The organism is Gimesia fumaroli, from assembly GCF_007754425.1.
In the GTDB taxonomy this organism is placed as follows: domain Bacteria; phylum Planctomycetota; class Planctomycetia; order Planctomycetales; family Planctomycetaceae; genus Gimesia; species Gimesia fumaroli.
In genome coordinates this window covers 5,973,119-6,030,789 of record NZ_CP037452.1, presented here as the reverse complement: position 1 = coordinate 6,030,789, position 57,671 = coordinate 5,973,119, and the positions used below count along the sequence as shown (strand labels likewise).

Below are 57,671 nucleotides of genomic sequence, written 5' to 3'. Positions count from 1 at the left end.
TTCTAATGAGGCTTCTGCCAGAACCAGGGTGCCGTCTGTTTTCATGATAATCAGTTTGTTATCTGCTTCAAGCAGAGTAGCATAGCCAAAATTATCTTGTGCCCAGTTTACTTTCTGCGTTTGAGGATCAAAGCAAATCAGTCTTGAGGTTCCAATATCCTGGCGACCGTCAATGCCGATTAATTTGCCCCCGTATTCAATAGGCGTTGTATATTGGCTGGACATAATTTGCTGATTCCGCCAGACTTCGCTGGCATTTGCGCGATCAATCTTGCCCCAGAATCCACCGACTCCATAACTGGCCGTTGCAAACACATAGTTCCCAATCATTACCGGGTCGGCACCATTGACTGTTGGCCCCCGTTTCCCAAACGGAAACTGAAACATGATGTTTCCGTTTTGAGGGTCAACGCCAACCAGATACAGACGGGTGATAAAGATCGCGTAAAAACGCCCGTGTAAGAACGCGGAAGTTGGTGACGAATAACTGGCGTCATCCTTCATTGCCTGCCAGAGTGTAAATCCTTTATCGAGTGAGAACGCGACGATACCGGCATTTTTTCGTTTTCCACCCACATTCACGAGCAGCTTGTCTTCTACAATAATGGGAGTGCTGCCGACGCCGAAATAACCCTGTCCGACCTGAAACTCTTTGTGAGTGTCGCGAGACCAGATCTTCTTGCCGGTTTCCAGATCCAGGCACTGTAGATTTCCTGCGATTCCAAATGTGTAAACACGATTTTTATGAATGAGCGGGACAGCAATCGGGCCATCATTCGGGTTGAAGGTTCCCTTATAATTGACGGGGGTGGTTTGTTTCCAGAGCGGCTCACCTGTCTGCGTATCGAGGGCTTCTACTGTTTCGAGATCGCCAACACGATGAAATAAAATCGCCTTGTTCTTGTATACCGAGAGGCCGGCATAACCACTTCCGACACCTCGTTGCCACTTGACAGGAGGGCCTGTTTCAGGCCAAGCTGAATCAAGTGTTTCTTCTGCTGCATGACCAGTGCGATAAGGGCCCAGGATTTGCGGCCAGTTGCCTGCCTGGCACAGGGATGTCGTGCAGAAAATCGTCAATAAGCAGTAAATGAAAAAACGCATGTATCCGGCTCCGCGTTCCAGGTAAATTGTGACAAGATTTCGTGGAATTCTATTTTAATAACATCGGGGCTTTGCTGCATAGGAACGTCTGTTATAGTCTGCTAAGATAAAAAGTAAAACCGAACCAATAAGTCAGACTGCGCTTACCGAAGAGGAAATTCGTGAGATCGCTTTCTATGCAGGAGAAACCCTTGGATTCGAACCCACTACGGTTATTAAGAAATCTGCGACGAAGCCGCGAAATTGTTACGGTGCTCGTAAATTATGGTTTTGATGACCTGGTTGACCAACTGGGGCTCAGGCGGTATTTACGCTTTGGTCGCCGACTTTTGTTCTGGAAACGTACGGAACCCGAGATTAAATTGACGCGTGCAAAACGGATTCGTCTCGCGCTAGAAAGTCTGGGAGTAACGTTTATCAAATTTGGTCAGGTCGTGAGTACGCGCCCCGATCTCGTTCCCCGGGATGTTGTCAATGAACTGGCAAAGCTGCAGGAACGCGTCCCTTCATTTCCCAGTGAAACAGCAATTGAAATTGTAGAGCGGGAACTGGATGGCTCGATTGATACTTTGTTTGCCGAGTTTGATCGCAAGCCACTCGCCGCCGGTTCATTAGGGCAAGTGCATAAAGCCCGCCATCATGATGGCACTGAGTTGGTTGTGAAGATCAAACGCCCGGATATCGACCGGGTGATCGAACAGGATTTGAGCTTGATGTACGAACTGGCAACGATGATCGAACGCCATTTTCCGGATGCCGAAGTTTTTGATCCTGTTGGTCTGGTCAATCAGTTTTCTCGCACGATTCGGCGGGAGCTGCAATTCATGCGAGAGGCTCGTTCCACCGACGAGTTCTATCGTTTGTTCCAGGATGATGCGACGCTCTATGTCCCCAAAATATTCTGGGATATGACGCAAGGTGATATCATCACGATGGAATACATCGACGGCTATCGGATTGATGACGATGAAGAGTTAAAGAACCTGCCAATCAGTCCGCATGATGTCGCTGCCAATGGCGCACGCATCTTTATGAAAATGACGTTTGAATTTGGAATCTTTCACGCCGATCCGCATCCGGGGAATTTCCGTGTATTACCCGATGGTTCCTTATGTCTGATTGATTACGGCATGATCGGTGTGCTGGAAGAAGAACGTCGTGATTTGCTGGTTGACATGTTGTTAAATGTCGCGAAAAAAGATACGGCCAAACTGGTGGAAGTCGTTTTAAATATAGGTAAGGCAAAACGAGCCGTTGACCATCAGTTATTGCGCGCAGACCTTCGTGACTTTATTGGAAATTACTACGGCATCCCCTTGGATCAGATCAGCGTTGGTAAGATGCTGACCGATTTTATCAACATACTGGCGATTCATCGCATCCGTTGCCCCGTCGATATTATGCTGCTGATTCGAGCGTTGATTACGCTCGAAGGCGTGGCTGCCCGCATGGCACCGGATTTAAATATCGCGCAAGAAATGGAACCATATATTTATCAGATATCCTCCGAACGTTATCATCCGCGTGCGATTACCAATCGTATCTGGTCGGAAGCCTGCAGCCTGTCAAAGGTCATGCATGATCTGCCCGAGCAGGTCGGACGCACGTTGGGGAAATTGAGTGACGATGAACTCCGGATTCATCTAGAGCACAAAGGTATCGATCATCTGACAACTGAGATGGACCGTTCAGGAAACCGACTGGCGATCGGGATGGTCATGTCCTCGCTGATCCTGGCCTCAGCGATTACCATTTCCTCCGATACGCGACTGGTTTATGTCAGTATTCCTATTTTTATGATGTCGAGCCTATTGGGAATCTGGTTGATCTACGGCGTCTTTCGCAGTGGGCGATTGTAAGGTACTTAAACCTTACAATCGCGCGACTGGATGTGAGATCTTCTGCTGTTTATTTTTGATAAACTCGCGATTTCGGATCGCCGCCTGAGAGCAGGTACGCCATTAAATCCCGGATTTCGTCGCCGTTCAATGCATTCATCATGTCTTTCGGCATTTGCGAGATTGAAGAAGGCAGGATTTCGTCAACCTGGTCAGCAGACAGTGTGATCGGCTTGGCTTTCGCATCTGCCGGGTAGACAATCACATTGTCACCATCTTTCGCGATCAGTCCAATCAAAGAGCGTCCATCTTCGGTCAGCACCATCGAAGACTGGTATTGATCCGAAATGACTTTGCTTGGCTCAATGATTGATTCGAGAATATAGCGAGCATCGAACTTATTTTTCACTGTTGTCAGGTCTGGACCCACATCACCACCCAGTCCATCAAATCGGTGACACGCGGCACAACGCATCGAGTGGAACAGGTTGCGACCGTTCTCAAAGCTTGCTGATTTCAGTTTGCCACCAGAGGTATTTTGGCTGGCTTCTCCAATCGTCCAGGTCTTGCCGGGACCTTTGGGGGGCGTAATTTCAAAGTCGGGAACAGGATTGAAATTCTCGCCGCTGATATCTGCCAACGCAGCACGATCAGCGTTATTCAGATAACCGAGAACTTCGTCTCGCAGATTGCCGAGAAACTTGGCGTAGCTGTTCCCGCCGGGGAATTTCGCGGCGGAGTTGATGAACTCAATATAAGCGCGACGCTGATCCATCGTCCAACCTTTCCGCAGGTTGCGAAGCATGAAAGCGTAATTGACTTCATGCGAAGGGGGATGGTTCTTGAGCATCGCCAGCACACGACCGCCATAATTTTTATTGCGACCGGCCAGTTCCGTCCAGTCAGGCACTTCAGGCTCGCCACGATCCGCAATTAGATTGATGGCTTTCGAAATCACGTTGGGGGCTTCGAGGTAGACTAAGACGCGGACCAACTCAGTGTTGATGTTTTTACTCTTGTTTGGCAAATAAGGGTCGAGTACAGAAATGATCTGTTCGCGTTGTTCAGTCGTCGGTTTGCCAAGCCGGATAAACGTTAAGGAGTAAGCACGCAGGAGACCGAGGAACTGAGACTCGCTCAACTCAGACGGTTTCAATTCGAGCAACGCAGCGATGAGAGCATCGCGGTGCGATTCATTTCCCATGCGAGCAAGAGCGACGGCACCGGAAATTCTGGCTTGAGGATTCTTCTCTGAAAAGACTTTCGCCGCCCATTGATCGACCGGTTGGGATTCAATCGCGACGCGTGCTGCATGGCGTAACCAGCGATCAGAGCTGGAAAGATGAGGCCAGGCGGCATCGATTGCGGCAGGGTTTTGCTTGCCGTGAAAAGCTTCCAGACTGCGACGCAGTTTTCGTGCGTCCGCCCCCGCAATTTCTCCCGTTACAGGTTTGGTCGATTCATTACCAGTATAAGTGATGCGGAACAGAGCCGATTTTGTACCGCGACCGCCGATGGTGAAATACAGCGCGCCGTCATGTCCAATAATCGCATCTGTTAAAGGAAGCGGCGAGCCATAACAAAATGCTTCCTGTTCGCCGCGGTAACCCGCACCGTCTGGTGTCAGGTGGATGGCATAGATCGTGCCGAAGGTCCAGTCAAGTGCAAAAATTGCGTCCTGATATTTGGCAGGAAACTTCGCACCCTGTCCGCTAATTACACCGGTCGGACAACCAGGGCCAATATTCACGACAGCCGGAAGACTGTCTTCGTAATATTCGGGCCATTTTCCGGAACCACTGCGCCAGCCATAGTCAGAACCACTGACAGCACAGTTAATTCTGGTCGGACGATACCAGGGTGTTCCCAGGTCCCATTCCATATCGGCATCATAGGTGAAGAGGTCGCCGAAACGGTTGAGGGCAATGTCGTACTGGTTGCGGTAACCCGTTGAAATAAGTTCGTGTTGTTGTGTTTCGGGAGAGTATTTCGAAATCCAGCCCCCCGGTGCGAGACGGCCGCGGGCATGCCCGTTTGCGTCCCATTCGCGTGGTAAAAGCAAGTCTTCGTCCCAGGTGGGAACGTGTGAGCGAACAATGCTATCTTGTGGTGGTAAGGCAGCATGGTTTCCGCCGATGACGTAAAGATGCTTTCCATCTTCAGCCACAATTACGGCATGGTTTCCGTGTTCGCCGCCACTGCGTTCGCTGGGGAGGACCTCGGCTTTGTCGAACTGATCATCCCCGTTTGTATCGGTCACTTTATAGAGGTTGCCGCCGTTTTTGTGAAAGTAGAGTGCATCGTTATGCCAGGTCATGCCTTGAGCGCCGGAAAGATCGATCTGCAGTTTTTCGACTTCGACCTGTGGTTCCTCAGCACCTTCTGTAACGGTGATGCGATAAAGCCCCTTGTCGCCTTGATCGCTCGCCAGCAAGCGGCCTTTGCCGTCCGTCGTCAGTGAAACCCAACTTCCTTGTTCATTGGCAGGCACTTCATAGAGCAGCTCAACTTTGAAGTCTTTGGCAATCGTGATGTTCTCAGCCAGTTCTTCAAGATCAACGCCGCCGCTCCGGGTTGTGATTCCCGGCTTACCCCAGGGCCCACTGCCAAAGTCTCCCATTTTTTTCAGCTTTAGTTTCCAGGCGGAGTCGTCGAAGCGGGCGAGTTGCCAGTCTTTAGTTGCTGAGTCGCTCAGTTTCCATTCGGGAGTCGAAATAATCGACTGTTTTTTGCCGTCGGCGGTTTCGATTTCCAGTTTCAAGACAAACGCAGCCACACCGCCGTTGTTCCTGGCCTGGACCGCAATTTGATTTGTCCCGGTTTGAATCAGCTTTTTTGCATCGCTCAGCATCACCGGATTACCCCAGTCGGTCGCCGTGCCGGCGTCTTTGCCATTGATCCAGACGGTTGCCCGGTTATCACAGGTGAAATAGAGTTTTGCCGCTTTGATCGGACCTGCGACTTCGAATTTCTGACGCAGGTAGATTGGCTCATTGCCCGTCGGATTCTTCGTTCGCCAGACCCAGACCGGAGCCGGTTTTTCAGAAACCCAGTCGAACCGGATGCGTTTTTTGGATGTTGTTTTCTTCGACGCAGGGGCTTTCTTCTTGTTCTCAACTGCCGCTTTCAGAACTGCAGCCGCTTCGTCACCGGCTAACGGTCGGTATTGCATATCTTTGAATTCAACCCGCATGGGAGGACCGGCGTGAAGTTGCAGGCCGAGAACACCTTTGGAAAATGCTTCAGGATGATTATCGGTCAGGTCGATGGTGTTGACGCCATTGACTTGATGCACCATGCGGTTTCCAACGGCGACGATTCGAATTTCATTCCAGTCCCAGTCAGTCAGCTGTTGGTTTTTATCGCCAATCTCGGCTACGACTCTCGGCTTCCCCTTGGTGCCCGCTTCCACGCGTTGAAAGCGTTGTGCGATAATCCCGCGACCGGTTCGCTCGCCATAGAGCATTCCGAAGTATTCTGGCTTCGGATGCAGGTCGGCCTGATAACCTTTCAATGCAAAGTTGGCGGGGTCAACCAGTTCACTGCGATATTGAACGCCGGAGTTATTCCCTTTGAATCGGACGGTCGCCTTGAATTCAAAATCGCCGACATCTCCTCCTTGCCAGACCAGGAAGGTGTTCGGCTTAGCCGGTTTTTCTTTCGTTGTTTCGCCAACAATAGAACCGTTTTGAACGGTCCAGAAACCTTCTTTTCCAGCCCAGCCGCTCAGGTCTTTTCCGTTGAACAGATTCTGAAATTCCTGGGCGCTGACAGTGCTGATGGAAAATGCGAGGAGGGTAAGTAGAACGCAGACAGTTTTTCGCATGGTGGTATCCCGGCTGATAAGGGCGAGTGATTATTTATGGGAAACGGTGTTGAAAATAGTGAGGTCTATAGAGTGTCTGGTGAACTGGGTTTCATTTGTCCCCAAGCATCAGAATGTCTCGGAAAGAGCATCCTGAAAACACGATACTATCTTAACATTGCCCGCCAGCCTGTGTCGAGCATGTAATCAAATTCCGACCTTGAGACCGGATGAATTTCTATCGGGCCCGAATCAGTGGCTCTGCCAACATGGTCAGCCCTCAATGGGAACTGCTGGCATCGCTGATTCGCTGGCGAAGATAATTCGCGCGGGCGGCATTTCGCTCGCTGGATTCCAGTTCACCTCCCTGCAGTTTCTGCAAGTGAGCTGGTTGTGTGAAAATAAACATCTCATTCACGGCGGAAATCGGCAGGTCTTCAATCAGGCCCAGATTGACTCCCATCCGCACGCTCGAAAGCAAATGCATGGTTTCTTCTGAACTAATCGTCTGCGCGGTGCTTAAAATTCCATAAGCGCGTGAAACCTGATCGTGCAGCCCCTGGCGGTTCTCTTTAATCAGCGAGTTTCTGACGCGTCGCTCATAAGAAATAATATTCGGGACGACTTCCTTGATGCTGTCAATCAACTGTTGCTCGGTTTGCCCCAGCGTGACCTGATTGGAAATCTGATAGAAGTCACCCATCGCCTGACTGCCTTCACCATACAGGCCGCGTACTGCCAGATTAATTTTCTGCAGTGCCTGGAAAACTTTCTGGATTTCTTTAGTGATGACCAGTGCCGGCAGATGCAGCATCACACTCACCCGGATGCCGGTTCCCACGTTCGTAGGGCAAGCAGTCAAGTAGCCAAATTCTTCACTGAATGCATAAGTCACCTGCTGTTCGAGTAGATCATCGATTTGATTGATCGTGTCCCAGCACTCATTCAGAGAAAACCCGCTACGAAGTACTTGCAGTCGGAGATGGTCTTCCTCGTTGACCATGATGCCTATGTTTTCTTCGCTATCCAGACCAACGCCCCGCGGCCCGGTTCGTTCGGCGTGTTCGCGGCTGATCAGCTGTCGTTCCACAATGAACTGCCGATCCAGGTTGCTTAGCTTGTTGACATCGAGATAGGAGAGTTTTTCTTCCATGGGAAGCGACGTAATGATCGGGCGCATTAACTGCTCGATCTCGCCCAGAGTCGATTCTGTACAGCGATTAATAAAGGGGAACTGTGCGAGGTTTCTGGCCAGTCGAATTCGGCTGGACATCACAATATCCGAGTCCGGACCGATTCCTCTCAGCCATTCACCACTTGTGCGAGTGAACGCGTCCAAATTCACCCTTGTTCTCCTTTAACTAACGAAATTCGATCAAATCGACAGGTCCAAAACTGTGTCTCGTGCCTGTACTGTAACTCGCGTGACATTCATCCCCAAACGGTGTAGACTCAGGGAACAAATACCATACTCATTCAGCCGTTGAAAACAAAGTCCAATGCAGTTCGTTCTCATTGAAAGCTTTGTAAGATCAGACTTGCTCTGACATTTTATGCGATGGGTGCCAGTAATACCATTCCTCTCGTGTGAATCGACATTTTAAATACCTGAAACCTTGAATCAGATGCCCCCTATTTTATTTTTGGAGATTTTTGAGAACTGTTCCTGCTCTCAACTTGTCTCCGGGATGGGAAATGTTCATAAGAGAAAACGCGACAAGGCTTAGAAAAACGGGATGCTTGTTCATCCATAGACAGTGCAATTAAGAGTATTCATGAAATACGTTCCAGATTTTGAAACATTTAAAGGGCTTTCTACAGAGTCCAACCTGGTCCCCGTTTACCGGCAGTTAACCGGGGATACGCTGACTCCCGTCAGTGCGTATCAACTCTTGGAAAAGGGCCCTTATTCTTTTCTGTTCGAGAGTGTAGTCGGCGGAGAACAAATCAGCCGCTACAGCTTTCTGGGGGCTAATCCGTTTTTGACCGTCGATGCTTATGAGCAACGCATGGTCATTCAGCAGAACGGGCAGACAGAAGAACGAACGGCCGACGATCCCCTGGCAGAACTGGAGTCCATTCTCAACCAGTACCAGGCGGCTGAGTTGCCCGGGCTCCCTCGTTTTTGTGGTGGTGCCGTTGGATATGCCGGCTACGATGTTGTCCGTTATTCGGAAAATCTACCGAATGCTCCCGAGAATGACCGCAAACTGCCCGATCTCTCTTTTGCGTTATACGATCATATGGTCGTCTTCGACCAGATAAATAAAACTGTTCTGGTCGTCGCGCATGCCCACTTACAGCCTGAGATGAGCGAAACAGAATTACAAGCCGCCTATCAGGCAGCCTGTCAGCGAATCGATCAAACTTGCGAACGTTTTCAATCCGGCGATGCAACCGTGCTGAAGATGGCCGACATCAGCGTCGATGCGCATGCCGAGCCCGATTTAGAATGGACGTCGAACTTTACGCAGCCCAAATTTGAAGCAGCCGTTGAAGCCTGTAAAGAATATATCGTCGCTGGCGATATTTTTCAGGTGGTCTTGAGCCAGCGTCTCAAGCTGGAAACGGCAGCGACGCCGCTTGACATTTATCGCAGCCTGCGTGTAGTGAATCCCAGCCCGTTCATGTTTTTGCTCAAAACTCCTGAAGTCGATCTGGTTGGCAGTTCTCCCGAAATTATGGTCCGCGTGGAAGATCGTTTTACCACAATCAGGCCGTTGGCAGGCACACGCAAACGAGGGAAAACAGAAGCAGAAGACAAACGCCTGGCGGAAGAATTACTGGCCGACCCGAAAGAACGGGCCGAACATGTCATGCTGATCGATCTGGCAAGAAACGATGTCGGACGCGTGTGTGAATTCGGTTCTGTTGAACTTTCTGACGTGATGGTCGTTGAACGCTATTCTCATGTCATGCACATTACTTCGAATGTCACAGGCATGCTCACGGAAGATCGTTCGGCCCTTGATGCATTGAGAGCGGGGCTGCCTGCCGGAACCGTCTCCGGGGCACCGAAAGTGCGGGCGATGGAAATCATTGACGAATTTGAACCACACCGACGCGGTCCTTATGCAGGAGCCGTCGGATATCTCGATTTTACCGGGAATATGGATACGTGTATTGCACTACGAACATTGGTGATGCAGGGATCGACGGCCTATGTCCAGGCCGGCGCCGGGATCGTTGCTGACAGTGTTCCTGAAACGGAATATTATGAAACATTGAACAAGGCAAAGGGGTTGCTCAAAGCGATTGAAGTTGCTGAAAAACAACTCAAATAATTAAGACGAGAGTTCATACCGTTTGAATTCTTACGGCTCTGAGTAGTGTTTCGACATAACCCCATCTGTCGAAATCTAAGGTGAAGCAGGAGTACGATGGAATCTCAACACGAGAAAAGCGCGCTCGATCCATCCAATGGTTCCGAGGTAAATGAAACGATTGATGCTCCGACCGACTGGTGGGGGATTACGAAACGCTTAGGCCCGGGGTTGATTATTGCCGGGAGCATCGTCGGCTCAGGCGAATTAATCGCCACTACTAAAACCGGTGCCCAGGCCGGAATTGCCCTGTTATGGCTGATTATTGTCGGTTGTCTGATTAAGGTCTTCGTCCAGATTGAACTCGGACGCTATTCCATCTCACGCGGCGAAACTACACTCGCTGCCTTAAACCATGTTCCCGGCCCTCGTCTGGGATTCTTACGTACTTCCAATAAGGCGCCCAACTGGATTCTCTGGTTCTGGCTGATTATGAGCCTGTGTACGATCGGGCAACTGGGAGGCATCGTCGGCGGCGTCGGACAGGCGCTGGCATTGACGCTGCCGATTCAGGGAGATTACATCAAAGCAATTCAGGTTCCCTCAGAGAAAGAATTTGTCAAGTATCTGGAAATCGAAGAAGCATTGAAGAATGAAAAAGATTCACTGGCTGCATTGACGCCGACCGAACGAGAACGCTATCTACGGGGGCATGCCAAGCTCAAAGAACGAATCGAACGGCTGCAGGCAGAAGGGCAGCTCATTCTCCAGAAAATTCGCGACGACGAAAAACTGGAAGACGAAAATGGTAAGTCACTGATCGAACCGCAAACCTGGGACGACAAGATTTGGGCGGGAGTGATTGCAATCTTAACCGCCTTTCTGTTGTATTATGGCAGGTATAATCTGATTGAGCATTTATCAACGGTTCTGGTCGTTTCGTTTACCTTCATCACGATCGGCAATGTCATCTCGCTCCAGACGTCCGAAGTCTGGACCATTTCTACCGAAGAAATTATTCGCGGCCTCTCATTTGGAGTTCCGGAAGCCACAGGCGGTATGAATCCTCTGCTGACAGCACTGGCGGCATTCGGGATTATCGGCGTGGGGGCAACGGAATTGATCGCGTATCCCTACTGGTGTCTGGAAAAGGGCTACGCCCGTTTTACCGGCAAACATTCGGAGGATAATAGCTGGGCGATCCGCGCCAAAGGCTGGATGCGTGTGATGAAAATCGACGCGTTCGCTTCGATGTGTATTTACACATTTGCTACGCTCGCCTTTTATCTGATGGGAGTCGCCGTGCTGCATAAGGAAGGCTTAGACCCCGACGGCATGCGGATGGTCAGCACGCTGGCAGAAGCCTATGTTCCCGTCTTCGGAACCTATGCCAAGTGGCTGTTCCTGGTCGGCGCGATCGCTGTGCTCTATTCCACGTTCCTGGTCGCGAACGCCGCGAATGCCCGCATCTTTTCGGACGGCCTGCGATTCTTTGGAGTGGTCGATGAAAGCAAACCCAATGCCGTTCAAAACTGGATCAAAGTCATGTCACTGATTCTGCCGCTGCTTTGTCTGGCGGTCTTTCTGACAGGCGCCAATCCCGTCAGGCTGGTATTGATCGCCGGTACGATGCAGGCCATCATGCTGCCGATGCTGGGTATCGCTGCCATCTATCTGCGTTATACTAAAATCGACAAACGACTCACGCCCGGACGACTGTGGGATCTGCTCCTGTTTCTGTCCTGTCTGGGGCTGCTATTAGCAGGTGGCTTTGGCGTCTATAAGCAACTGTTTTCCTGAGAGTCTCACTACAATCTGACGATCAAAAAATGTCGCTGCCGGTTCGCGCCGAGATACGTGTAGTTGATGTCAATCAATCCGGAATTGGATATAATAAACGCATTGCAGGATCGCGCGAAGCAGCGTGAGTCTCTCGGGCAGCGTTTTGACTGTTTTCTCAGAGAATTTCAAAAAAGCGGCGAATGAATCAGAAAGGATGTAGGTTAAATGGCAGGTGAGAAAACGATTTTCAAGAAAATCATTGATCGCGAAATCCCGGCTGAGATTGTCTACGAAGATGAGCTTTGTCTGGCGTTCAAGGATGTCAATCCACAGGCGCCCATTCATGTGCTGGTGATTCCCAAACAGGAAGTTCAATCAATGGCACATCTGAAAATAGAAGACCAGGAATTGGCAGGGCACCTGATGTTAACAGTGGGAAAAGTCGCAGAAATGTTAGGGCTGGAGAATGGGTATCGTACAATTATCAATACCGGCGCAGAAGGCGGGCAGACAGTCCATCATTTGCATCTGCATTTATTAGGCGGGCGTTCCATGCAATGGCCCCCTGGTTAACAGAATTCTTTCCTGTTAGAGCAGGGCTGTTTCAAATTCTCATTGCGAACACTCTCATCCTCAATCATAATGGAATTAGTGACAACCATCGTTTTGAATCAGTAGGGGAAGGTATTGTGTCCAACTTAAAAAATCACCGGGGAATTCAGAGTCTGATTGTGGGGACTTTGTTACTTGCAGGAATCGCCGTGCAGCCCGTCAACGCACAATCCTCAGGCAAAAAAACAAACGTGAAACAGCTCAACGTCCAGGCTGATAAACTGCGTGACAGCTTTATCCGGCAGTCGGCTGATATCGCCAGAAGATATTCGGATGCCGGCGACTATGAGAAATCTCGCGAAATGCTGGAATCCATTCTCAGCATCAAAAAAGATGTTCCCGGTGTGAAAGAGATGATCAAGCAGCTCAATGAAAAACTGATGTCATCCAATTCCTCTGACTTCGAAATTGATGCCGCCCGCAACTGGAGCACTCCCGCCGGTTTCATCGCGAAAGGAAAAATGGTTCGCATTCAGTCAACAGGCGCCTACGACTTTGAGATTGACGTTAAAACCAGCGTCGAAGGATTGCCCGATGCCACGCCGATGAAAGATCTGGCCGCAGGAATTCCTCCCGGGGCTCTGATGGGTATTGTGATTTCCCAGGAAAAAGGAAAACGTAAGCTGGGAAAACCCTTCAAGATTGGTGAGAAAGCTGAGTATGTACCCAAAGATGATGGCATACTCATGATCGGGCTGAACTTGCCAGCTGGTCATCGTTCAAAAGGCAAGATTAAAGTCCGTATCAGCGGCTATATCAGACGGACCGCAAACTGAGACTTGAGGCTTACGACTTCTTTTGCCGTGCCGTAATTTCCGCACGGATTTCCCGTTGAAGTAAATCCGTCATCTGACTGCGTTCCTGCAACAGAGGGGCTGTCTGTGCTATCACACGTCGCATGTCCTCAATAATGCCGTTCTCCAACTCCTCTGTGGTAATCCCGTCACAAGCATTCACGCAGGCAACAACACGGCGAACGAGCTCCTGATTTTCAGGGGTATCTTCTCCAAGAATCTCTCCCTCGCTTGAGATTACAAAATGTGGAGGTTGGATCGTTTCACGCTCTCCAGTCATTCGCCGAGTGCTCCAATTAGATTTAAGAACCAAATCAAAAATGTTTATGTTCTTTTGTTCTCGTTGAGAAGTGAGTCTCTACCAGAGAAAGGCTGGTAAAGATTACCTGTTAACTAATCTATCGGCGCTGATTTGATCCAGTGTTAAATTTCTCTGGTCTTTGATGACAAAATGGATCTTGTTTTTGCGGTATCCAATCCGAAGAGAGCAACGCTGGTGCGGCTAGGCAAAATAGGATGAGTACTGCCCGGGGCCAATCAAAATAACACTGTTGAAGTGTGATGCAAAAAGAGCAAAATCACCTACACCTGAATGAGGTATATGCCTGTAGTAAAATCCTGCACTTCAACACGGTATGGGGAAGATTCCCCATACCTCATGCATATTTAGATCGATGCAACAGAGTCGAAATCTACTCCAGTACGATCAGCAGATCTCCCGATTCCACCTGCGTGCCCGGTTCTGCAACGATCTCTTTCACCACTCCATCCTGCTCTGAGATCACACTTGTCTGCATCTTCATCGCTTCCAGCATCAGCAGTTGATCGCCGGCTTTCACCTTGCTACCAACTTTCACTGTCAGCGAAACAATCACACCAGGCATCACAGCGCCAATCTGTTTGGGATCACCCGAGTCCGCGCGGCGTCGCGAATCACCTTGCGGCTTCAATGATTTATCCACGATCACAACTTCGCGTGGCTGACCATTCAGTTCAAAGAACACCGTCCGGCATCCATCGGTTTGTGGTTTTCCGACGGCAAGAAATTTAATAATCAGCGTCTTACCAGGTGCAATATCAACGGAGACTTCTTCTTCCGGCTCCAGTCCGTTGAAGAACGCATACGTCGGCAGACCACTCGTATCGTAATACGCTTTTTGGTGTGCAGCGAAATCTTCGTAGACTTTGGGATACAGCAGGTAAGTCACCACTTCCTGATCCGTCGGCGTGCGGTGGATCATTTTCTCAACCACTTTGGCTGCGTCTTCAAAATCGGCCGGTGGAAGAATACTTCCCGGGCGTTCGGTTAACGGCGCTTCGCCACGCAAGATTTTCTTCTGCACGTCTTCCGGGAACCCCCCCGGCGTCTGTCCCATGCGTCCGCTGATCAAATCCAGCACCGATTCCGGAAACGCCAGATCCCGATCTGAAGTCATCACATCATCACAACTCAGATCATTGGCAACCAGGAACAGCGCCATGTCACCCACGGCTTTCGAAGTCGGCGTCACCTTCACGATGTCACCCAGTAGCTGATTCACTTCTGCATACACATGACAAACTTCCGACCAGCGATCACCCAGCCCCAGCGACTGCGCCTGCTGCAGCAGGTTCGTATATTGACCGCCGGGCATTTGATGCTCGTACAAGTTTGCACCCGCTGGTAAAACAGGGCTCTCAAACGCCGTATAGAAATTGCGAACCGCACGCCAGTATTCTGAAATCTCGTCCAGATGTTCGACTTCAATCGTCGGCTCATGTTCCGTGAATCGCTGTGCTTCAATCACCGTTGTCAGGTTCGGCTGTGATGTTCCACCCGACATTGAAGGCACTGCACCATCGGCGATATCCAGACCGACTTCCGCTGCTTTCGCAATCGAAGCCGCCTGTCCGCCGCTTGTATCATGGGTGTGAAAGTGAATCGGAATGCCGATTTCCTGCTTCAGCGTTTTCACCAGCAGCTCGGCGGCATAAGGCTTACAGAGTCCCGCCATATCTTTAATAGCCAGAATATGTGCGCCCATGTTCTCCAGCTCTTTGGCCATATTCACGTAATACTTCAGATCGTACTTCGTCTTGGAAGGATCGAGAATATCACCCGTATAACAGATGCTGGCTTCGCAGATCGCACCACTCTTCTGCACTTCTTCCATCGCCACTTTCATGTTCGGCACCCAGTTGAGTGCATCGAACACGCGGAACACATCGATACCCGCATCGGCGGCTTCTTTGACGAAGGCACGCACGACATTATCCGGGTAGTTCGTATAACCGACGGCACTCGAAGCCCGAATCAACATCTGGAACAGAATGTTCGGCACGCGGGTTCGCATCTCAGCCAGTCGCTGCCAGGGCGATTCTTTCAGAAACCGCATCGATGTATCGAACGTCGCACCGCCCCACATTTCCAGTGAGAATAACTGCGGGCAATTGTGTGCATACACTTCCGCAATCTGCAGCATGTCGTGAGTACGGAAACGCGTCGCGTACAAAGACTGATGTGCGTCGCGGAACGACGTGTCGGTCAGCAGCAGTTCTTTCTGATCCAGAATCCACTTGCCGAATTTCTCCGCACCCAGCTCCAGCAGCTTCTGCCGCATACCATCCGGGGGAGACAGTTCTTTTTTGTTGTATTCGGGAAGTGGTGCCGGCGTTCGTCGAACTGCTTTGGGACGATCCTTCACCATCGCATTGCCGTTGACGATGGTCTCAGCCAGATACGTTAACAGCTTGGTTGCCCGGTCGTGCCGCTTCGGAAACTTGAACAGCTCCGGCGTATCATCAATGAATCGGGTATAACATTCGCCGTTCAGAAACGTCGGGTGTGTGATCAGTTTCAGCACGAACGGAATGTTTGTCTTCACGCCACGAATTCGAAACTCCTGCAAACAACGCTCTGTTCGGGCCGCCGCATCTTTAAAGGTGCGGGCCCACGTGGTGACTTTCACCAGCAGCGAATCGTAATACGGGAACACCATCGCACCCGAGAACGCCGTCCCTGCATCCAGACGCACACCCATTCCGCTCGCAGAACGGTAATGCGCCACGCGACCGTAGTCGGGCATGAAGTTGTTCGTCGGATCTTCCGTCGTCACCCGGCACTGCAGCGCGAACCCGTGTGTTTGCAATTCTTCCTGAGAGTTGATGCGGATTCCCGGGTCATTCAGCTTCGCCCCTTGGGCCAGCAGGATTTGTGATTTCACAATGTCCACGCCAGTGACTTCTTCAGTCACTGTATGCTCAACCTGGATACGCGGATTGACTTCGATGAAGTAAAACTGATTCGTATCGGCGTCCAGCAGAAACTCAACGGTTCCCGCCAGTTCGTAGTTCACACTCCGACCAATTTTCAAAGCGGCTTCACACAAGGCTTCGCGCACAGCAGGATCAAGGTTTGGGGCCGGTGCAATTTCCACCACCTTCTGGTGACGTCGCTGAACCGAACAGTCGCGTTCGTAAAGATGCACGAGTCCGCCATGCTTGTCGCCGAGAAGCTGGACTTCAATATGTCGGGCGCGCGAGATGAATTTCTCGACGAATACATCCGTGCTGCCAAAAGCCGACAGCGATTCACTGCGTGCCAGCTCGTAAGCCTGGTCGAAATCTTCTTCTTTCTGAACCACCCGCATCCCGCGGCCACCGCCGCCGTGTGCTGCTTTCAGAATAATCGGGAAACCAATGTCGATCGCCGTCTGCCGCCCCGAGGCAACATCGGTAATCGCTTCGCCACTTCCCCCCAGCACGGGAACACCGACTTTGTCCGCAATTTTTCGAGCCGAGATTTTGTCTCCCAGCGCTTTCAATGTTTCCACGCGGGGACCAACAAAGATAATCCCGGCGTCTTCACACGCCTGTGCGAACTCGGCATTTTCTGAGAGAAACCCGTAACCCGGGTGAATCGCATCAATCTTTTTCTGCTTGGCCAACGTGATGATCGCATCAATATCGAGATACGATTTCACCGGATGCCCGGGTTTGCCAATCTGATACGCTTCATCGGCTTTCGTGCGGTGCAGGGCATAGCGGTCTTCATGGGTATAGATCCCGACCGTGCGGATTCCCAATTCGTGCGTACTTCGAAAAATACGAATGGCAATTTCACTACGATTGGCAACGAGCAGCTTTTTGATTTTACCCTCAGACATAAATCTTCCTAACTCTTTGTATACATTAAGTTTGATGGCTTGATTGATGTTCAATTCTGACTGGCATTCCGAATGGGCCAACGGTCACTAGAGTACATGCCCGAGCCCGGAAACACAATCCTACGACACCCTTTACAGCGATTCTCACTCCGGTCCGAAATACATCCATCCCATTCCGAATAATCTCACTAAACCCGCCTGAGAAATAGCCTTGGAATGATTCATCTTGACCTGATTTCCCTCTCCGATTAGTGTTCACGCCGTTCTGATCCATACGACTCCCACCCAGGCGGCGGTCCGAGTCGGGAGCAGCAAAAGTATCATAGGCATCTGGCTTAAAAAACGGTGAATCAAATGGCAGAAAAAAAGTGCGATCTTTGTGCGGGAACCGAGTTTGAACAAATTGGCAACCGGGATCGGCACGGGAACCCCCTGGAATCCGTGATCTGCAAAACTTGCGGCCTCGTCGCCCACGGTCAAATCCCGACCGACGAAGAACTCGCCCGTTATTATGCCACCGAATACCGCCAGAGCTATCACGGCGAAATGACCCCGTCTGACCGCCGTGTGATGCGGGCCTGGAAAAATGGCGAACGCATTTTCAGTCAACTTCAGTCCCACATTGAGCCCAACGCCAAAGTCTTCGAAGTCGGAGCCGGCATCGGCTGCACCGTCAAAGTCTTCGAATTGAACGGCCACGCTGCCAGCGGCATCGAACCGGGCGAAGGCTTTCAAACCTACTCGCAACAGAAGCTGCTGACCAACGTCGTGCGTGGCGATCTGTTTGAACAACCCCGCGACCACAGCCGCGAACTCGTGCTGCTGATCCATGTGATTGAGCACTTCAACTCGCCGCGTCGCGCTCTGGAATACATTCGCAGCATGCTGGCCGACGACGGACAGTTCTACGTCGAATGCCCGAACATCGCGGCTCCCTTCGCCCGTCGCAGCAAAATGTTCCATTACGCTCATATTCATAATTTCACACCCTCCAGTCTCAAAATGCTGGCCGAGAGTTGCGGCTTTAAACTCGAACAACAGTTCGGCTGTAGTGAAGATCCGAATCTCCAGATGCTCTTTTCCTGTAGGGAAACTTCAGCCCCCAACATCGATGCCTCCAACTACGAGAACACGATGCAGGTGATCAACGGAGCGACGCCGCTGCGTTATCATTTGCGCCCGTATTACTTCTCGTCGCGTTTGGCCAAAGTGACCAGCTACTTGAAAGAGCACCTGACCGCGAAGCAGTTCGTCGCGAACGTGGTTCAGGAATGTCAGCAGTTCGCCGCCGATCAGCAGGACAAACAACCGGCTGAACAGCGCGCTGCAGCCTGATCGGCTTTGTCGCACCAACGAGCCTGAGACCGGCGATTTGTTTTGTGAGTCGTTCGCGAATGGTCCCTGTTTTGTAGTGGCAAAACGCCTCTTGACAGGAACGCGCCGATTCGAAAGATGCGGAGATAACGTCGCGCGCGCGAGCAAACAGGATTTGCACCGGTAAACACGTCGCAGCCTGTCGAAATTCGCACTATCAAAGTCCCTGTGTAGAGCCACATTTCTCCAAAACTGCTGCGACTGCTTCGCGATGTTCCCTATCGCATCGTTCCACTTCGCGAGTCTTCGCAGCGCTTCATAGAGAATCACTGTGTGATCATGGTCTATCACAAGCGATCTTTTTTTCGCATCCCCATTGACCCGCGCGCGCCCTTTCCCAAGATGCATCGAGTACGCAACCCGTTTCCAGAAGCAAACGAAACAGAAAGGCAAAAGATTGATGTACGAATTCATGTCAAAACCCCGATTTCAAATCCCCAGTCTGAGAGAGCTCAAACAAGCCCGGCTACTCAAGCTATTGCGTCAAAATAAACCACTCAGCAGCACCGAATGGAAACTCGCCCTGGCCGCCGAATACCGCCGCCGCAAGAGAAAACGCAACAGAGCCCAAAACCGGCACCAGTTCCAGCAAGCCTTAAACAAAGACAAACCCGATCTCCGCGCCGAAGCCTACGTCTTCTACCGCAGCATCCTCAGAGATCCAAACGCAACAGTGCACGAACAAATAACCGCCCGCGAACGCATCGACAAACTACTGGGCCTGGACCTGGGTTAAGATACGAATCGGCACGGCTGGGGCAAGGTGAGGATGGGGGAATGTCAGAGAGATGGAAGTAATGGATAAGGCATAAGAGAGAACTCATGCATGAGAATTAAAAAAATGATTATTTATCATTCAGGAAGTTTGATTCCAGAGAGCTTTTGATATAAATCTACTGCAAAGCTATCAGTCATTCCAGAAATATAGTCAGTGATCTTAAGTAAACGCTGATAGGGAGAGAATTTACTCAAGGCTTTTTCTACTGTTGCGTGAGTCTCTCTGTCGTACCCTAAATAGGAATCAGAAATAAATTCAAGGAGCTTCTGATGTTCTTTCTTTTCTGGTTGAAGAATGGCAGGCACAAAAATATCTAAAAGACCACCAATTACTTGTAGTCCTGCAATTTCAACAGTCAGCACTCGAGGGTTTTTATAAGCTGTTTGCTTGACTCTATCCTGGATGTCACTGTATAGACTTCGAACGCAAGAAACATTGATCAAACTGTTAGAAAATGAACCTTCTAAGATCTCTTTCATATTATATGTAAAGACTCTATGACATTCGTTGATTAATGCTTGCATTGCATATGTTCGAAGCCAATGTAATCTGTCTTTATTCTGGTAACCTTTATCCCTATAATTTTCAATTTTTTGGGCCAATGGTTCTAATAAAGTACATGCAGCTTTGACGTCAATAATATTCTGGTCAACAGAGTCTTCGAGATCAACAATGGCATAACAAATATCATCTGCAGCTTCTACAAGAAACGATAATGGATGTCTTCGGAAAGCATTTTGTTTATATTCAATCATTCCCAACTTGCGTAGCGCCTTACTTATCTGGTCTGCATCATCAAGGAAGAAACCAAATTTCTTCTGTTCAACACGGCTTTCATCTGGTGGCTGGTTTTCGATCAGTGACCCACAGGGGTATTTCATCATTGAACCAATTGTGGCAAGTGTGAGCTGCAAACCACCTAGACGGCGATTAGTCTGGATTCGAGTAATTACCCTTAGCCCTTGTGCATTTCCTTCAAATTTTAAAAAGTCGCGTTTTTCCTGTGGGTTAGTAATTGAATTAATTCTATCGAGGTTTTTTTCTGCCCATAACTGTATTGCCGATTCACCAGAATGGCCAAATGGTGGGTTACCGATATCATGGACCAGACATGCTGACGCAACGATTGTACCAATGTTTATTTGAGAGTCAGGAAGTAAATCTTCATTTAGTAAATAAGCATTGGCTTTCCTGCCTAGCGAACGTCCGACACAGGAAACTTCAAGGCTGTGAGTTAAGCGAGTTCGAGTGAAGTCATTTCTAGAAAGTGGGAATACTTGTGTTTTGTCCTGCAAACGACGAAATGCACTTGAGAACATGATGCGATCGTGGTCTCTGTCGAATTCCTCCCGTTGGTCATCTTCGATTCCAGGTGGCTCGGTTCGTCCAAATCTTTCTACACTGAGTAAGTTGTCCCAAGTCATGACCATTATTTAATTCCCATCTTTAGCAGCTAATGATTTAGGGAGCAGTTTGACTACACTAACCCTAAATTAGATGTAAGGTGTGCCACTGTCGGCTTGCCCGACAGTGTTTGAGTGACCACTTCCATTCACTAAAAAACAACAAGTAAATTAACCATTTCCCACCTCATCCCCAGTAGGCAACTCACTTGTTTCCGGCTTCCCGTTCCCCTCATACTCACCGATCACCGCTTTCACCCGATCTGCGAATTTGAAGATGCCGTCGACGTTATCGATTTCCACTTTGTCTTCGTTTTTGTTTGAGAACAGCCCCAGGTATTTCTGGGATGTATTAAACCGCAGGCGGCAGATTGGTTTGCGGTTGTTGTCGTCGAGCAGGATGCCACAATAGCTTTTTGTGTCGCGCATTTTTACACGTGACACGTCGACTACTTCCCGCAAAATTGCTTTGACGACGTTGAAGCCGTCCAGTTCGTCCTGGGTGGTTTCGATGCCGTCGCGGGGGGATGTGTCCTCGTCGGCTTCTTCTGTATCGGCAACGCCTTCCGACGATGATCCCGATTGATTTGCCGAGAGGGCCGTCTTCAGTCGTTCGTTGATGCGTTCGTTAATAAACTGCGTGCGGGCATCTTTGACAATCTTTGTGAATTGTTCCACCACTGGTTGTGTCAGACGACCATCATAGACTTGAGAAGCAAAGAACCGTACAAACTCTTCCGAAGGGGATTTGAGTTCTTCATCCAGAATTTTCTTGATCGCCCCGGCATACTTCAACGTGCTGGCGGTGGTGAGAATGTCTTCCAGAGAAAACGCCGACTTGGTGAATTTCTTGAGTTCATTGATCTGATGATCTTCAAAGTGCAGCATGTTGAAAACGAAGAAGGGCTTCGAATCCATTTTGTTCGGCTCGTCGATGTCCGAATAGAATTGGTATTCAATACCGTTCGTCAGGATCGCAAATCGGGCCGAGGTGACCGAGAAATAACGATAGAGTTGTGAGGCATGCACCTTATCCAGATCCGCGCCCGACCATTTGCACTCGACGAGGATGATGATCTTATCATCCTTCTTGATGGCGTAGTCGACCTTCTCCCCTTTTTTGGTGCCGTGATCCGATGTGAATTCAGGGATCACTTCCAGCGGGTTAAACACGTCGTATCCCAGCGCACTGATAAACGGCATGATGAAGGCGTTCTTGGTGGCCTCTTCGGTCTGGGTATACTCCATCTGTTTGGGGATGCGTGATGCAATGTCTTTCGTCCGGTCAATCAGGTCCATCGTTCCTCCTGTGGTCGCGTCAGGGGTGTCGTTACGTGCCAGCCTGCTTTTTATTTCACAAACCGCACAAAGGCGCGGCGAGGGTTTCAGGAAGAACGAGTTGTCGTCCGGATCGAAATGAATTGTTTTTCGATGCGAAGTTGTTTGAGAACTCAGATCTAAGTGAACAATTTATTATGAAGTGTTGTGTTCTAATGTCAACAAAGAAAGAAATGTGAGTGTGAAACCCCAGGAAAGTACAGCGAATGTGGCACTGTTGGCTTGCCAACAGTGAATGGGAAAACGCTTTGATAGCAGGAAAAGTAGGGGTCGACCCATGTGTCGACCCGCTATGTTGACGTGATTTGTGTGAGGATATGCGAATGGTTTTGCTGGTTCCTTTGCATGCGTGATACAAAATCGAACCTCGCGAGGCGGGTTGGCACATAGACCAACCCCTACGCTGGAGTGGGTGATGTTGTTACGGGGTCAATCGCGTTCTCTGACAATTTCCTGTTGCCGCGTGAGAGCGTTTTCGTGTGCGTTCGTGTTTTTCGTGGTAGTAATAAACGAATCTATCACGGCAGCGCGTGGCTCTGTCGGACAAGCCGCGCAGTCGCACACGGGAGGACGTCCCTGCTTGATTAGAACGCAACACCGTCACTGCATTACGCGATGGGGAGTGGCATCAGGACGTTGGGTTCGGGTTTCTCTTCCGGGGTTTCTTCGGCCAATACGGTTTCGCAGAAGAACTTCAACAGTTGCTTGAAGTCTTCGTTGTCCACGCTTTCGGCTAGTTCTTCGGCACGTGCCCGTGATTTATCGACGAGTGCTTCCGCTTTCGTGAAGACGTCGCAGTCCTGATAGATTTTACGCAGGCGACCGATTCGCATGCCGTCGGAAGGATGGCCTTGAAGAATGTCTTTGAGGTCGGCTTTCTGCTGGTCGTCTGCCGTCTGGAGTGCCAGGGCCAATAATAATGTCGGCCGCATGGCGAGGGCATCCTGACCAGAAATCAGTTTGTTGTTGTCATCGCCGCGCCAGTCTTTGAGATCGTTCAGAATCTGAAAGCCAACGCCGATATGACGCGAGAAGGATGAGATCAATTCTTCATACTCGCCGACCGAACCGGTCATGCGAATGCCGGCGTACAAGGCGGCTTCGAAGGCGGGCGATGTCTTCAACGCGTAAATCTGCAGCGCGTCAATCGGAGCGAGTTCAAACGTTTCGCTTTCCTGCCACGCCATTTCGGCGCCCTGACCTTCACACAGCTTCAGATGGGCGGCGGCCATGCGTTCGACCAGGTCGGCGGCGGCTTCCGCACCGATGTCGGCACGGGCTTCGTTCAGCAGGCGATAGCCGATGCCGATCAGATAGTCACCGAGGTTAATGGCCATGCCGGTGCCATGCTGGCGGTGCAGGGTTTCGCGACCGTAGCGATATTGATCGTCGTCTTCGATGTCATCGTGAATCAATGACGCTTTGTGGAAGACTTCGATGGCCATCGCAGCTTTCTGTACGCCCAGCGGGTAGGTCTGACCGTCTTCTGATTCGGTTGACGATTGCTGTGCTTTCATCAACGCATCGTAGGCGGCCAGCGTGATGAAGGGACGGAAACGTTTTCCGCCATGCTTCAGCCAGTCGTAAGCAATAGCCTCGGTTTTGCCGAGAGGTGTTTGGGCGGCGGCTTCTGTTTTGGTTCTTAAGGGGGGCAGGATCTCGTCGAAGTTGTTTTCGAACAGGGAATTGGCGGCACGCATGGTGGGCAGATAACTGCGGGTCAGCGGCTCTTCCAGCGGACGGTACTCTTCGAGTACTTCCCAGATCCAGGGCTCATCCATTTTTGTATTTTTACAGTCACCGGAATGCAGGGGCACCGCGTAGGAGGGCACGCCGGCAATCAGGACTTTATCAATCGATTTTTCCAGGACGTTCAGGCAGGCCACTCCCAGAATTCCATCGACGTAACCGCCGACGATAATTTTGAGCACGACCGGCGAACCTTCGGCCACGAGAACTTTGTAGCCCAGCTTTTCGGCTCTGACTTTATAGTCGGCAATCGAGCAGGCGCCACACTTTTCACAGTCCAGACCGAACTCGTCGTATTCTGCGGGACAACCCTCGGCATGTTTCAGGCAGTGCGGCAGGAGTAACAAACGTCGTTCAAAGGGGATCGCCAGGAACTGTCGCTTCCAGAAAAAGTTGCCGATCAGCACCATCATGAAGCCCAGGAATTTTTCCGGCTGATTCATCTGGTCGAGCAGTTCGCGTGACCATTTTTCCAATGTGGTTTTATTAAATGGATTTGAACAGTCCAGGAACTCCACAAACTTTTCCGCTTCGGCTTTCATCTCTTCGCGCAGCGCAAGCGTTTCCGGAACCGCTTTGAGGTGACTGGTGCTCTGACGTTTTCTTTTGACCGGTTTCTTTTCTGCCGAAGAGTCTGCTGCCGGCTTTGTTGAGCCTGTGGCAGTTTGATCTTCAGAGCTTTCCTGATCGAAAGGCGCAATGGACACGGATGACTCCTCTTATAGTAAAAAACTCATTCGAGCGATGATTCAATGAATGCAAGTTTGGTTTGGGAACGCTGGGGGGCTCTATTATTCCTGAGCGTTCATTATACGGTAATCCTCTTCCTCAAGCGACAATCTTAAATTGTCATCCGCACATTTTTTCAAATCCGTTTCCGCCCGATACAGGGCCGAAACAGTAAAGATAATTGGATAAAGTTGTTCGAAATACCACAGTTTGGCAAAGTAGAAGCCGATCGGCGTGGATTCGGTAAACGTGCCGTTTTCCACCCGTTCCAGCAGCCAGTTCAGCCCCTGAACAATCGTAGAACTGTCCCGTTCAACGCCGATCAATAGCAAGGTATCAACGGCCAGAGCCGTTTCTTCGACACTGGACGGCGCTCCCGCGTCGCCTCCCCAGCCGCCATCGGTATTCTGTACCGATTTCAGAAAATCAATTGCCTGTAACGCTTGTGAGGAATTCCGCCGGTCGACCATCGTATACGCGGCTAACACGCGAGCCGTGCCATACACGGGATTTTCGTCGTCATGAATGTGCTGATTACCAAACCAGAGCGGCAGCCACGAACCATCGGCCCGCTGTACGGAAGCGAGATAACGGAATGAATGGGTGATGGCGCGCGCGGCTCGTGTTCGTAGTGCGTCTTCTTCCGGGATTGAGTCCGTTTCGAGCCAGGACTGGATGGCACGAATTGCATGCGCCGAAATGTCGGCGGCACTTTGGTCGAAGGGGAGCGTGCCCCAGCCGCGACAGAACGTGGGCCAGCCGCCGTTGCTGTTTTGCAGATCGAGTAACCACTTCACGCCATTGCGCAGGGCAGTTCGTACTTCGGTTGAGAGTTCAGTGCCGGATTCTTCCGAGCGTAGATTTAACAACGCCAGGATCGCGCCGGGTGTATCATCGGCGTCGGGAACGCCGCCGGGCAGATCGGTCCAGGCCCAGCCTCCCGGTTCTGCCGACGTGTAGGGGTGCAACTCTTTGTATTGTTGATTGAGTAACCAGTCGCGGATCGGCGTTTTATCAAATTCGGACAGGGTTCCCTCGATGGCGTTGACGGAGAGTGTCGTCGTCCATGTCGCTAAGTTCGTATCGATGGGCCAACTGCCGTCGGGACGGGCCGAGTCGAGTAGAAACTGCAGCCCCTTTTTCACAACCGGATGATCGACGAGCCCCATGCCGGCGAGGCTCATGGTGACGAAACTGGTCAGCGGTGCCGCTTCGAGGAATCCGCCGTTCGTGGGCTGGATCGAAATCAGTTTCTTGAGACTCTTCTGAATCGACAGATTGCGAATGACGCGTGCGATTGGATTTTTCGGTTTGCAGAAATGGTGCCGTACCTGACCGATGGCGATCAACGCGGGCAGTGCATAACTGACGACCGGCAGCCGCACCGTTTTATAAAACCGGGCGGGCAGGCAGGAGAGTTCGAAGGGCAGGGCGGGAATCGTGTTCCAGTCGACGAGTCCGGCCAGGGCACAATGCGTGAGGATCGGCACGGAGAACGTTTTATCTTTTCCATAACGGGCGATGACTGCTTTGACGCCACCAATGCGGTCAATATACTGCCGGGCATTCACAATGACGGAAGCATAATTGATCGAGTTTTCCGTGGCATGAAACACGGCGTGGCAGAGCATGCTGGTGGAAATGTTGCTGAAGCTTTTGACTGTATCACCCCAGCCGCCATCTTCGTTCTGATGCGTGGCGAGCCATTTGATTCCCTGTTTGATATAGGAATCGAGTGAATGATCGTTATCCGGTCGATGACGGCGAATCATCTCCAGCGCCATCACCGCGGTTGCAGTGGAGAGAGCCGAGGTGGAAAGTTCTCCTTCCCAGTAACCGGCGGCTGTCCGTGCGGAAAGTAATTCCTCACGTGCCCGCTGGTAACCTTCTCGAACTCTCTGGCAGGAGACTGTTTCACTCATTCGGAAATCTTATTTGTAAACGTGGCAGGTCAATAATTCGAATGTCTTATAAATCCATGGCATCCAGGCTGTCGATCAGATCGTCCAGCTCATCACTCGTCGATTGCGATACTTTTGAACGATTGGGAACTCCCACGCCGACACCTAAGGCATCCCGTCCATCGGCGACGAGCTCGGCGTCTCGTTCCCGTGCCGCCATTTCCAGTGCATCGGGGGCACCGAACAGTTTGGAGAGATCAATTTTCAAGCCGGCCACTTCACCATCGGCGCCGGCAATGCCCGGCGTTTTATGACCGGGAAAGATAATCGCATTTTCAGGACAGACCCGACTGCAGGCGGGACATCCTTTTTTGCAGCTGTCCTGTTCTTCAACCAGAATCTGTCCTCCCTGATCGACGCCGTACACGCCGAACAGACAGAAGTCGATGCACTCCATGCAATTGGTACACAGGCCGTAGTCAATGACCGGATACCAGCGGCGTTTGGTTGGTTCCATCTGGCTGGCGTCATTGGCTGCGCTGTTGTTTTTCTGTGCGTTGATAATATCCAGCGGCTTCAAATACTTTTCAATTTGTGCCGGCTTCGGGCTTTCCTGAATCATATTGCCCAGTTGGACTGTTTGCACCTGCGTATCTTTGGCGATACGTTTGATTTCGGTCAGGTAATCATCGGGATTGGAGCTGACGCGCAAATCGATCGAATATATTTTTCGATTCGGAATGGTCTTATTTCGTTCGGGGTTGTCATAGGGAACCGAGTTGCTTTCCTCAGCTTCCTGTTCCTCTTCGTCGATTTCTTCTTTGAGTTCAACCAGTCCTTCCTGACCGCGAATGTTCTGCCGGTCGAGGACCCAGTGACTCGCGCGGGGGTACAGCCAGGACAGTACCACCAGGTCGCCGCGAATGGCCTGCAGGAACATGGTGCCGGTGTGGTCTGCCGAGAGATCATAAAGGTGAGGTACCAGCGAGACTTCCACATCCGGTTCCATCAGAAGTGCCGCTGCCAGTGATTCTTCCAGCTCACGCTTGGCAGGATTTTTACCCTGTGCCTGCGAGATCACCACTGTCAATTTTTTATCCGCCATGCCGAACACCTTTTTAACGCTAAACGAAACCAGAGAAGCGTTTTGTCGTTTCTTAGTTGAGTTGCCCTTTAATCATTCGCTGAGTCTGTTCCCAGCCATCCTCTAATACTTGCAGATACTCAGTTGGCGTCAACCACTGCGCCTCGTTCTCCATTTCAAATAACCAGCCTTTTTCGTAATTATCCGCCTGATTGATCGCAGAAGGATCGTTTAACAGTTCCTCATTGAATTCCAGAATCTGTCCCGCAGCCGGGGTATAGAGATCGGACAATGCTTTGGAGCTCTCAATTTCGCCGATCTTCTGTTTTTCCTGAACATGGGTAAATGGATCAACAAACCAATCCAGAAAATAGACATCCTGTAATAAACGTACGGAGTAGGCAGTAAAACCCACGCGCCAACGGTCAGCCACCGGCATCAACCACAGGTGTGATTTACTATAAACACGGTCTTGAGGAATTCGGGCCTCAAAATTCCCCATCATAAAGACAAGATCGTCAGGCATGGTCATTTTGTTGTGGGCTTCGCTTTCACTAAACCCAAGGTGAAAAGGGAGTTAATCCCGATTTTCAGGTAAGGCAGGAATTTTCGCAATATACACTACTTAAATAGTAGAAACAGTTTTTTCACGGGATGCAAGCAGGATTCCGCGATGATTGCCATGAAGACGGAATTTTCTCAACAGTACACCAGAAACACGTCAAATTAAGATAATTATATGCTTTTTCTCTCAGTCTCAGAGCGACACTAAGTCAATTGATTTCAGCAGTTTTGAATAGAGAATGGTACACTTGAATAGGGTTGCCCTTTGCTCTCGACTCACCTGCCTGTTTTATTTTTCATAGTGGGGTGTCGGCTCATTATAGATCATAGGCCTGTTGACTAAAGAAACCAGCACGAAACTCAACATCATCAACAGATACCAGGCAACGAGTTTGGAAGGCTTTACCATTTGCCAGTGATCTGTCTGATCGGGATAGATCCAGACGTTGGCATACGTGGCCAGGTTTTCTGCAAACCAGATAAACAACGCGACCAGCAACCAGCCCACAACCAGTGGCATCTTGCGATGCACGCGATTCATTTTGAAATAGATCTGGACTTTGCCAAACATCAACAGGCTGGCGAAAATCAACAGCCAGCGAATGTCCGTCACAAAATGATGTGAAAAAAAGTTGACGTAGATCAGCGTCACGAGCACGACGGTGCTCCACATCGGCGGATAGCTGGAGTAACGGAAGTCGAAAATCCGCCAGACTCGAGCGATGTAACTGCCCACCGCGCTATACATGAACCCGGCAAAGAGAGGCACGTTTCCTATGCCGATCACAAACGGTTCCGGATACTGCCATGAGCGAATGCCGTCGGACGTCTTAAACAGTTCCATCACCGTTGCCACAAAGTGGAAGATGAGAATGACCACTGCTTCCCGCGGCGATTCGAGACGAAAGCACAACAGGAAGATCTGAAACGCGACCGCCGCCAGGAACAGAAAATCGTATCGATATAAAAAGTCAAACGGATACCAGAACCGTGTGAGGATCATCATCGCCAGCAGAAAGCCGCCGAAGATGCAGGCCGACGCCTGCTTGATTCCAAACAACCAGAATTCGTGGAGAAAGGTTTTCAGAAGAACGGCCTCGAAATGCAAGAGTCAAAGCAAGCAGAGATTTTCAAGACGAATTGTAGTGCAATCCGCTTTGTCGATCTACGAAAAAAGGGAGCAGACACGTTGTCTGCTCCCTGCTCGGAACTTGAGATGGCTCCAAGCCATCTCTCGCACACTTCCGTTACTCAACGATGACGGCAGCCACCTGTGGTGCAAACTCCACATCGACCGGATTCGAAACGGCTCCGTCGCCGCGTACGACAACCAGATTCGCTTCCGCAACGTCCAGCAGAGGCAGTTCGGGCATCTTGACCTGCACGCCCAGGTCGTACCAGCCGTAAATTTCCGCTTCAAAGTTCATTCCATTGAGAGAGACCAGAACTTTTCCTGGCTCTGGTCCCAGACCTTCACCGGCCAGATTGACCAGTGTACCACTGACAACAACGTCCGTATCCGTTGAGAACAAAGCGGGGTCAACAGGCAACACGTCGACGCGTGCCATGACGGCTCCGTTGTTTTCTTCGAACGCTTCCGGAATTTCACGATGGGAATCGATCAAGACGTGCAGCTGTTCGAAAGGGAGTTGATTGCCTTCTTCGTCGATTGACATCTGACTGGCGGCGAACGGCAGACGGATATCGACAGACTGGATCTGTCCTGCAGCGATGTTATCAACGCGTGATCCTGCTTCCGGCACACCAGCTTCTAATTCGCGTGAGTTGGAAGCGAGTAGCATGACGTTGAATGGTGCGTTGATATCGACGTCACTGTTGTTGCGGAACCAGACGCGGAAGCGAGGTCCCAGTTCCTGTTCGGGATGACCCGAGTCAACAAAGCGAACAGCCAGCATCTGCAGGTCGAGTCCTGCATCGATCACGATTGGTTCCACGTCAATCCAGGTACCGCAGGTGACGATGGGCAGTGGTTGCCAGATTGGACATTCATACCAGCCCCAGGGAGCACAGGGATCACAGATAATCGGACGGCAGATGATCGGACGAGGGTCACAGATCGGGTGACACCAGTCCCACCAACACCAGTCAACCCAGGCACTCCAGTGAGGGCTCCAGCAGTAGCTGGGGTAGAACCCGGGACCAGCGTACCAGGCACCAAAGTGTGTTGTGGTGAAGGAATTGGCCATCTTGCCGAACAGGCTTCGGTTCCGCCAACCGCCGTGCTTCAACAGATTCTTGTGCAAGTGCAACTGACGAGCGACGTCCCCTTTTTTGTGCAGCTCGAACTGCTTCTTCATGTTCCAGTGTTTGGCTTTTTTACTATGAATCAGAGTATTTAATTTTCCGACTTTCAGTTGTTTTTCCAGACTGGGACGGATGGGCTTGATGTTTTTATCTTTGAACAGATCTTTCTTCAAAGGCACACCATTCTTACCCAGCCACTTGTGTCCGGGGCCTTTACGCTTTCCATTCCCTTTGGATAAATCCTTGAGCTTTGAGGGATCAAACACACCGGGATAGCGGGTCTTACCTGGTTTCTTCACAGAATCGCCGCGTGAAATATCTTTGATGGGCGGAATCCGATTTCCTTTACCTGGTTTGGGGTCAAACTTTCCTTTGCCCGGCTTGAAGACATTGTTGTTTCCATGTCCTGGCTTGGGGACGAAGTTTCCTTTACCCGGTTTGAATACATTGTTGTTCCCTTTTCCCGGTTTCGGCCGTGTCGTATTTTTTCCCGGTTTAGGAACGAAGGTTCCCTTGCCTGGTTTGAAAACATTATTGCTTCCCGGTTTTGAAGGGCGTGTCTGCTTTCCTGGCTTCGGAACAAATTTGCCCGTATTCGGTTTTCGATCAGGAATTTTTACATTGGGAATTTTTCGATCAGGTACCTTGCGATTGGGAACGCGCGGCTTCCGATCTTTGGTATCGAATTTGAGCCCACTCGTTTTCCCGAAGTGTGGAAGCCTGGTACCTGGTCGCGTGGTTTTGGGAGCGACCTTAAAAGACGGTTTTGATTTCGATTTGCTCGAACCACGATTGATGACTTTGGGTGTTGACTTATCGGAAATGTTTTTGAATACATTTCGTGAAGGACGCGATTTGCTCAGTGAAGACGACTTGGGTCGACTACTCTGAGATCGGCTGCTGCTTGATCGGCTCAAACTTTTGGAGTGGCTGGCCCGGCTCGAAGAACGCTTGGAACTGCTGCGATCATTGCTGCTCGATGATTTTCTGGATGACTTGTCGGCCGCCATTGCTGGGGCACCGCAAATTCCCCCGATCAATGCCAGTGACAGTAGGACACGAAACGGCCGCTTGAGCAAACGGACTTTATTCTGGATCATCATGACTCTCCCCTTTTGGCTAAATCGTAACTGCCCGCGTTGTGATGTGAACGATTTAAGAGAAGAGCGTAAAATATGCCAATTATGCCGGTTTGGTGTCTGGCGGTTAAACGGCTGGTTCTAAATCCTATTTAAATAAGCACTTACAAAATATGAAAACAAAACGCCGAGGCGACACTCGGTATTGTAAAATCAACCAGAGGCAGCGTTGCGCCATCAGATTGACACGCAGGGGAAATCATTTTTGCGTCAGTCGGCCATCGCTTCAGGATTTTTTTGCCGATGCGAGCGACACATCGTTCTGCTGCTTTCGCCAGTCGTTTAGTTTGCGATGCAGCGAATCACGAATCTGCTGATGCTGGGGATCCTGAGACAGATCATGTTGCTCAAGCGGGTCCTGTTTCAGATCAAACAGCTGGACCCGATTCAGGTGCGGATAGACGATCAGCTTCCAGCGATCGGTCCGAATCATGCGCTGGAAATTACGGAAGTAACAATAGACTTCGTCATAGATCGCTTCTTTATCACCAGTCAGCACGGGCTTGAGACTCTTCGCTTCCACGGTTTTCGGAATCGGAACACCGGCGAGATCACAGGATGTAGGATATAAATCGCGCAGGTAACATTGAGCCGATGATCGCTTGTCCGCGGGAATGCCAGGCCCGACCATAATCAACGGTACGCCGACCGTGTGCTCATACATATTCTGTTTTCCCCGCAAACCGTGACTGCCCATCGCCAGACCGTGATCGCTGGAGTAAATCAGAATCGTGTTGTCCCACTGCCCCGATTTTTTCAGGGCGTCCACAATTCGACCCACCTGGGCATCCAGATGCGAAACGATCGAGTAGTACAGGGATAAATCGTTCTGCACGATCTGTTTCGTCCGCGGCCAGGGAAGGAGTTTTTCATCGCGACCATACTTGTTCCCATGCTCAAAGGGATGCTCGGGCTGAAAGTTCACGGGGACCGGCATTTTCTTCGGATCGTAATATTGTTCGTAGCCAATCGGCATCAGCAGCGGATCGTGGGGTGCCGTGAAGCAAACATGCAGGAAGTATGGTTTTTCATGTTTGCGTTCGATGAATTCAATTGCGGCGTCCGCAAAATGCTCGCTGATATTGGAAGACAGGCCGACTCCTTTCTGGGGAAACATGTTTTGATCGTCATCCTGAAAGATCCAACCCCGATATCCAGTCACGAGCAAACCGTTACCATCGTATGAGGGAACGGCCCAGCGACCGCCGCCGCCGGTAAAGAGCCCCAGCGTTTCGTCATAACCCCGCATCACGGGTTTCCCGTCGTTGTGCCATTTGCCCACGTACCATGAGTTATAGCTGGCGTTGTGCATCGCCTGAGACCAGGTCGTCAGTTCCTTCTTGATCGGTTTGCCGAAATCCATCGATCCGTTATGAAAGCCGCTCACTCCGGTCATAATCTCAGCCCGGCTCGGTGTACAGATCGGATTCGCACAGACGGCCCGCGTGAAACTGGTTCCCTGTTTGACCAGTTGATCCAAATTCGGCGTTTTGATGATCTTGTTACCCAGTGCTCCGATTGTATCGGGTCGTTGGTCGTCACTGAGCAGAAAGACAATATTAGGATGCGTCGCTTTTTTGACGTCCTCAGCGGCTGCTTCGCTCTGAAAGTGAGACATCAAACATAAAACTGCCAGAAACGCCTGAAACACGGTTCGCATCGGATCCCCCTGTGGAACAAAGAATCGGCGTCTGAAGGCCGAATTCGTCTTTCACTAAATCATTATTGCTGATAACTTTTGCATCTCAAAAGTATCACCAGAGCTCTATTCGTTAGTTTTCTTTATCTATTCTGGACCAAGTCGCCATGCAGGGCAAGCGTTATATCAGCTGGATGTTGGGAATTGTGATTCTCGCCGGGACCGGCTGGTCATACTGGATCAAAAAACAAAACGAAAAACCAGTGGAAGTGGAGAGTAAAGCGGCTCCTGAAACGACGACAGCCGCCAAACCGCTACAGACGCCGATCGAAGTTCAGAATGCTTCGTTGCGTGATGAAAAAGTAGAAGTTCTGGAACTTAATCTGGCCGTCAATCAGCGATTTCCGATGATCAAAACGGTAGAACAGAGTCTGTCCCAAGCCTCCGCAGCGGGAATTGTGAACAGCACGTCGAAGCTGGAATTGATTCTCGCGCTGACGGTGGAAGAGCTTCGCGCTGATGGCCGCAAGCGATTCAATGTGCGTTATACGGGCGTGAAATATTCTCACAATATCGCCGGAGAGCGGGTGGAATATGACTCCAACCGTGCAAACGGACCGGCGCCCCCTGAAGTACAGGCGTATCAGCAACTGGTCAATAATGGATTTTCCTTCTGGATCGGCGCGGATAATAAAATCGTCGAGCTGGTTGGCTTTGATGAATTTCTCAAACGATGTTTGCAGAACACGCCCGCTAGTCAGCGGGAAACCGTGCTGGCTAAAATCTCCGAATCGTCGGGCGATGATGGCGTGGCCAATTTCATTGACGACAGCATCGGCCTGCTGCCTTACAACATTGACGAGAATCACAAAGGGGGCGCGATTCGTGTGGGGGAAACCTGGACGAAAACCCGCCGCCTGACGCAGCCGATTCCGATGACGCTGAAAACCGAATACACGCTCCGTGAATTGAATGACAACATCGCGACGATCAACATTGTCGGCGACATCGCGGCTTCCAAAATCAGTAGCCCAATCAACCAGAACGGTAAGTCAGTGCAACTCTACATTCGCGGCGGCAAATCGTTCGGCACCTGCATGATCGACCGTAAGACCGGCTTGCCTCTGGAATCAAAAATCGAACGCTTTCTGGAAACGACGGTCAAACTGGCCAGCGGCAAACATTTCGAACAGCAAAAGCAGATCATCACCACGATCCGTGCGTTTCCACACCAGGAAGAACGCCCCCTCGGCCCCGCTGCCAAAATCACACCTCGCGGCACCCTCAAACGCGCAGCAAACTGAGTGAGAGCCAGAGTTACTCGCTATCGTGATCTATTCCGTGCTTTTACTACAACGAAAGCAGACGTAAAGCCATAATACGGAATCGGGTAGTCGAGAATGGAATTCAAGTCATCCGTAACCTGCATGGTGCCAGGCAATGGGAAGATTTGCTATAATTAATTTCGATCAAGAAAATACACGAACAAAAAAGGCGGTTCGTACCGCTCAGCGAGAACAGGTTTTATGAAATATTATCCAGCCACTCTGATCGTTCTGGCATTGCTGCTTAACACACATGTAAAAGTGACTGCCAAAGAACCGGCGTCCAAGCGCAAGCTGCATCCGGATGCGGTCAAGAATACCCATCCGCCTGGTGAAGTGGATAAGCCGGAACTGGTGCCGTTCATCGTGTCGGACCCTGAAAAAATGCAGGGCATTGTCGTTGATGAAACCGAGGCGAAGCTCATTGGCACGTGGCAGTATTCCACGCATACGCCCCCGTACGTTGGGCTCGGTTATCTGCACGATCAGAAAAAAGGGAAGGGCGAGAAAGCAGTCATCTTTACGCCAGAGCTTCCCAAAGCAGGCCGCTACGAAGTGCGGCTTTCGCACTGCTATAATATTCGACGTTCCACGAACACGCCGATCACCATTCATCATGCCGACGGCGAGAAAACGATCCGCATCAATCAGCAGGACATCCCCGAGCATCAGAGGCTGTTCCGTACCCTCGGCGTGTTTCATTTCAATAAGGGAAAATCAGGCTGGGTCAAGGTTTCCAATAAAGGCACCGATGGCAATTACGTGATTGCCGACGCCGTCCAGTTTTTGTATCGAGGCAATTAATTCGCTCTTGACCGTGAGCGGTTCGGCACCAGCCGCTGTTTTTCAGGTTGATGTTCCTCCTACCATGAAAAGCACGAAACCACACGAAAAGCAAAATCCAGGATTGCCGGGGTTGTGAACAAATTTAGCAGCAGAAATCAATGCAAAATTCGTAGGGGTTTGCCTATGTGCCAACCCACCCTGGTGGGGTTCGACGTGGAGTTCACTCTTGCAAGGGAACCTGTGAAACATTTCGCATGTGATCCACAACTTCTATCAGTCCTCCCGTGTGCCATCGCAGGGCTTGCCCGACGGTGCCTTAATTGAACGATGTGATGCTCCACCCTGTGTGAAATCGTCCTGAATAAATCGCTGAATCCGAAACATTCTGTTTGTCGTCAATGAAACCAAGATCAGAATACTCTTGTGAGTCATTAAGTACGATTTGCATTGTAAATATGACAAAATAAAATAATTCATCGATCAAAAGTCTGTGTCGTACTATAAAGTAAGGAGTTCAGATTTTTGATCCTCCAGCCCCTCTCTATTCTGATTGCGTTCTCTTCTTTACTAAAACTGATGTCACGGACGACTGATGTTCTCGCTACGTTTCTTCTTCATACTCTCTCTGATCGGATTTCCGTTTGGTATCCAGCAGAGTCTGCATGCGCAGTCTGAAACGCCGGGTCATGTTTTCCTTTCAGAACCATCGGAAACCGTTCTGGCAGGATTCCTGCCGACTGATCGCAGTATTCGTGTGGAAGATGGGCTTCCGCTGGAGAGCCCTGTCCCACCGGCAGAAGAACCTTTTGCATCTGATCCGGATGAACCATCTGTTTCAAAGAGATCTCCGGATTTGAAATCACTCATGAAGCCGCGGTTTGACAGCTCGGCCGAATGGGAACCAAAAGTGAACGGTGTTGGAATCAGTTCTTATGATTTGTCAATGAAGCTACCGGTCTACCCGATTTTCGGGCCACCACCTCCGTTCATCAATCTCGGTTATTCATTCACGCAAATCGATGCGCCCGCTGCGATGGATTTGCCTCAGAGTCTGAATGAGTTTTCGTTTGGGATGTCATGGATGCGCCGAATCAAAGAAAAATGGATGGCACGTTATACACTCAATGGTGCATTTGCGTCGGACATGAATAATACGAGCAGTACGGCATGGCAGATACGAGGTGGCATGTTTGCCATGTATCGACCTAATGAAACCTGGAATTTTGCTTTTGGGGCACTCGCCACCGGTCAGAGTGATGTTCCGGTTCTGCCGGTCCTGGGGGCGATTTGGCAGCCGCGGCCTTCGCTCAAGGTTAATTTGATGCTGCCCAGTCCAAGAATCTCTCTGCTTTTATCGGAGACAGAGCAGCGCCAGCATTGGGCCTATGTCGGCGGCGGCTTCTCAGGAGGTACATGGGCCTACCGGCGTGCCAACGGCGTGGGAGAACGACTTAACTATCGTGAGTGGCGATTCGTTTTGGGATGGGAATCCACTCCCCCGAAAAAGCCGGGAAGCTTTGGTTCCAGTGGCACGACGTTGAATGCAGAGATCGGTTACGTCTTCGGCCGAAAGTTTGAATTTGACAACAGCGTACCTGACATCAAGATTGATAACACACTCTTACTGCGCTCTGGAATCCGTTTCTAGGCAGATCAATCAATGCAAATTCTACTTGCTGTACTCGAATAAGATTCGGAGCACCGAATTTTGTGTGTTATTTTGCAGCAGGAATACAAATCTTCCGGTACTATTGGCAAGCCAATAGTACCACCCAACCGTTTTAAACTTTCGTGTGATTTCTTGTTTTTCGTGGTAGCAAAAAACAAGACCTCTGAAACTAATCCAACTGTGGTGCCAGGCTGCCGTAGGCCCAGGGATTATTCTTGAATACCGGAGCAGTCGGGCGTTCGGGCAGTTTATCGGGCGTCAACTGTTTCGAAAGTTCTACCGCGGCGTCAACCATCTGAGGGCCCGCGGTGATGATCAGATTGCTGTATCCCGTCAAACGGGTTTCATAGCCGCCACCGTTTTTGTCGAAGGCTTCTTTCGTCGGCACATAACCGACACAGCCGTTCGCCAGCGAGACCGGGAACGTCATTGGAAACGGACTTCCCTCTTTGATGTCCAGGCCCAGCTGACAGAAAAATTCCGCTGGGTCGGTCAGTAACACAACCGGGCCGAGTTGAACCGCTTGCACTTCCACATCGGCCACCGGTTCTTTTTGCAGACGGGCATCGAGTAAAACGGTTTCCTTGGCAAAAACCCAGTCCGTCGCATTCGACTTGGCGGGGCCCGCTTTCACAATCTCAATGGCCTCTTTGATATGTTCGGGCGTTGGTTTTCGGCGGGGAATCTGCAGCATTTTTGTTTTGCTGGCGATCGTTTCAAAGTTGCCGCGCGGCATCGAGAGCAGCACCTTCACTGCTTCCGCCCCCACGCGACCGCCGACAAAACGGGCTGATTCTTCACTCGGACGTCGTTGGAACTTCGACAGGTTATCAACCTGCGTCACATCGCCGGATGCACCGGCCAGAAAAACGAGAACCACATCTTTCCCAAACACGCCGCGAATGACCTGTTCGACATAATAGATATAGTTCGCCGAAATACCGCCGGGGTTCGTGGTCGCATGACAAACGAAATTCACGATACAGCCTTTGAGCTGTCCCTGTTCATCCCAGACGCCGATGACACCGACTTCCGGATCAACGGGACCGGCGGGTTTGACAATATCGGGATTTCCGGGCCGCGGATGGGTGAACGTCAAACCGTTTCGCATAAAGAATCGGCGGTTGAAAGCGACTTGTTCTTCGATGCCTATGCCCGCACCGCACTCTGATGCATTTCGTTTCTGATAAGCTTCGCAAATCGCATCGACACTCTGATCGACGACCGTTTCCAGGTACGCGGGATCAGCCGTCGATGATTTTTCATACGCCAGCTCCTGCACGAACTCGGAAGCATGATCGTATTCGCCGGGAAGGATCATGCCCATCGGACCTGACGAGTGCGAATGCGTGGCGTGCAGCAGAATCGAAGTCGCCGGGATCTTGCATTTGGCTTCCACCCGTTTGCGAATTTCATCAACGGTGACACGGCGGATGAACAGCGCATCCAAGCTGACGACGGCGACGACATTCTTGCCATTATCAAACACAGCCGCTCGCACTTTGCACGGATCGTGAAACTTACGATGAAACGACTTCCCGTAACCCCCGGGCTGTTCCATGCCGATTTCGGGAGTGATGTCCCGTTCCGCGAAGCCAACTTTGACCTGTGGCGACTCGGCAGCATGAATGTGAGTCGTTGTAAGAATCAGAACACAAAGTGTGAATGCTTTGAATAACAGGGAGAGCATGTTCATGGCGAAAAACTCGATTATGATCAGGTGGGAAACAGGAGGAACGTTTCCTGTATTGTAAGCAGAATCAAAAACCGGTCGCTACTGAAGAAAGTTAAGAAATTCGGGGTAGGGTGAAAATTCTCAGTTAGGGTAGGGTCTGACCCATGTGTCAGCTCGCCTGGCGATAGACTATGTGATTCATTCTTTCAGTGGGGCGTAGAAACGATTCGAACGTCAATAAAAAACGCGTCAATACACGGGGAGACACATGGGTCTCCCCCTACATTTTTTAGTTCGGTACGTTCATCTCAATTCATCGTTGGCCAAGCCAATGGTGCCACACGACACTCGATCGTTTTACCAGAACGAACTAGGTTGAAGTCAGTTCGTATGGTTTGCGGTATTCTTTAGAGAGCCATTTAGCGGCTTCGGTATCACCGACGATGGTTTCCTGTTTGGGATCCCACTGGATCTTCTTGCCGGTACGAACGGCGATGTTGCCGAGGTGACAGACCGTTGCGGAGCGATGTCCGATGCTGATGTCGGCGGCAGGTTTTTTGCGGGTCTTAATACAGTCCAGGAAATTGTTCACGTGCGCGATATTGGCATCGCGGTTCACAATCTTTGGCACGTCGACCGATTTCAACAGTTCGGGTGGGTTGGCGATGATGCCGCCGCGATAGACAAACAGGCTGCCCTTTTCGCCGACGAACTCGGTTCCCTGTTTTTTACTCTTCGTGCCGGGAACCTGACGACAGTTGAGAACGACACCGTTGTCGTACGTGTATTTGATGTTGGTGGAATCGGGAGTTTCGTACCAGCCATCGGGGTTGAATGTAGCCGATCCTTCCGCACTGACTGGGCCACTTTCATCCATGCCGAGTCCCCATTGTGCGATGTCCAGATGGTGGGCGCCAAAGTTGGTTTGCTGTCCGCCACTGTAATCCCAGAAGAAGCGGAACAGATAGTGTACCCGATTTTTGTTGTAAGGACGCTCTGGTGCCGGTCCGAGCCAGCGATCAAAATCGAAGCCTTGTGGCGGTGCGCTGTTGGGAACAGGTTTGCCGGCCCGTGCGATCCAGTTGGGTCCGGGCAATGTCACATTCACGGTATGAATTTTGCCCAGTAATCCGGACTGTACCAGGTCGACGGCCAGCTTGAACTCTTTGCCGCTGCGTTGCATGGTTCCCGTCTGGACTACTCGATTGTGTTTGCGAGCTGCATCGATCATCACGGGGCCTTCGTCCACAACGAGCGTCAGCGGCTTTTCACAATAAACGTCTTTACCGGCGCGACACGCTTCGACGGTCATCTTCGCGTGCCATTGATCGGGAACGGTCACGACGACAGCGTCGAGGTCTTTGGAATCGAGCAGTCTGCGATAATCGTCGGTCATCATCGCGGACTTGTTCGCGTTTTTCTTAAGAAACTCGTCTGCTTCCGACAAATAGTTTTGATCCAGATCACAGAGTGCTTCAATGTTGTTAAGGAAGTACTTCATGTTGTTCCGTGGTCCACCCTGGTTGCCGACGCCGATCATGCCAATCCGAACGCGTTCGCTGGGCGGGACTGCAGCGAAGGTGGAACGATAGCTTTTGGCACTCAGCCCCATAAAGAGTCCACCGAAGACCGATTTTTTCAGGAAGTGACGACGTGACAGATGGGACATAGAAAAGACTCCTTGAGCGATTGAATAATAAACAGTAGGAACGGTGAAATCCCACTGGGAATAAGATCAAATATTTTAAGACAGAGGCCGTTCAACATGGCATCATCCTGACCTGAGTCAAACTGTTTCAGGTCTTACAGAACATTAAATTTTGATGCGATGAGGGGGGCTCGGCTAGTGAACCTGGGACTCTATTTTATGATTATTTTTTATAAAGGTTGTTCACGATTTGATTATCCTTGCCGCCGATGATCTGGATGGCCTGGGCGTTTTCACTTCCCCGCAGATCGCTGCGAATCAAACAATCAGAGATGCGACTGTCGGAAACGTTTTTCAGCAACAGTCCCTCTTTCGCGTAATCGAGGATGGTGCAGTTTGTCACATTCATGCGGCGGGAATCACGGATTTCGAACGCCGCGGTTTCATCGCCCGTACCATTGATATGGTTGCCGCTGATGGTGCAGCCATCGCAATTCGTAAAGAGCATACCGACCTGGGCGGTGCTGCCGTCAGCGTAGTGATAACGGGGATTGCGATCCAGCACGTTATTGGAAACGAGAATGTTCCGACAGTCGTCGACACGAATATTGTGCGAGTAACCTTTCCACATCGTGTTGCCGGTAATGGTTACTCCGCGGGCGCTGGTGACTTCGATGTTGGTCTGCACGTCAGAGAGAACATTGTCGGCGATGGTGATGTTGCCATCGCGGTATTCTTCGGAATGCGGTCGAATGCGGGCGTGTTCGTTGATGCGAATATTGGCGGAGCCGGGGGCAAAGTGATCGTGTTGAATGGTGTTACCGACGATGGCGATTTCTCCCACCGAGGCGCCTTCCGAATCGATCAGTACATTGGCCGTCGGTTCGGAGTTCTCATCTCCCATGTTGCCTTCAATATCACACGTGCCGATATGAATGTTGCGAATATCACCCTTGCGGACGACAACACCGCCGCCTGCGTTATAGGAAATGTGACAGCCAACTATATTGGACTGATGGATATTGACGTGATCGTAAAAGATACCGGCACCGCGGTTCTGATAAATATGACAGTTGGAAACGATCAGATTTCGATTGCGTTTGACAAAGTGAATTCCATGCAGCGCGCGGCGGATCGTGAGTCGGGTCAGGGTAATCTGCATGGTTCCCGTTGCTTCAATGCCACAGGCATCCGGATGATCGCCCACGATTTCCAAGCCGTCCACAAGTGGAGAACGTTGCTTCAACCAGACATTTTCTTTGACCGTCTTTGGACTGGCGGTTCCTTCGTGCGTGCCGATGAAGCGAAACGCGGGACCGGCGCCCGCCATAATGATGGTGGCGGTGCCATCGCCACTAATCGAGGTCGGTCCCAGTTTGTCCAGATCGATGCTGATGGTTTTCGTGATACGGTAGACGCCTTTGGGAAACATGATCTGGCATTCTCCCGAGTCGACAGCGCGCTGGATGGCGGCGGTATCGTCAGTAACTCCGTCTCCCGCAACGCCAAACGATTGAAGAGTCGGCGTCGCTGTTGCAAGAACTGGCGATTGACTGTCCTGTGATTTTCCTGGTTGCGAGGAAATCACTAGAAGACCGATGATCAGAAGGATTGAATAACTGATTACGATGCCGCGCATAAGGGAGGACCTTGAACTGAGAGGATTGTTGATCTGAGTGATTCACTGCAAACTCATATTGTAAACGAAGCGGCAGAAGAATCTCAAACTGGAAGCCATTGATTGGACCAATCCAACCGGTTACCAATCAGAATTGGAATCCACGTCTCAATCTGGAGAAAGTTTCGACGCGACTTTCATTCCAGCCAGATCTGGTTTATGTTGTGCGAAGATGATGAGAGTTCTTTCCTAAAGAAACATATATAAAGAAGTGTCATTAAGATGATCGACCGACCTGACGACCCCGGTTTTTCTCCCGGCGACCGAGACTTGCTGCAACTGCATACGAGTTGGATGCGGTTTGCCTATGATGAAGCACGTGCGGCATTTGAAGAAGATGAAGTGCCTGTCGGCGCTGTGATTGTCTATCAGGATCGGATCATTGCAGCCGCGCATAATCAGCGCGAAATGCTAAGCGACCCGACGGCACATGCCGAGATGATTGCCATTACCCAGGCCGCCGAGTCTCTCGGTTCATGGCGGCTTTCCGACTGTATTTTGTATGTCACGCTGGAGCCTTGTCCGATGTGTGCCGGGGCGATTATTCAGTCGCGCATTCCGCTGGTGATCTATGGGACAGCGGATGAAAAAGCAGGCGCCTGTCACTCATTATTTCAAATTACCAGCGACACACGATTGAATCATCAGAGCACCGTGATCAGTGGTGTGATGCAGGAAGAATGCCGCACGATACTGCAGGAGTTTTTTCGACGTAAACGGGCGGAAGGGAAAAAGTGAATCGCCTGACGTTCATTTATTTCTTTCGTTTTCTACGCGACGTCAAGACATCAACAAAATCAATTAATTGATGTATCATTCAATTATTGGCGACGTATGAAAATGTGTAGAAATGATGAAACTGAATTTGTCAAGTGATTTTCGCTGAAAAGAAACGGCATTAAATTCGTTTCATTTTTTGTTTGGTTTCCGCTTGTCCTTCTGATAGCAGTTTGACAAAATGTGTCTTACAATAACTTTTCACAATGTCTACAGATTCATTTCTGAATTATCTTTGAGGCGAGCGAATGCATATTATCTCTCGTGAAGCGAATGAGAGTATCCTCATCGGGGAACATACGGTTGTTAAAGTGCTTGAAGTATTTGGGGATCGTGTAAAACTGTCGATTGAAACTCCCGGGGCAGAACCTGCTTACTGGGAGAAAGTTGTCTACCTGGATCAGTCTGTTGAGGCTGAGGAACTTGAGTCTGTTCAAATCGGTGGGTGATTTACCCCATACGAACAGAAATCACTGTAGATGATCTGAACAGGACGTTGTCTCCCGTTCATTCTCTAAAGAAGCGGCGCTTTCTCGCCGCGCAGCCTTGGCGTTTTTGCGATAATTTCTCACAATAGGTAAGGCTAGAGAGTTTTCTCTCTACTCGTATTGTGAAGTCTGCTAAAATCAGGCAAACACGTCCTTCAAACTATCAATCACTGTGAGGCAAATTGTGCCCGCCATTTCGGAACAGGATGGGGAATCGCTTGGCTTAGAGTCCCGACAGCTACCGCGGCATATCGCCATTATTATGGATGGCAATGGTCGGTGGGCGTCGCGTCGTGGATTTCCACGAATTGAGGGACACCGCCAGGGAGTCAACAGTGTCCGCACCGTGGTCGAAGAATCGACGCGACTGGGCATCGAACAACTGACGCTGTACTGTCTCAGTAGCGAGAATTGGAAACGTCCCGCATTGGAATTAAACCTGCTGATGCAGCTCTTAAAAAAGTTTGTCATCGGTGAACGGGAAGAAATCATGCGTCAGAATATCCGCTTCACGACGATTGGTCGTCGCAGCGATCTTCCCAAGGATGTGCTCGCTGAAGTCGATAAAACGATCCGTGAGAGCCAGGAAAACACAGGCATGCAACTCTGCCTGGCGCTCAATTATGGCAGTCGCTCCGAAATTGTGGACGCTGTCAAATCGATCGTCTCCGAAGTTGAACAGGGAAATCTCAAAGCAGACGAGATCGATGAAGAGGTGATTTCATCGCACCTTTATACCGCCGGCATGCCCGATCCCGATCTGGTGATCCGCACGGCCGGGGAAATGCGGGTCAGTAATTTTCTATTGTGGCAGATCAGCTATGCCGAACTGTGGGTCACCGAAACCTATTGGCCTGACTTCTCTGTTTCTGATTTCTGGCAGGCACTGCGTGACTTCGCTGCCCGGGACCGCCGCTTCGGTGGGTTGAAAGGATAACGCAGCATGCTGGGCTGGCGGTTACTGATTTCTGCAATCCTGATTCCCCTGTTGTTTGGATTGTTCTATCTGGATCAGCGTGCGGGAGTCAGCGCACCTTATTTGTTGGGACTCAGCTGCCTGTTAATTGTCAGAGGCAGTTGGGAAATCACAGACTTACTGACGGTTCGCAATCTGGTCCCGAGTTTTCGACTGGTCTGCGGCTTGTCACTTTCCATCTGCGTCGCCGCCTGGGTTCCGTTTCTGCAAGGCGCGTCTTCCGATCCACAAACGCTGTCCCTGGCTTTGATGGCGGTCACCTATGCGGTTTCAGTTCTGATCATCTTTCTGAAAGGAGCCATCCAGTTTCAGGAACCGGGACAGAGTATGGAAACCATCGGTGCCGAAATTCTGTCTGTTTCTTATATGGGCTTTTTGCTTGCCATGCTGGCAGAGTTGCGTTGGGTCCTCGGTCCCGAAACCGGCTATCTGGCACTCGGCTCGCTGATCATCAGCGCCAAAATGGGAGACATCGGCGGCTACACCTTCGGTCGCTTATGGGGCAAAACGAAACTGGTGCCGCGACTCAGTCCCGGGAAAACTCAGGTTGGCGGATACGGGGCCATTTTTGGCGCTGCCCTGGGAGCATTTCTCTGGTTGCACTTTACTATCTCGCTGTTTCACTCGGGATGGATGGCCTCTCCCTGGTACTGGTCAATTCTGTTCGGGGCAATTATCGGCGTCGTTGGTCTGGTGGGTGATTTGTGTGAATCACTCATCAAACGGGATGTTGGAAAAAAAGATTCTGCAGAGCTGTTGCCCGGCTTTGGGGGGCTGCTGGATCTGTTGGACAGCCCGCTTTACGCCGGCCCGGTCGCATTTTTGCTCTGGAAACTGCTGCCGCTGATTACCGTTGCTAACTGAATCGATGTGGTATCGGCTCGCAAATTACACCAGCGCAGAGTTGGTATCGCTGCAGCCAGTGTAGGCAGGTATGCGTCGACAAGCCCCGCTTCCGCCAGATCGGAAACTGTCTTTTCGACCGGTAGCTCCACCGATTTCAACAGAATCAGTTCGTCGGCCGGCAAGGTCAGCGTGATCCAGGCCGCGATCGAATCGCTGGTCACACCCCAGGACTCCGGCAATTCTGCAAAGGTAGAAGAGGATGTCTGTGTTAAATAATCGTATGCACTAAGCACGGGGATGTTGCCACTGTTCCAGACCTGGATGGCTTCTGATTGTGTAGAAACCAGACAGGCATTGGGCAGCATCGCACAGAGCAAACGGTCATTCAGCATCAAGGATTGAATCGCCAGCCAATGCGCTTTCGTTTCGCCCAGGTGATGCGTTCGATCCCAGTCGCGCACCAGGTCTGCGGCTGTTCCGCCTCCGCAAACAATGAGAGGCATTGCATTTTCCAGACGCCCCAATAGTCGTTGCAGTTGCGTCGCCAGATCGGGCAGATCAAACAGACTGCCGCCAACTTTGATCACGGAGACGCACATTTGGCACTCCTGTTTCTGCCCGAGCTTCTATAAGCCCCACATCAGTCGATGATTTTGGAAATCTGATATTCCACAAGACCGCACGCGCCGGCGACTTTCAATTTGGGAACAATCGTTCGTACAACGGTTTCATCAATAATCGTACTGATGGCAACCCAGTCAGGATCGGACAGCGACGAAACGGTAGGCTTCTGTAATGCGGGTAGTAGATCAAGCACTTTTTCGAGATCCGCACGTTCCACGTTCATCAGCAGGCAAACCTTGCCTTCCGCCGCCAGACAGGATTCGAGCATCATGGCGATGTTCTCAAGTTTCTCCCGTTTCCAGGGATCTTCGAACGATTGTTTGTTGGCGATGAAGCGGGTTGTGCTCTGCATCAACTCTTCTACGATCCGCAGGTTGTTCGCACGCAGTGAAGAACCGGTTTCGGTGACTTCCACAATCGCATCGGCCAACTTGGGTGGCTTGACCTCGGTCGCACCCCAGGAAAATTCCACATTGGCTTTGACGCCATGTTGTTCCAGATAGCGTTCGGTCATGCCGACAACTTCTGTGGCGATGCGTTTTCCCTCCAGGTCTTTGACGCTCTGGATCGGCGAGTCTTCGGGCACGCACAATACCCAGCGAACAGGCCGACGGCTGACTTTCGAGAAGATCAACTCACAAATTTCATGGACATCGGCGCCCGTTTCCAGAATCCAGTCATGTCCGGTAATCCCGGCGTCCAGAATGCCCTGATCGACATAGCGGGCCATTTCCTGAGCCCGGATCAGTAGACATTCGATTTCCTCATCGTCGATCGAGGGATAATACGAGCGGGATGAAAATTTGATGACATAGCCGGCGCGTTTGAATAATTCCGCCGTCGATTCCTGTAAACTTCCCGCGGGAATACCGAGCTTTAAGACCTTCTCAGACATGGTTTTGGTTTTCTGAATGCGTTGGTTTGATTCGTAATGTGTATAATATTAACGGTTTATGTTCATGGCTCCGCTGTGGGCGGGCACCGCGAATCTGTCAGGTGCGTACCTGTTTGAAGGACACGACTGCCTGACAATGGTTCCTTGCGCGTACTCTAACAGCTCAAAAACCCTAGTTCCAGTAGTTCGGAACGAGAATGTTCGTAGAAATTCCCAATCTGTGGGCTTCCATCGAGCGCGGAGTTTCTCTAGGATCGTGCAGACATCGACTCAGGATATACGATTCCCGCCTGTTTTTCACTGCAGGAATCTGAATATACAACTTGTTTCCACAGATATTTTTTATGAGTAAGGAGAAATTCCTCGATGGCCGAGCAAAAAGCCACTAACGTGACCTGGCATGATCACCGTGTTACCAAAGAAGAACGTTGCAAGCAAAACGGACACAAAGGTGCCGTACTTTGGTTCACCGGATTAAGTGGTTCTGGCAAAAGTACCATTGCTAATACCGTAGATCACAAGCTGTTCGAAATGGGCAAACATACGTTTGTTCTCGATGGCGACAACATTCGGATGGGCCTCAACAAAAACCTGGGCTTCTCTCCTGAAGATCGTACTGAAAACATCCGTCGTATCGGTGAAGTTTCCAAACTGTATACCGACGCCGGTATTCTGGTAATGACCGCCTTCATTTCACCTTACCGTGAAGACCGCGATCAGGTTCGCGAAATTCTGGGTGATGGCGAGTTTATTGAAGTCTTCGTCAAAGCGTCTCTGGAAACGTGCGAAGAACGCGACCCTAAAGGGCTCTATAAGAAAGCCCGCGCTGGTGAGATCAAAGGTTTTACCGGAATCGACGCTCCATACGAAGAACCAGAAAAAGCAGAACTGATTCTGGATTCCGACGGAAAAGGCATCGATGATCTGGCTGACGAAGTCGTCGCTTACCTCGAATCAAACGGATATCTGACCTACGCATAATGCGTACTGGCAGAACTGCTGTTGAATCAAAAAAACCTCAGGAAGTGTGACGCTTCCTGAGGTTTTTTCGTAGGCGTGTGCGATTTTTTTGCTACCACGGAAGCAGACGACATGCTATTCGGGCTTATCGCTTTCAATCTTATAAGGTCCCAATGCGGGATTGGTGAGGAACCAGTCTTTGGGGCGTTCTTTCAATCGTTTGGAATAGACGCGAATGGCGCGTTCGTCCCAGAATTGGGGGATAGAAGGATCTTCGGGCGTCCGCCCTTTGTCGTCGATGTCGACCATCCAGTCCGTTAATACCGAGGACAGTCTTCGCTTGGCAGCCTGATACTCGGGCTCATTCGAATTCGCCAGATTATTGATTTCCCAGGGATCATTCTGCAAGTCATACAGTTCTTCCTGAGGGCGGCTGTCTGCCATCAACGCCAGTGGGGGGCCGGTCAGTTTTCCTTCCTCGTGCAAATGGCGTAACAGGCCGATAATCGGATAAGAAGTTTCCTTGTATCGGTTGATCTGCAGGAACGGATGCTCCGGATATTTATTCCGCAAGTAACGATAGCGCCTGTCGCGCACCGTGCGGATGTGGAACACGGTTTCATCGCCGCGATCCCGTCCGCCATACAGGTACTTGCGTGGCGGCTCTGAGTACGTTCCCAGAAATACTTCTCCCTGCATTTTTTCCGGTTTTCTGATTCCGGCAAAGCCGAGTGTCGTTGCGGTCAAATCGATTGAGGAAATCAGTTGATCCGTGATCACGCCGCGTTTGTAATTTGCGGGGGTGGGGAGAAATTCGTTTCCTTCCGGCCAGTAAATGATAAGTGGGATATGTAATCCACTATCATAAGGCCACTGTTTACCGCGGGGCATCGCACGGCCGTGATCGCCGAAGAAAATCACAATTGTATTCTTATCCAGTTTGTCTCGCTTCAAGAGATCCAGAATGAAAGCCACTTTTTTATCGACGGCCATCACGGCGTTTAAATATTGTGCCCATACGCCACGCGTGACAGGATGGTCGGGGTAGTAAGGGGGAATCCTGACCTTAGCGGGGTCCGCCTGATAGCCCAGGTGTTCGTGCGAAGTATTCCAGGCACCGCCACGATGGGTCTCTGAAAAGTTAATCTGGGCATAGAAGGGTTGTTTGTTCTTCAGGTCGTCCCAGTTCTTGACGTCGAATGGTTGTTTGCCTTTGGGATAGGTGAAATTCCAGTCGGTTTTTCCAGTCCCTTTATAAAACTTGGCCAGCTTGCGATCATCGGTCAGTTTCCGAATATTGCCCGTCGTATAACCGGCGGGACGCAGCCAGTCAGTGATCACGCGGACGCCGTCCGGCAACGGATTGGTTCCGTCTCGATGTGAACGATGATTGTGTGCATCGATCGACATGGCATACATGCCCGTCATAAATGAAGAACGGCTGGTCGAACAGACGGGCGTAACCGTGAACGCATTCAGGAATTGCATGCCGTTCTTTGCGAGGCGGTCCAGCGTCGGCGTTTTGACTTCGGGAGTTCCATAACAGCCAAGTTCCGGCCCCATGTCTTCGGCAATGATCCACAAAATGTTCGGCTGTTGCTCAGCCGCTTCAAGGAGAGGGCTTTGACTAAATAACATCAAAGTCACAAGTGAGAACGCAATGAGTACTCGATTCATAAAAGAAACTCTATATCAAAAGAGGTCAACATATTTATTGAGAAAGTCAGACATTTGAATCCTCTATCATCAACGATGAAATTGGCGTTGTCAATCATGGACTTGGAAAAGCCTCTGTTTCTTATTCTGTGTTGATAAGCCACCAGTGCCACAAGAGGCCGATTTTTACTACCGCGAAAAACACGAAAGTACACGAAAAATTCGATCCGGGATCGGATGGTCCCGAATGCAATCGATTTCTCTCGTTCGTTATTGCGGACCGCGAGAATCCCATTTTGTGGAAGATTAATATTGAAGAGTTGATCTTGATAGTTAAGCTAAAGGAACGACGATGATCATCTTTCCGGTCTGATCAACGTGTCGGCAGAACCGCCTGCACGAAACATAGTTCAGTTTTTTCAGGGAGAGGGAGTTCACATGGCGCTTTATAAATATAGTGAGTACCTCGAAAAGGCGGACCATCCGGAGTTCGATACGCTGCACAGTCCGGGCGAGAACTGCCCGCACTCCGGCATCTATCGCTGCAAAGCGTGCGGCGACGAAATTGCATCGAACAAGGATAATCCATTCCCGCCTCAGAACCATCACCAGCATGCCGAAGACCTGGGACCGATTCAGTGGAAACTGATTATTCTTTCCCAGCAAAGGTGAATGGATTTTAATTGAGTGAGCATTCATGGATGAATTGTCTGAGAAAAATGGTAGAGTGGAATCGAAAAAAGTCCTTGCAATCGCAGGTTCAATTTCCAGCTTATTCATCGTTATTTTTCTGTCCTATTCTTGGTTTGGAGTTCCAATCCAACAAACAAGTCATCAACATCACCTGCTGCCATCAAAGCCAATTAAGCAGCAACAGCAACCGTTATCAGCTACTGTGAAGTTCACTCCATACAAGCAACCCCTGGAACTTGGTATTTTTTTAGATCGGGTCGCTAGTGAGACGAAGTTTGATTCTAGTTCGAGAAGTCGATTTATGTCGATCAGGGGAGTTTTGTCTTTACAAGTTCTGAACAGTGATTCAAAAACGCTCACTGGAGTAGAAGTATTTGTTCCCAGGTCTTTGTTTATCGAGATGACTCACAAAGGAGAGGCCTCAAAAAAAGTAAGGCAAATCGATGCCATTGACAGGCAGATTTTCTTTTCAGATTACGAAGATTACATAGAAATTGGAGAGCTTGGACCTCAAGAGTCCCTTTTAATTACCTGCTGGACTTCTCATTCCCCTGAGGATCCTCAGTTTTCAAGACTCCGGTTAGTTCATGATCAAGGGGCAGGTATCGTTTATTTTCAACCTCCCAACTAATTAAATTACCGTGTTAAATAAAGAGGATCGGTAACATCCCTGCGCTCTTAATTTACTCTGATGAATAAAAATATTTTCTTGATCGGTTGAGGCTGAACGCTGACAGGATTTCAAGAAGAATAAAAAAGCCCTGAATCAGAACTGATTCAGGGCTTTTTGAAAGTTGCCCGACTAGGATTCGAACCTAGACTAAGTGAGTCAGAGTCACTCGTGCTACCGTTACACTATCAGGCAATAATCTGTGCTTTGTGAAAACTAGCTAAGCTGAGCAGGTAGCATTACTTGCAGCTATGTTCGGCCATTATACGAAATTCTGTTCGCACGCCAAGTCGTTTGGGGAGAGAATTTTCTATTCTTTTCAGTCTGTCTAGCTCTTTTCACTTCTATCAGAGTATGACAGTATATTGAGAAAGAAGGTTCAGTTAATCTTCTCGCCGAAAATTTGTGAATTGGACGAAAGTGCCCATTGATGAGACGTTTGATATCCCAGGTATTGCTTTGCGGGGTGATTTTCATGCCGTTTGCCAGCAGATTTACTCTGGCAGCGGAAGAAACGCCGAAGACAGACGCCGCGAAAGAACGGGCCTTGATGCAGCGCAAACTTTCTCAATTGATCGACGAATTGACGGCTCAGATCAAACAAATGCCCGATGAAAGTGCCTTGTATTCGCGGAGAGGGGATGCGTTCTTCTTTCAAGGTCAGTTCAAAGCCGCGGTCGCCGACTATGACAAAATGGTGGAATTGAAGCCGTCGATCAAGGTCTCCCACTGGCGGCGCGGCATCGCCTGTTATTACGCAAAGCAGTATGATGAGGCGGCGAAGCAGTTCGAAATTTACCACTCATTCGACAATGTCGATCGCGAGAATGGGATCTGGCGTTTCTTTTCTCAATATAAAGCCAAAGGTCCCCAACAGGCGCAACAGGGTCTGTTGAAGTATCAAAAGGATGACCGCGAGCCTTTTCCGGATATCTACCGCCTGTTTGAAGGGAAAAGAACGCCGGAACAAATCCTGAAAAATATTGAGACGGCTGAAATTGACGATAACGAGCGGGAAAAACGCCACTTTTACGCTTATCTCTATATAGGCTTGAATGAGTCAATACAGGGGCGGAAAGCGACCGCACGCAAATATTTACAAAAAGCGGTCAACAACAAATGGGGGCCCCGCGCCGGCTTTGGCCCGAATTATATGTGGCATACAGGCCGTTTAGAGCTACAATTGTTAACAGAACCTGAACGCACAAAGTAACCCATTCACTCTCTCGCGACTCGCCCCATTTTGAAATGGTGTTTTCCTGAATCTCTGAGGGGATCGAACAACGATGAAAATTCGCCAGCTTGCCTTACCCTCTTTTTTGTGGTTCTGCCTGATTTTCGGCAGCGGTCTGTGCGGTAGTCGTGTTCAGGCGCAGGATGAATTCAATCAGCCGTCAGTAGGTTCAGCCGAGGATCCCAACGCAAAAGCTGCTGCGCGGGCGCATGCAAAACAGGGGCAGGCCTTTCTCAATCAGAAAAACTGGAAAGACGCGATTACCGAATTTGAAAAAGCGGTCGCACTACAGCCTCAAAGTGGCGGATTGCATTACGTCCTGGGCGTCAGTTATCTGAAAGATTCTCAGGCCTCGAAAAGCTGGATTGAAATGCGGAAAGCTGTGTTGCTGGATCCAAACATCAAGAACGCAGTTCGAGATTTCCTGAAATTCTGGAGTTATTTTGATCGCAAAGGCATCTTAAATGTCGGGACGCCAGAGGTAGAAACGCTCAAGTTGCTGGGCAAACCGGACCAGCAGCGGGACCAGTCGGGCGAGACAGAATTGATTTATGGATTCATGTGGCTCAATTTTCGGAAAGGCAGGCTATATGCCGTGGTGGATACTCGCGGCCTCTCCGCTGAATACGCGAAAGCACTGAAGTCGATGGAGTTTCGGCTAGGCCCTCCCTGGAGAGAAGGCTATCGATTGATGAATGCGACCAGTGCACTCACTGAATATGTCTTGCCCGAAGAAACGGTCCAGAATTATCAGCAGATGTTTTCCACACAGAGGTTGTTTAAGCTTGGTGAGCAACTCTCTGCCAAAGAGATGATGAATCGGATGAAAGTCCAGGTTGAACAATCTTATCAGGTCGAAGAATGGAATGTGATTGCAGAGGGGGACGACGATATTCTGTACGAATGGCGTGTCGACGAGAGTGACAAAACACCGGCTCAACACGAGATCAACAGACTGGTCCGCGGCAAACGAGATATGCATCGACTGGCTTATGTGACACGCAAGCTGCCTCTCAGTGAAGAGGATCGTAACCAATGGATCGAACGATTGAAAGCGGCCAGGCTGGTCGAAGCACACCCGAAACTGAGCCGTCTGACCGCAGCACAGAAAAAGAACCTGGAAGAGAAGCTGGTCAAAGAATCCCGCGAAGTCATTGCACTGCAGATGCAATATATTCAACAGGGAGATGTGGCAGCGATGAAGCCGTTTTTCACGGAACGGGTGCGAAAACTGATTACTGCTGAGTCCCTGGAAACGGCAAAGCAGCAGGCGGCTTCGGTGACTCCGGAGGAGTTGATCCACTCAATTCAGGTCGAGGATACAGACGAAGGCATCCGCGCCAAAATCAAAATGAAGAACGGCCGGACGTTAACGACGCTGGTTCCTGTTGAGGGGAAATGGGAAGCTGACACAATTTGGTTTAAATAATCGATTGAGTCGCCTCTAAACAACCATGTTACCCCAGTCTTACTATTTGCTCGAGACGTCAAGGTGGGGTGTGGCTTAATGTTCATGGCAGGCTTGAGTTTTCAGCCTGAATTCACCGGAAATTTTTGAAGAATTTTCTAATCACAAGCCCCTTAATTTTCAGGTAAAATGTTCTGTCTGAAAAGAGCGTAAGTGTTTTGATATAAACATATTATGTTCTACCAATCCACGCAGGCTCTACCTGTCCTCCCAAGACGTTTTCTTCTGACCCTTACGATTAGCATATTTCGTCTCAACTTCTCAAGACGATTATTCCGAAAGATCAGAATAACCGCTTGTACCCGGATAATCGGAATAGTTTTACATCCGACCCGGAGACAGGGGGATGAGTGTCAGGTTTCACCTGGCATTCAGGTCGACTGGGATTTTTGAATCTGAGCAGATGCTTCAGAGTACGACTTTCCCGGAAGACTGCTAAAGAACGGAGTTGATCGTCTAAAATCGTAAGAGACGAGTTACACATCGACGTTGGAGCTTTCGATGAACAAATTATGTGTCAGCCTGGCCTGCTTCTTACTAGCATCTCAGTACGTACTGGCGTTTGCGTCTGCAGAGCCGGATCAAACTGGGAACAATCGAGCAGAGGGACGTGCTACTCTAAGCGAACAAGAAGGTTCTGCCATTGTGGGTAGTGTTTCCTCTGGTGTTTTCAGACATGAATTCGTGCCTGAGAACACTGTCCAGGGAAATGCTGTTCCCGGTTTTACTACCATGAAAGATGTGAGCTATCAGGATAATTTGCAAGGTTATGCTCCTTACAAATATCCCGATCCGCAAACCATGGTTGTCAATGAGTATATTGATAACGGAGCCGGGTATCAGCCCATGGGGCCTGATGAATTTCACACCATCTTTCGTCTGGATAAAGGCATCGGCGGCGGAATTGGATATGACGATGGTTATTCCAATCTGGGAGTGCTGGTTCCATTTACCATTAACCCGGATCAAAGCATGCTCTTCCTTGATTTAAGAGCAATGGTTACCGACCAGGGAGCCGGCGGCGTAAACCTGGGTGCTGGTTGGCGTGGATACAGTGACACCGTTGATAAGATTTTCACACTCGCCGGCTGGTACGATTATGATGATGGCCATTTTCAGGATTATCATCAGATCGGGATCAGTGGTGAAGTCATCGGTCAATATCTGACATCGCGCATCAATGGTTACTTCCCGATCAACAATGATGAAATCGTCATCTCAAATAATCTGACAGGTGGAGCTTACTTCCAGTCAAATCGAATCTTTCTGGACCGCGCCCGGATTTCAGAATCTTCTTACGGTGGTGTTGATGCCGAAATCGGTGGTCCGCTGCCTGTCTTAGGAAAATTTGGAATCGATGCCTTTGTCGGCGGCTATTATTATAACTCTGACCATGACAAAAGTGCTGCCGGAGCCAAGTTCCGTGCAGAAGCAAATATCAATGACTGGTGGCAGATGAGTGTCAGTTATGCCAAGGATTCGGTCTTCGGATCAAATGCCTGGATGAATGTCACAGTCTCGATTCCAGAGGGCCGGTCCGATAAATGGATGCGTCCCAAGACGTTGCGACAGCGTATGTATCAACCGATGAATCGTAACTACCGGATTGTTGCCCATAATAAGACAACAATTAATTCCGAGTTGGCGATTAACCCGGATGACAATCAACCTTATACCGTGGCTCATATCGATCCAGACTTCGGAGCTGCCGGGAATGGTACCTTTGAAACACCCTTCGGTTCTGTTGCCGCTTATAATGCTTCTGGTCCCGTTGCTGCTACCGATATTATCTTTGTCCTGGACGGGAACGAAACGAACCTCGATGGCGGGATCACTCTGCTTGACAATGGTGGCGGAATCGGTGGTGTGACAGGACAACGCTTGTTAAGTGAAGCTGTAGAGCACTCCTTCAACGTGATTCAAGGTGGAACGGTTTCAACCCTCACTCTGCCTGGTTACAACCCGGATGCAAACCGTCCAACATTGTCCAATACTGCTTCGGTGGGTGGGAACTTTGTTGTCAACGGCCAAGGTGGTGCCTGGGAAGTTTCCGGTTTCAATATCAGTGGAACAAAAGCGGCAACACCGTATAACACGGGTATCCTCTCGGCGGGAACACGTGGATTCAATATCAATCGTAACTCCTTCGTACTCTATAACCGCGGCGTCGATGTCACTAATACTGCCAATGGTATTGGTATCGTGACCGAGAACACTTTCGCAGGCGATGGAGCCAACTCTCTGCATGGTGCTCGCATCACGCAGAATACAGGGACTCTTGAACTGGCGTTCCACAATAACACAGCGACAAACAATCTGGGTGTCGTGCCTCCGGGAACGGGAACCGGCTTTGAAATCATCGCCAATGCGGGAACAACCATTGATGGCGTGGGAACCGCCGCCGATGGTACCACGACTCTGGGGATCACCGGAAACACGGCTAACGCAAACGGTACCGGGATGATTCTGACAGAGAATGGGGGAATGATTGAAACAGACTTCTCCAATAATACCTTCAATAACAATATCAACCCGAATACCGGTTTGCATGTGAATGCGAATGGCGGTTCAATCATCTTCCGCAGCTTTGATACGATCACAGCGACGGGTAACACAGGCATCGGTATCGCCTTTGATGCGACTGCAGGTGGTACGATCTCAGCCGTCACGGAAGATGCAAATGGAAACGGCGTTCTTGATCCCGGGGAAGACATGAACGGAAACGGCGCTCTTGATCTGGGGCTGACGACGATCAATGCCAGCAACAATACGACAGATGGTTTTGTGGCGACAGCCGATGGTGTGGGTTCCACAATCAACCTGAGCATGGGAAGCGTGAATACCGCAGCCAACCTGTTCAACAGCAACGGCCAAAACGGGATCAGCCTGAATACGTTGAATAACGGTACGATTGGCGGTCAGATTGTGAACAACACGGCCACCGGCAACGGACAGGATGGTTTTGCTAACACCTTGACAACAGGTACGATCGATTTCACTACGATTGCGTCTCCATCTATCTCAAATAACTCATTCACAGGCAACACCCGCCACGGTATGAGTATCACCAACAACAACGGCGGTGTCTTTACAACCGCATTGATTACAATGAATGATTTCAGCAATAACACCGAAGCAGGCATGTTCATTAGTGGATCTGCGATGGGGGGGACCAATACAGCGGTCAATACCCTGGGTAGCATTGATATGAACAACTTCAATCGCGATACACTTGGGACTGCAGGAATTCTGTTTGGTTCCAGCGATGTCAGAACAACGGCAAGCATTACCCGCAATACCTTTATCGGGCGTGCACCTGCTGGAGCTGATCTCGGTGCTGGTTTTGGTGTTGGTGGTACTGTTGGCGGTACAACGACCGTCGGTGGAAATGGCGGGGTGACTCTGGCATTTGGAAGCCTGGCAGCGATAGACAATTCTCTTGCCAATACCTTCATGAACAACGGCGATGCCCACATCGGCCTGGAACTTCAAGGAAATACTACGAATCAGGTTGATATCGACCAACAGATCTTTGACACAACAAACGACACCACTTTGAATGCGAATTTCAACGGTGAAGGAGTTGGGTTCCTGATGAGCGATACAGCTACCTTTACTGGCACGATTCAACGAAACGTGTTCCAGAACAGTGCTGCTTCCGGTTTAAGAATCGATGCTACCGGAAACAACCTGGGTGACTTTGCGATAGTCAATAATGTGACCATCGGTGGTACAACCGCTGCCTTTGGAAACCTGTTTACTGCGAATGGTGGAAACGGTATGGAAATGACGCGAACGGCTGATGGTGTCATTACTAACACTCTCATTCGATTCAACATGATGACCGGCAACACTCTGGACGGTATCGCTTTGACATCCTCAAGTGCAAGTAAGACAGACACCTATACAATTAACGACAACACAATCACAGGCAATATGCAGAATGGTGTTGAACTGAGAGTGGAAGCCGATGCCGGCTTGTCTGCGAACATGACGCGGAACACCATTACTGGTAACACCAGCAATGGTATCCTAACCACCGAACTGCAAAACTCTTTCGCCGACGAACGTTTTGTGACAGGGGCCTGGACGGTTAACAATATCTCCAATAACGGTGCCAATGGTATCGATCTGCAAGCCGCTTCCAACGGTCTGGTCATTGGTGATGCCGCGGATCCTGCACTGGGTAACCTCATCCAGAATAACACGCAAGACGGTGTGAATATCACAGGATCGGGTAGCGTCACAGTCGCTCGTAACATGATTGCTGAAAACACGGTACACGGTATCGACCTGG

40 protein-coding genes and 1 tRNA gene (2 of these 41 running past the window's edge) are annotated in these 57,671 nt (G+C 50.2%); 20 read left to right on the top strand and 21 right to left on the bottom strand.

Going from position 1 to position 57,671, the window contains the following annotated elements; translation table 11 throughout:
* Positions 1–1,104, bottom strand: partial view of a PQQ-binding-like beta-propeller repeat protein gene (locus Enr17x_RS22805; protein ID WP_145311990.1) — the 5' portion only. 168 nt of this gene lie to the left of the window's left edge; only the first 1,104 of its 1,272 coding nucleotides appear in the window; the start codon lies at positions 1,102–1,104; its stop codon lies beyond the left edge, outside the window.
* A 191-nt stretch (positions 1,105–1,295) separates the two neighbouring features.
* On the opposite strand from Enr17x_RS22805, the gene Enr17x_RS22800 reads away from it, so the two are divergent.
* Entirely contained in the window at positions 1,296–2,963 is a 1,668-nt protein-coding gene (locus tag Enr17x_RS22800; protein WP_232100822.1) for an ABC1 kinase family protein, read from the top strand.
* Positions 2,964–3,012: 49 nt separating this feature from the next.
* On the opposite strand, the gene Enr17x_RS22795 is transcribed toward Enr17x_RS22800, so the two are convergent.
* Together Enr17x_RS22795 and Enr17x_RS22790 are read right to left on the bottom strand one after the other, a co-directional pair.
* Positions 3,013–6,768, bottom strand: coding sequence for a family 16 glycoside hydrolase (locus Enr17x_RS22795; RefSeq protein WP_145311989.1), 3,756 nt, complete (start codon positions 6,766–6,768; stop codon positions 3,013–3,015).
* Between the two features lie 259 nt (positions 6,769–7,027).
* The gene (locus Enr17x_RS22790) at positions 7,028–8,092 is read right to left on the bottom strand and encodes a protein arginine kinase (protein WP_145311988.1); all 1,065 of its coding nucleotides are present in this window, start codon (positions 8,090–8,092) and stop codon (positions 7,028–7,030) included.
* 430 nt (positions 8,093–8,522) lie between these two features.
* On the opposite strand from Enr17x_RS22790, the gene trpE reads away from it, so the two are divergent.
* The 4 genes from trpE to Enr17x_RS22770 all read left to right on the top strand — a co-directional run bounded on the left by trpE (position 8,523) and on the right by Enr17x_RS22770 (position 13,180).
* Positions 8,523–10,031: an anthranilate synthase component I gene (gene trpE, locus Enr17x_RS22785; protein ID WP_145311987.1), complete on the top strand. Its 1,509-nt coding sequence runs from the start codon at positions 8,523–8,525 to the stop codon at positions 10,029–10,031.
* Between the two features lie 96 nt (positions 10,032–10,127).
* Positions 10,128–11,810, top strand: coding sequence for an Nramp family divalent metal transporter (locus Enr17x_RS22780; protein ID WP_145311986.1), 1,683 nt, complete (start codon positions 10,128–10,130; stop codon positions 11,808–11,810).
* A 207-nt stretch (positions 11,811–12,017) separates the two neighbouring features.
* Positions 12,018–12,365, top strand: a complete 348-nt coding sequence (locus tag Enr17x_RS22775) for a histidine triad nucleotide-binding protein (protein ID WP_145311985.1) — start codon at positions 12,018–12,020, stop codon at positions 12,363–12,365.
* 116 nt (positions 12,366–12,481) lie between these two features.
* Entirely contained in the window at positions 12,482–13,180 is a 699-nt protein-coding gene (locus tag Enr17x_RS22770; protein WP_145311984.1) for a hypothetical protein, read from the top strand.
* Positions 13,181–13,190: 10 nt separating this feature from the next.
* On the opposite strand, the gene Enr17x_RS22765 is transcribed toward Enr17x_RS22770, so the two are convergent.
* Positions 13,191–13,478 carry a hypothetical protein gene (locus Enr17x_RS22765; protein WP_145311983.1) on the bottom strand — a complete coding sequence of 96 codons (288 nt, stop codon included), beginning with the start codon at positions 13,476–13,478 and terminating at the stop codon, positions 13,191–13,193.
* A 412-nt stretch (positions 13,479–13,890) separates the two neighbouring features.
* Entirely contained in the window at positions 13,891–17,343 is a 3,453-nt protein-coding gene (locus Enr17x_RS22760; protein WP_145311982.1) for a pyruvate carboxylase, read from the bottom strand.
* Positions 17,344–17,697: 354 nt separating this feature from the next.
* On the opposite strand from Enr17x_RS22760, the gene Enr17x_RS22755 reads away from it, so the two are divergent.
* Both Enr17x_RS22755 and Enr17x_RS22750 read left to right on the top strand, forming a co-directional pair.
* Positions 17,698–18,678 carry a class I SAM-dependent methyltransferase gene (locus tag Enr17x_RS22755; protein ID WP_145311981.1) on the top strand — a complete coding sequence of 327 codons (981 nt, stop codon included), beginning with the start codon at positions 17,698–17,700 and terminating at the stop codon, positions 18,676–18,678.
* A 439-nt stretch (positions 18,679–19,117) separates the two neighbouring features.
* Positions 19,118–19,453, top strand: a complete 336-nt coding sequence (locus tag Enr17x_RS22750) for a hypothetical protein (protein WP_198000750.1) — start codon at positions 19,118–19,120, stop codon at positions 19,451–19,453.
* A gap of 116 nt (positions 19,454–19,569) precedes the next feature.
* Here Enr17x_RS22750 and Enr17x_RS22745 read toward each other — a convergent pair whose 3' ends face one another.
* The 9 genes from Enr17x_RS22745 to Enr17x_RS22705 all read right to left on the bottom strand — a co-directional run bounded on the left by Enr17x_RS22745 (position 19,570) and on the right by Enr17x_RS22705 (position 33,327).
* On the bottom strand, positions 19,570–20,925 hold the full coding sequence (locus Enr17x_RS22745) for a deoxyguanosinetriphosphate triphosphohydrolase (RefSeq protein WP_145311979.1): 1,356 nt from the start codon (positions 20,923–20,925) through the stop codon (positions 19,570–19,572).
* Positions 20,926–21,069: 144 nt separating this feature from the next.
* Positions 21,070–22,197, bottom strand: coding sequence for a type I restriction endonuclease (locus Enr17x_RS22740; RefSeq protein ID WP_145311978.1), 1,128 nt, complete (start codon positions 22,195–22,197; stop codon positions 21,070–21,072).
* A gap of 647 nt (positions 22,198–22,844) precedes the next feature.
* Entirely contained in the window at positions 22,845–24,692 is a 1,848-nt protein-coding gene (locus tag Enr17x_RS22735) for a polyprenyl synthetase family protein (protein ID WP_145311977.1), read from the bottom strand.
* 84 nt (positions 24,693–24,776) lie between these two features.
* The gene (locus tag Enr17x_RS22730; RefSeq protein WP_145311976.1) at positions 24,777–26,636 is read right to left on the bottom strand and encodes a prenyltransferase/squalene oxidase repeat-containing protein; all 1,860 of its coding nucleotides are present in this window, start codon (positions 26,634–26,636) and stop codon (positions 24,777–24,779) included.
* Between the two features lie 46 nt (positions 26,637–26,682).
* Positions 26,683–27,720 (bottom strand): ATP-binding protein, encoded by a 1,038-nt coding sequence (locus Enr17x_RS22725; protein ID WP_145311975.1) that lies wholly within the window; start codon positions 27,718–27,720, stop codon positions 26,683–26,685.
* Positions 27,721–27,772: 52 nt separating this feature from the next.
* Entirely contained in the window at positions 27,773–28,225 is a 453-nt protein-coding gene (locus tag Enr17x_RS22720; protein ID WP_145311974.1) for a glycine cleavage system protein H, read from the bottom strand.
* Between the two features lie 327 nt (positions 28,226–28,552).
* Positions 28,553–29,323 (bottom strand): DUF817 domain-containing protein, encoded by a 771-nt coding sequence (locus Enr17x_RS22715; protein WP_232100821.1) that lies wholly within the window; start codon positions 29,321–29,323, stop codon positions 28,553–28,555.
* A gap of 187 nt (positions 29,324–29,510) precedes the next feature.
* On the bottom strand, positions 29,511–31,631 hold the full coding sequence (locus tag Enr17x_RS22710) for a hypothetical protein (protein WP_145311972.1): 2,121 nt from the start codon (positions 31,629–31,631) through the stop codon (positions 29,511–29,513).
* A gap of 262 nt (positions 31,632–31,893) precedes the next feature.
* A complete protein-coding gene (locus tag Enr17x_RS22705) occupies positions 31,894–33,327 on the bottom strand; it encodes a sulfatase-like hydrolase/transferase (RefSeq protein WP_145311971.1) in 1,434 nt (477 codons plus the stop codon).
* Between the two features lie 146 nt (positions 33,328–33,473).
* On the opposite strand from Enr17x_RS22705, the gene Enr17x_RS22700 reads away from it, so the two are divergent.
* From Enr17x_RS22700 to Enr17x_RS22690, 3 genes are all read left to right on the top strand, one after another.
* Positions 33,474–34,610: a DUF6263 family protein gene (locus Enr17x_RS22700; RefSeq protein WP_145311970.1), complete on the top strand. Its 1,137-nt coding sequence runs from the start codon at positions 33,474–33,476 to the stop codon at positions 34,608–34,610.
* Positions 34,611–34,832: 222 nt separating this feature from the next.
* Positions 34,833–35,435, top strand: a complete 603-nt coding sequence (locus Enr17x_RS22695; RefSeq protein WP_198000749.1) for a golvesin C-terminal-like domain-containing protein — start codon at positions 34,833–34,835, stop codon at positions 35,433–35,435.
* Between the two features lie 574 nt (positions 35,436–36,009).
* The gene (locus Enr17x_RS22690) at positions 36,010–37,065 is read left to right on the top strand and encodes a DUF6268 family outer membrane beta-barrel protein (protein ID WP_145311969.1); all 1,056 of its coding nucleotides are present in this window, start codon (positions 36,010–36,012) and stop codon (positions 37,063–37,065) included.
* 190 nt (positions 37,066–37,255) lie between these two features.
* Here Enr17x_RS22690 and Enr17x_RS22685 read toward each other — a convergent pair whose 3' ends face one another.
* From Enr17x_RS22685 to Enr17x_RS22675, 3 genes are all read right to left on the bottom strand, one after another.
* The gene (locus Enr17x_RS22685; RefSeq protein ID WP_145311968.1) at positions 37,256–38,782 is read right to left on the bottom strand and encodes a hypothetical protein; all 1,527 of its coding nucleotides are present in this window, start codon (positions 38,780–38,782) and stop codon (positions 37,256–37,258) included.
* Positions 38,783–39,131: 349 nt separating this feature from the next.
* Positions 39,132–40,430 (bottom strand): Gfo/Idh/MocA family protein, encoded by a 1,299-nt coding sequence (locus Enr17x_RS22680; protein ID WP_145311967.1) that lies wholly within the window; start codon positions 40,428–40,430, stop codon positions 39,132–39,134.
* A gap of 202 nt (positions 40,431–40,632) precedes the next feature.
* Complete coding sequence (locus tag Enr17x_RS22675; protein ID WP_145311966.1) at positions 40,633–42,048, bottom strand: right-handed parallel beta-helix repeat-containing protein; 1,416 nt, start codon at positions 42,046–42,048, stop codon at positions 40,633–40,635.
* Positions 42,049–42,309: 261 nt separating this feature from the next.
* Here Enr17x_RS22675 and tadA point away from each other — a divergent pair, with 261 nt between their 5' ends.
* The 4 genes from tadA to Enr17x_RS22655 all read left to right on the top strand — a co-directional run bounded on the left by tadA (position 42,310) and on the right by Enr17x_RS22655 (position 45,192).
* Positions 42,310–42,825, top strand: a complete 516-nt coding sequence (gene tadA, locus Enr17x_RS22670; protein WP_145311965.1) for a tRNA adenosine(34) deaminase TadA — start codon at positions 42,310–42,312, stop codon at positions 42,823–42,825.
* A gap of 287 nt (positions 42,826–43,112) precedes the next feature.
* The gene (locus Enr17x_RS22665; protein WP_145220092.1) at positions 43,113–43,313 is read left to right on the top strand and encodes a carbon storage regulator; all 201 of its coding nucleotides are present in this window, start codon (positions 43,113–43,115) and stop codon (positions 43,311–43,313) included.
* Between the two features lie 223 nt (positions 43,314–43,536).
* Complete coding sequence (locus Enr17x_RS22660; protein WP_145311964.1) at positions 43,537–44,289, top strand: isoprenyl transferase; 753 nt, start codon at positions 43,537–43,539, stop codon at positions 44,287–44,289.
* A gap of 6 nt (positions 44,290–44,295) precedes the next feature.
* Entirely contained in the window at positions 44,296–45,192 is an 897-nt protein-coding gene (locus Enr17x_RS22655; RefSeq protein WP_145311963.1) for a phosphatidate cytidylyltransferase, read from the top strand.
* Here Enr17x_RS22655 and Enr17x_RS22650 read toward each other — a convergent pair.
* Positions 45,129–45,773 (bottom strand): amino acid kinase family protein, encoded by a 645-nt coding sequence (locus Enr17x_RS22650; protein WP_145311962.1) that lies wholly within the window; start codon positions 45,771–45,773, stop codon positions 45,129–45,131. The genes Enr17x_RS22655 and Enr17x_RS22650 overlap by 64 nt on opposite strands.
* A 41-nt stretch (positions 45,774–45,814) precedes the next feature.
* Complete coding sequence (gene hisG, locus Enr17x_RS22645) at positions 45,815–46,693, bottom strand: ATP phosphoribosyltransferase (protein WP_145311961.1); 879 nt, start codon at positions 46,691–46,693, stop codon at positions 45,815–45,817.
* A gap of 366 nt (positions 46,694–47,059) precedes the next feature.
* Here hisG and cysC point away from each other — a divergent pair, with 366 nt between their 5' ends.
* Positions 47,060–47,674 (top strand): adenylyl-sulfate kinase, encoded by a 615-nt coding sequence (gene cysC / locus Enr17x_RS22640; RefSeq protein ID WP_145311960.1) that lies wholly within the window; start codon positions 47,060–47,062, stop codon positions 47,672–47,674.
* Between the two features lie 114 nt (positions 47,675–47,788).
* On the opposite strand, the gene Enr17x_RS22635 is transcribed toward cysC, so the two are convergent.
* Positions 47,789–49,330: a sulfatase family protein gene (locus Enr17x_RS22635; RefSeq protein WP_145311959.1), complete on the bottom strand. Its 1,542-nt coding sequence runs from the start codon at positions 49,328–49,330 to the stop codon at positions 47,789–47,791.
* Between the two features lie 417 nt (positions 49,331–49,747).
* On the opposite strand from Enr17x_RS22635, the gene Enr17x_RS22630 reads away from it, so the two are divergent.
* Complete coding sequence (locus tag Enr17x_RS22630; RefSeq protein WP_145311958.1) at positions 49,748–49,981, top strand: hypothetical protein; 234 nt, start codon at positions 49,748–49,750, stop codon at positions 49,979–49,981.
* A 25-nt stretch (positions 49,982–50,006) separates the two neighbouring features.
* Positions 50,007–50,633, top strand: coding sequence for a hypothetical protein (locus tag Enr17x_RS22625; protein WP_145311957.1), 627 nt, complete (start codon positions 50,007–50,009; stop codon positions 50,631–50,633).
* 163 nt (positions 50,634–50,796) lie between these two features.
* On the opposite strand, the gene Enr17x_RS22620 is transcribed toward Enr17x_RS22625, so the two are convergent.
* Positions 50,797–50,867: transfer RNA gene (locus tag Enr17x_RS22620), tRNA-Gln, on the bottom strand.
* Between the two features lie 235 nt (positions 50,868–51,102).
* Between Enr17x_RS22620 and Enr17x_RS22615 the strand changes: the two genes are divergently transcribed.
* From Enr17x_RS22615 to Enr17x_RS22605, 3 genes are all read left to right on the top strand, one after another.
* On the top strand, positions 51,103–51,885 hold the full coding sequence (locus Enr17x_RS22615; protein WP_232100820.1) for a tetratricopeptide repeat protein: 783 nt from the start codon (positions 51,103–51,105) through the stop codon (positions 51,883–51,885).
* A gap of 73 nt (positions 51,886–51,958) precedes the next feature.
* Positions 51,959–53,335 (top strand): tetratricopeptide repeat protein, encoded by a 1,377-nt coding sequence (locus tag Enr17x_RS22610; RefSeq protein WP_145311956.1) that lies wholly within the window; start codon positions 51,959–51,961, stop codon positions 53,333–53,335.
* A 540-nt stretch (positions 53,336–53,875) separates the two neighbouring features.
* Positions 53,876–57,671 carry the 5' portion of a right-handed parallel beta-helix repeat-containing protein gene (locus Enr17x_RS22605; protein WP_145311955.1) on the top strand. Its footprint extends 1,079 nt past the window's final position, so 3,796 of the gene's 4,875 nt are visible here — the first part of the coding sequence; its start codon is at positions 53,876–53,878; its stop codon lies beyond the right edge, outside the window.

Bases quoted from the DNA above. Each gene is read 5' to 3' on its own strand.
- Enr17x_RS22695 (WP_198000749.1), top strand. From the start codon at position 34,833: ATGAAATATTATCCAGCCACTCTGATCGTTCTGGCATTGCTGCTTAAC.
- Enr17x_RS22675 (WP_145311966.1), bottom strand. From the start codon at position 42,048: ATGCGCGGCATCGTAATCAGTTATTCAATCCTTCTGATCATCGGTCTT.
- Enr17x_RS22710 (WP_145311972.1), bottom strand. From the start codon at position 31,631: ATGATGATCCAGAATAAAGTCCGTTTGCTCAAGCGGCCGTTTCGTGTC.
- Enr17x_RS22750 (WP_198000750.1), top strand. From the start codon at position 19,118: ATGTACGAATTCATGTCAAAACCCCGATTTCAAATCCCCAGTCTGAGA.
- Enr17x_RS22730 (WP_145311976.1), bottom strand. From the start codon at position 26,636: ATGAGTGAAACAGTCTCCTGCCAGAGAGTTCGAGAAGGTTACCAGCGG.
- cysC (WP_145311960.1), top strand. From the start codon at position 47,060: ATGGCCGAGCAAAAAGCCACTAACGTGACCTGGCATGATCACCGTGTT.
- Enr17x_RS22630 (WP_145311958.1), top strand. From the start codon at position 49,748: ATGGCGCTTTATAAATATAGTGAGTACCTCGAAAAGGCGGACCATCCG.
- Enr17x_RS22635 (WP_145311959.1), bottom strand. From the start codon at position 49,330: ATGAATCGAGTACTCATTGCGTTCTCACTTGTGACTTTGATGTTATTT.
- Enr17x_RS22795 (WP_145311989.1), bottom strand. From the start codon at position 6,768: ATGCGAAAAACTGTCTGCGTTCTACTTACCCTCCTCGCATTTTCCATC.
- Enr17x_RS22760 (WP_145311982.1), bottom strand. From the start codon at position 17,343: ATGTCTGAGGGTAAAATCAAAAAGCTGCTCGTTGCCAATCGTAGTGAA.
- Enr17x_RS22665 (WP_145220092.1), top strand. From the start codon at position 43,113: ATGCATATTATCTCTCGTGAAGCGAATGAGAGTATCCTCATCGGGGAA.
- Enr17x_RS22745 (WP_145311979.1), bottom strand. From the start codon at position 20,925: ATGGTCATGACTTGGGACAACTTACTCAGTGTAGAAAGATTTGGACGA.
- Enr17x_RS22705 (WP_145311971.1), bottom strand. From the start codon at position 33,327: ATGCGAACCGTGTTTCAGGCGTTTCTGGCAGTTTTATGTTTGATGTCT.
- Enr17x_RS22765 (WP_145311983.1), bottom strand. From the start codon at position 13,478: ATGACTGGAGAGCGTGAAACGATCCAACCTCCACATTTTGTAATCTCA.
- trpE (WP_145311987.1), top strand. From the start codon at position 8,523: ATGAAATACGTTCCAGATTTTGAAACATTTAAAGGGCTTTCTACAGAG.
- Enr17x_RS22780 (WP_145311986.1), top strand. From the start codon at position 10,128: ATGGAATCTCAACACGAGAAAAGCGCGCTCGATCCATCCAATGGTTCC.
- Enr17x_RS22725 (WP_145311975.1), bottom strand. From the start codon at position 27,720: ATGGCGGATAAAAAATTGACAGTGGTGATCTCGCAGGCACAGGGTAAA.
- Enr17x_RS22615 (WP_232100820.1), top strand. From the start codon at position 51,103: ATGAGACGTTTGATATCCCAGGTATTGCTTTGCGGGGTGATTTTCATG.
- Enr17x_RS22740 (WP_145311978.1), bottom strand. From the start codon at position 22,197: ATGGACCTGATTGACCGGACGAAAGACATTGCATCACGCATCCCCAAA.
- Enr17x_RS22775 (WP_145311985.1), top strand. From the start codon at position 12,018: ATGGCAGGTGAGAAAACGATTTTCAAGAAAATCATTGATCGCGAAATC.
- Enr17x_RS22685 (WP_145311968.1), bottom strand. From the start codon at position 38,782: ATGAACATGCTCTCCCTGTTATTCAAAGCATTCACACTTTGTGTTCTG.
- Enr17x_RS22655 (WP_145311963.1), top strand. From the start codon at position 44,296: ATGCTGGGCTGGCGGTTACTGATTTCTGCAATCCTGATTCCCCTGTTG.
- Enr17x_RS22625 (WP_145311957.1), top strand. From the start codon at position 50,007: ATGGATGAATTGTCTGAGAAAAATGGTAGAGTGGAATCGAAAAAAGTC.
- Enr17x_RS22610 (WP_145311956.1), top strand. From the start codon at position 51,959: ATGAAAATTCGCCAGCTTGCCTTACCCTCTTTTTTGTGGTTCTGCCTG.
- Enr17x_RS22755 (WP_145311981.1), top strand. From the start codon at position 17,698: ATGGCAGAAAAAAAGTGCGATCTTTGTGCGGGAACCGAGTTTGAACAA.
- hisG (WP_145311961.1), bottom strand. From the start codon at position 46,693: ATGTCTGAGAAGGTCTTAAAGCTCGGTATTCCCGCGGGAAGTTTACAG.
- Enr17x_RS22650 (WP_145311962.1), bottom strand. From the start codon at position 45,773: ATGTGCGTCTCCGTGATCAAAGTTGGCGGCAGTCTGTTTGATCTGCCC.
- Enr17x_RS22700 (WP_145311970.1), top strand. From the start codon at position 33,474: ATGCAGGGCAAGCGTTATATCAGCTGGATGTTGGGAATTGTGATTCTC.
- Enr17x_RS22690 (WP_145311969.1), top strand. From the start codon at position 36,010: ATGTTCTCGCTACGTTTCTTCTTCATACTCTCTCTGATCGGATTTCCG.
- Enr17x_RS22720 (WP_145311974.1), bottom strand. From the start codon at position 28,225: ATGCCTGACGATCTTGTCTTTATGATGGGGAATTTTGAGGCCCGAATT.
- Enr17x_RS22680 (WP_145311967.1), bottom strand. From the start codon at position 40,430: ATGTCCCATCTGTCACGTCGTCACTTCCTGAAAAAATCGGTCTTCGGT.
- tadA (WP_145311965.1), top strand. From the start codon at position 42,310: ATGATCGACCGACCTGACGACCCCGGTTTTTCTCCCGGCGACCGAGAC.